We start from the raw sequence: 56,102 nt of genomic DNA, 5'->3' as shown, positions 1-56,102 counted from the left end.
GGGCGCGTATGTGACGTACGTTACTTCGGTGACTCCTGTAACCGCTGAGTAACCTCGTTCGGTATCTCGTACATAGCGGCGTACGCTCCCCTACCTCTTTGGAGGCGGCGCATGTCGCGCAGGAGAACGCTCAGTACGAAGAAGAAGCTCGCGCTGCTCGCGAGCGCGGCGGCGGTGGCGGGAGGCGGCGCCTTTGCCATGGCGGCCACCTCGAACGCCGCGCAGAGTCCGCAGTCCGCCGCGGACTCCACGGTCTGCCAGGGGCTCGCCACCGCCCTCGGCAACAACCAGAAGTTCATCGACGGCCAGCGCGCCGCTCCGGACGCGCAGTCCGCGGCGCGAATCGTCAACCGTGAGGCGGTCGTCGAGCAGATCAAGCTCCAGCAGAAGGCGTCCGGGTGTGTGGTCGGGGAGTCGGCTCAGGACTCCCAGGCCGCGCCGCCCGAGCAGGCGGAGCAGCCGGCGCAGGCGGCTTCACCGACGGCCGCCGCCGGGTCCGGGCAGCAGGTGTGCAACGGCTCCACCGTCACGCTGTCCGGCGAGGGCGGTGCTCCGGCCGCGTCCAGCAACCAGTTCCCGGTGGGGACGAAGCTGAAGGTCACCAACCTGGACAACGACAAGTCCACGACGGTGGAGGTCACTTCGGTCTCCGGCAGCTGCGCACTGCTGAACAACGCGGCCTTCGAACAGGTCCGTGAGCCCGGCAAGTTCCTGATCCGCCGGGCCGTGATCGAGAAGGTGGGGTGAGGCTATCCGCGTAGGAAATCGCTGAGGCGGCGGGTCAGTTCGGGGGGTGCGGCCTGCGGCAGCGCGTGGTGGGAGACGTCGGGGACCACGTCGACTTCCACGTGCGTCAGCAACTCACTCGCCCTGCTCGCCACCGAGTACGTGATGGGGGTCCCCCCGCTCGAGCGAAGTCGAGAGTGGGGGAGGGTCCTGCTGCTCCCGGCCAGGAGCAGCAGGACCGGCACGTCCAGGGCCCGCAGTGCCTCCCGCGCCGGACGCGGACCCGTCACCGGACGTGCGGAGGGGAAGCCGGCGGCCGCCTCCTGAAGGCGGAGCCAGTCGGGGTCGAGGGGAACTCCCCCGGTCTCCCACTCCAGGAAGGCACGGACGCGGCGCGGCGAGGGCCGCAGCAGCATCGGCAGGGCGTGCAGCAGGTACGCCGCCTTGTACCCGGCGAAGCACTGGGTCGGGTCCAGGAGGAACAGGCGGCGCACCCGGCCGGGCGCGCTCAGCGCGTACCGCAGTGCGGTCCAGGCACCGTACGAATGCCCGCCCACGTCCGCCCGCCGCACGCCGAGTCCGTCGAGTACCGCGTCCAGCCAGGCGGCCAGGTCGGCGACCGTACGGGGGTGACGGTCGGCGGCCGGGGTGCTGCGGCCCGGGGCGCCGACCAGGTCGACGGCGTACACGCGGTGGGTCTCGGCGAGGGCGGCGGCCTGGGCGCACCAGGAGGCGGAGGTCGCTCCCCCGCCGCCCGGCAGGAGCAGGAGCGGGCGCCCGTCGCGCGGGCCGCAGGCATTGACGTACGCCGTCCCGAACGGCGTCGGGACGGTCACCGCCTCCCGCTCCGCGGGCCACTTGGCCATGACCTTGTCGTACGCGGCCAGAAAACCGTCCCTGTCGTACCCGCCCCGGACGCTCACGAGCCTCAGCCCCTCCCCTATTATCTCGCTCGGCGAGATACTTGTTGGGCGAGATGATAGTCGGAGGCGGAGCATGCACAAGCCGGGGCCCGAAATGGAGATCGTCCATCTGCTGCGCGCGGTGACGGTCGAACTCGGCCTGCACACCGCCCGGTTCGCGAACCGGAACGGCATGCACCCCACCGACGTCCGTGCCCTGATCGCCCTCATGGACGCCTCCCGCGCGGGCGAGGAGATGACGGCAGGGCGGCTCGGGGCCGCGCTCGGGATCAACTCGGCGGGGACCACGGCGCTGGTCGACCGGCTGGAGCGGGCCGGGCACGTACGACGGGTGCGCGGGGAGCGGGACCGGCGCAAGGTCGTGATCGAGGTGAGCGAGGAGGCGGTCGAGCTCGGGTGGGCCCACTTCGGACCGCTGATCGGGCGGGCCGTGGAGCTGCTCCGGGGGTACGACGAGCGGGAGCTGGCCTCGATCCGGGGGTTTCTGGGCGGGGTGCGGGAGGCGGCCGCCCAGGGTGACTGACCCCTGGAACCTCTCGTCAACCGCATCGCATACGAGCCGCCGCACCCGCCTCGATCCACGGTCGCAGTACCGTCGTGAACGGGTCTCTGTCGAGTTTCTGTACCCCTCCCCCCGGCCGCGCCCGCCCTCACAACGTGAGTCGCACCACAGAACGACCAGGTAACACGGGGTTCACATTCGAGCAATGATCGGGAAATCGCCTGTTGACAGGCTCGCGGGCAACAAGAGCGGCGCCCCAGTGCCGCAGCGCCGCAGCACCCGCAAGTGCGCCTAGAGACCCACCCCGAAGGATGTGGCCCGTGACCTTCAAGGCTGAGTACATCTGGATCGACGGCACCGAGCCGACGGCCAAGCTCCGTTCCAAGACGAAGATAATGGCGGACGGTGCCAAGGGTGCCGAGCTGCCGATCTGGGGCTTCGACGGCTCTTCCACGAACCAGGCCGAGGGGCACTCCTCGGACCGTGTCCTCAAGCCGGTCTTCTCCTGCCCCGACCCGATCCGCGGCGGCGACGACATCCTCGTCATGTGCGAGGTCCTCAACATCGACATGACGCCGCACGAGTCCAACACCCGTGCCGCGCTGGTCGAGGTCGCCGAGAAGTTCGCGGCTCAGGAGCCGATCTTCGGCATCGAGCAGGAGTACACGTTCTTCAAGGACGGCTACCCCCTCGGCTTCCCCAAGGGCGGCTTCCCCGCCCCGCAGGGCGGCTACTACTGCGGTGTCGGCGCCGACGAGATCTTCGGCCGTGACGTCGTCGAGGCCCACCTGGAGAACTGCCTGAAGGCAGGTCTCGCGATCTCCGGCATCAACGCCGAGGTCATGCCCGGCCAGTGGGAGTTCCAGGTCGGCCCGGTCTCCCCGCTGGAGGTCTCCGACCACCTGTGGATCGCCCGCTGGCTGCTCTACCGCACCGCCGAGGACTTCGGCGTCGCCGCGACGCTGGACCCGAAGCCGGTGAAGGGCGACTGGAACGGCGCCGGTGCGCACACCAACTTCTCCACCAAGGCGATGCGCGAGGGCTACGACGCGATCATCACCGCGTGCGAGTCGCTCGGTGAGGGCTCCAAGCCGCTCGACCACGTCAAGAACTACGGCGCCGGCATCGACGACCGTCTGACCGGTCTGCACGAGACCGCCCCGTGGAACGAGTACTCCTACGGCGTCTCGAACCGCGGTGCCTCGGTCCGTATCCCGTGGCAGGTCGAGAAGGACGGCAAGGGCTACATCGAGGACCGCCGTCCCAACGCCAACGTCGACCCGTACATGGTGACCCGCCTGATCGTCGACACGTGCTGCTCCGCGCTGGAGAAGGCCGGCCAGGTCTGATCCCCCGCTTCTTCCCGGAAGGGGCGCCCGCCGAGATGGCGGGCGCCCCTTCTGTGTGCCGTGCCATGGGGACGGGGACCGGCCGGATGATCGCGTTGTCAGTGGGGCGTGTCATCGTGGGGGCATGGTGATCGGCGGGGACGGCCTGGGGATCAAGGCCGAGACGGAGAACTGGCAGACGCACGCGAGGATTTCGGCGATGGGGGTCCCCGCGCTCGAGCGAAGTCGAGAGTGGGGGAGGCTGCGGGAGCTGGTGGAGCGGATCGGAGGTGCGGGGGACCGGTTCCTGGTGGTGCATCGGATACCGGACATCCCTGATGTGTTCGCGCAGGCGATCACCGTCGCCCCGCTGCTCCGGCACCGGCGGCTGGAGGGCTGACGCGCACGGCAGGTGTCCTAGGTGTGAGAGGAGGGGCGACTGACCGGGGGGCGCTTCTGCTTCAATGGGGGCATGGCCAGCTTCCAGAAGATCTCCGCGACGGGTCGCCATGACCTCGAGCCCTTCTGGCCCTCCCGTCAGCATCACGACTTCGACCGGGTGTGTTGCCGCGCGACGAACGCGCCGGCCCGCTAGAGCCGTACACCCCGGCCCTCGGCCCGCGCGCCTCGACGTACGTCCCTCGACGAGCCCGACCACGATCTGGCGGCCGTCGACTCTCCCGACGAACCTCTCGCGCGAAAGAGCTGACCTCTCATGGCGACCACTCGTTCCCTGTCCACCGCCGACGCCCTCTTCCCCGACGGCTCGCGCCACCGGCTGCGTGCCGTCGTCCGGGACGGCAGCGTAGCCGCCCCGGACGACGCGGACCTTCTGCCGCCGGGTGCCACCTGGCTGCCCGCACCCCAGCACAGCCTGCCCGTCCTGCCGGGGCAGCCGCCGATGGTCGGCTACCTCGTGCTCGTCCCGGCCGACCAGCAGCCGCCGTTCCTGCCGGTCGGCGTCCCGGGCCTTCCCTCGCAGGCCGAGGACTCGGGCGGCGCGCCGCTCGTCCGCGTCGACACCGTGCAGCGCACCGCCGAGGTCGACGGGCGTGAACTCGACCTCACCTACCTGGAGTTCGAGCTGCTCGCGCATCTCGTGGCGCATCCCCACCGGGTGCACAGCCGCGACCAGCTGGTCGGCACGGTGTGGGGGTACGGCCACGTCGGCGACGGCCGCACCGTCGACGTCCACATCGCGCGGCTGCGGCGGAAGCTGGGCGCCGAGCGCCGGGACGTGATCCAGACGGTGCGGCGGGTGGGGTACAAGTACGCTCCGCCGGCCGGGCGGTGACGGCTTCTCCGGGCTTCTGCTGAGGGCAGATTGCCGTTCCGTCCCACGGATCCGTCGTACACAGTCACTGGCATGAGACTTCTGATGCTGGGTGGTACGCACTTCGCGGGGCGGGCCGTCGTCGAGGCGGCGCTCGGGCGCGGCTGGGACGTGACCGTCTTCCACCGGGGGCAGCATGAACCGCCCGCCGGGGCCCGGTCGTTGCTCGGCGACCGCACGGCGCCCGAGGGGTTGGCCGCGCTCGCCGAGGGCGAGTGGGACGCCGTCGTCGACACCTGGTCGGCGGCACCCCGGGCGGTGCGGGACACGGCGCGGCTGCTGCGGGGCCGCGCCGGGCGGTATGTGTACGTGTCGAGCTGCTCGGTGTACGCGTGGCCCCCGGCCGCCGGGTACACCGAGGAGGCGCCGCTGGTCGAGGGCGCCGCGGCGGACGCGGAGCAGACCGAGTACGCCGAGGACAAGCGGGGCGGCGAGCTGGCCGCCGTCGAGGCCTTCGGCGCGGACCGTTCGGTGCTGGTGCGGGCCGGGCTGATCCTCGGGCCCTACGAGGATGTGGGCCGGCTGCCGTGGTGGCTGGCCCGGATCGCCCGCGGCGGGGCGGTGCTGGCGCCGGGGCCGCGTGATCTGCCGCTGCAGTACGTCGATGTGCGCGACCTCGCGGAGTGGGTCCTCGGGGCGGTGGAGCGGGAGTTGAGCGGACCGTACAACCTGATCGGGCCACGCGGGCACGCCACCATGGGTTCGCTGCTGGAGGCGTGTGTGGCCGCGACCGGCGGTCCGGCCGAGCTGCGCTGGACCGACCCGGACGTCGTCCTCGACGCGGGCATCGAGCCGTGGGTCCAGTTGCCGGTGTGGGTGCCGCCGGGCAGCGAGCTGCACGACGCCCTGCACGGCGCGGACGTGTCCAAGGCCCTTGCCGCGGGGCTGCGTTGCCGGCCCGTCGCGGAGACCGTCGCCGACACCTGGCGCTGGCTCCAGGACATCGGCGGCACGGCGCCCCACCGCCCGGACCGGCCGGAGAAGGGCATCGGCCCGGAGCTGGAGGCGAAGGTCCTCGCGGCCGCCGAGGAAGCGGACGGTGTATCTGGCACCACCCCCTGACCGGGGGGCGAAGCCCAGTGACCCCGTCCCCCGCCTCCGCGAGACTGACGGCATGACCACAGAGACGAAGAAGAGCGGCGGCGACAGCAGGGCGCGGGGCATGGTGTCGGCGGCGGCACGGGGGCTCGGGCTGGCTCTGGTGGCACTGCCGGGGGCGGTGCTCTGTTTCACGCTCACCCTGGTGTCCGTCGCGCTCATCCCGATCGGGGTCGGGATCGTGACGACACCCTGGGTGCTCACGGGGGTGCGGGCGTTCGCCGACTGGCGGCGACTTCTCGCGGCGCAGTGGTGCGGGGTGCGGATCCCGTCGGCGTACCGGCCGATACCGGAGGGCGCCAATCCCTGGACGCGCACCTTCGGGATGCTGGGTGATCCGGCGACCTGGCGGGATCTGCGGTGGCTGCCGGTCGACATGACGGCGGGGTTCGTCACCGCTCTGCTGCCGGCCGTGCTGGTGCTGTATCCGCTGGAGGGGTTCGCGCTGGCGGCCGGGCTGTGGCGGGTGTTCACGGACGCGACGGGCGGCACGTACTGGTATCTCTTCGTGCCGATCACCGGGCAGGTCACCGCGGTCGTCGCCGGTGTCCTGGGCGCCGTGCTCCTCGTGTTCGCCCACTTCTTCACCACGCGCCTGCTGCACGCCCACTTCCGGCTCACCCGGGCCGTGCTGGCCGCCAACCAGGGTGAACTGTCCGAGCGGGTCCGGGTGCTGACCGAGACGCGCCGCGACGCCGTCGACACCTCCGCCGCCGAACTGCGCCGCATCGAGCGGGACCTGCACGACGGCGCGCAGGCCCGGCTCGTCGCCATGGGCATGGACCTCGGCACCATCGAGATGCTCCTCGACAAGAATCCGGAGCAAGCCAAGCAGTTGCTCGCCCAGGCCCGCAAGTCCTCCGCCGACGCGCTCGCCGAGCTGCGCGACCTGGTGCGCGGCATCCACCCGCCGGTGCTCGCCGAGCGCGGGCTGGGCGACGCCGTACGGGCGTTGGCGCTGCGGCTGCCGATCGCCACCGAGGTGAACGTGGAGCTGCCCGGCCGGGCGGAGGCGCCCGTGGAGTCGGCGGCGTACTTCGCGGTCAGCGAGGTCCTCACCAACGCGGTGAAGCATGCCGACGCCGAGCGGATCTGGGTCGACCTGCATCACGCCGACACCATGCTCCGTGTCTCGATCACCGACAACGGCAAGGGCGGCGCCCGGATCGGTGCCGGTTCGGGGCTGGCCGGAGTCGAGCGGCGACTGGGTACATTCGACGGCGTCCTGGCCGTCAGCAGTCCCGCGGGCGGTCCCACCATGGTCACCATGGAGATCCCTTGCGCGTTGTCCTAGCCGAAGACCTGTTCCTGCTGCGCGACGGACTCGTCCGGCTCCTCGAGGCCCATGACTTCGAGATCGCGGCGGCCGTGGAGACCGGGCCCGAGCTGGCCCGCGCGCTGGCCGAGCTGGAGCCGGACGTCGCCGTGGTCGACGTACGCCTGCCGCCGACGCACACCGACGAGGGCCTGCAGTGCGCACTGCAGGCCCGCCGCGACCGGCCGGGGCTGCCGGTGCTCGTGCTCTCGCAGCACGTCGAGCAGCTGTACGCCCGTGAGCTGCTCGCCGACGGCACCGGCGGGGTCGGCTATCTGCTGAAGGACCGGGTGTTCGACGCGGCGCAGTTCGTGGACGCCGTACGACGGGTCGCGGCGGGCGGCACCGCCATGGACCCGCAGGTGATCCAGCAGCTGCTCAGCCGGCGCGCGGCGGACGACCAGCCACTGGGGCGGCTGACGCCCCGCGAGCTGGAGGTGCTGGAGCAGATGGCGCAGGGGCGGTCGAACGCGGCCATCGCCGGCAAGCTCGTCGTCACGGAACGGGCGATCGCCAAGCACACCGCCAACATCTTCGCCAAACTGGGCCTGGAGGTGTCGGACGACGACAACCGCCGCGTCCTGGCGGTTCTCGCGTATCTCGACCACGGCCGCTGAAAGCGGACCGCCGCTCGCCCACCTGCCGTAAGGGATCAACAACTCGGGGTGTTTATTGGGCAGTTGAGGGTGGAATGTCTTCCGAACCTCTCATCAATTTCTGAGACGGCTGAACACTCGTGGGACCACGCCCGTATGGATGGGAGCCGCTTCACTCCTGTCGGGCGCCTCGATGCCCCGCAAGGAAGTCAGAGGAGTTCCATGGGACGCACAACAAGAAAACGCCGTACGCCGCTGGCCACCAAGGCCATTGCCGCATCGGCGGCCCTAGCGCTCGGTGGGGGCGGGCTTGTCTGGGCCAACTTCTACGCCTCGGCCCATGAGTCGGGCTCGGGGCAGAACCAGATCAAGGCCGCCGGTGCGCAGATCGCCACGATCCAGTGTCCTGACGTCGGTCAAGAGCTGCGCGACGTGCCGGAGAAGGCGCGCGCCGGTGTCGACCAGGAGCTGGCGAACCTCGACAAGCAGGTCACCGAGGCCTACACCCGGCTCGCGTCGACGCGTCAGGCCCAGGCGGGTGACTCGGGATTCGTGCAGAACGCGATCCTCGGCCCGCTGAAGTCCAAGCGGACCGCGGCCATCGACCGCATCGGCATCAACATCCGGCGCGTGGGCGGCCAGGCCCCCAACGGGCTGGAGCAGCTCGCCGAGTGCAAGGGCATGGGGGTCGACGAGGTCAACAACGGCGACGGCCAGAACGGCGACGGTCAGGACCAGGGCCAGGACAACGGCCAGGACCAGGGCCAGGTCGGGGACAACGGCAACGGTGCTGCCGGCCCGGTTGCCGCCGACTTCGTCGACATCACCACCGTCCAGCCCAACACGCCCCCGGCGAACGGGAACGGTCTCAAGGCGAACGGGGACGGTGGTTCGACGGGTTCCTTCACCACGTCCTGCGGTGTGAACGAGAACAACAAGTTCAACACCGACAACCTCATCGTCGCCCCGGGTGTCGACAACGGCGCGCACCACCTGCACGACTACGTCGGCAACCAGGACAACGACGCCTTCTCCAGCGACGAGGACCTCGCGAACGCGGACACCTCGTGCCAGAACCAGGGTGACAAGTCCACCTACTACTGGCCGGTGCTCCGTATTCAGGACGGCACCCAGGAGTTCGACGCCAACGAGCTCGGCGGTGGCCTCGAGGGCAACGTCGGCAAGGTCCTGAAGGCCCAGCAGGCCGAGATCAAGTTCGTCGGCAACAAGGCGAGCGAGGTCGTCGCGATGCCGCGGTTCCTGCGCATCATCACCGGCGCGGCCAACGCGTTCACCAACGGCGACGCGAACGCCAACGCCTCCATGAGCTGCACCGGCTTCGAGGACAGGCAGCTGACGGACAAGTACCCGATCTGCCCCGAGGGCAGCCAGGTGGTCCGCACGGCCAACTTCCAGAGCTGCTGGGACGGTCAGAACATCGACAGCGCCAACCACCGTGACCACGTGGACTTCGTCCAGGCGGACGGAACCTGCGCGAACGGTTTCCAGGCGATCCCCCAGCTGCAGATCCGACTGGTGTACGACGCCCCGGCCCCGGTCATCGAGAACGGACAGATCCAGAACCCGTTCGCGGTGGACGGCTTCCCGGAGCAGCTGCACAAGCCGATCACCGACCACAACGACTTCATCAACGTCATGGATGACAACCTGATGAACCAGGTGGTCCAGTGCATCAACACCGGGCAGGAATGCCAGTGACCCGGTGACCCAGTGAGGAAGGCCGGTGGCGGGATTCCCCGTCACCGGCCTTCTGCTGTGTCCGTCCGTACGGTCAGCCGCTGTGCTCGGAGCCGTGCTCGGAGTCCGCGCTGTGGTCCGTCCCCTGCTCCAGGGTGCCGCCGAGCGTGCCGCGCAGCTCCGTGACGACGTCGTCGTGGCCGACGGCGACCCACTTGCGGCCGACGAGGTAGTAACCGCCGTAGTCCTTGGCGGTGTTGATCCACTCGCGCTGGCCGCGGTCGGTGGCGAAGGTGGCGAGGATGTACTTCTCCTTGCCCTTCTTGCAGATGGCCTGGCGGATGGTGTCGGTGTCGGTCTGCATGTTCGGCTCGCACTTCGCCTCGGCGGCCAGGTGCTCCAGGCTCCCGGTGGCCGCCTCCGGCACCTCGTCGCCGCCGGATCCGCAGCCCGCCAGCGCCAGTACCGCCGCCGCGCCGGCCAGCGCGAGCCTCGGTCGGGTCAACCTCATCTGTTCCTCCGGTCCGTGCATGCCGCAGTGGGCCCCGGGCGAGGGGCCTCACCTCAGATACGGCCGTGACGCGCGGTGCGCTCAAATCCGGTGCCCGAGTGAGCACGCCCGTGCGATTGTGGGCCGGTGAACCAAGACTGGGAAGACCGAGTGACCGCCGCCTGGGCGACCTTCGACGACTACGCCGAGGCGGAGGCGGCCGACTTCCGGGCCGTGATCGACGCCCTCGTCGCCGAACTGCCCGACGACAGCCCGCTGGGCCCCTTCGAGCAGGCCTGCGCCTGGGACTCGACGGGTCACTCGGACAGGGCGGTGCCGCTGTACCGGGAGGCGCTGGCTCTGGGGCTGACCGGGTACCAGGGCCGCCGCGCCAAGATCCAGTTGTCCAGCTCGCTGCGGAACATCGGGCAGGCCGAGGAGGGCGTCAAGCTGCTGACACCCGAACTGGACGCGCCCTCCGACGCGTTGGACGACGCCGTACGGGCGTGTCTCGCCCTCTGCCTGTCCAGCCTCGGCCGGGACCGCGAGGGTCTGTCCCTCGTCCTGGGCGCCCTGGCCCCCCATCTGCCCCGCTATCAACGGTCGATGGCCAACTACGCGCGCGCACTGGTCGAGCCGGCCGGCTGAGTCACCCGGGTGGCGGTGACCAACCACCGATTCGCTCGTTCTGCTGAACGTGCAGTCACAGGATGTCGCCCCGCGCCCCGCACCCGCCCACGCCTTCACCGACCCGGTCGTCGACGTCGAGCAGGCCGAGGCCGCGCTCGTCGAGCACTACCCCCGGCTCGTCCGGCTCGCCTACCTGGTACTGCCGCCGAGCCTCGGCCGCAACCGGCGTGTCCTGACCGCGCACTCCCTCACCCAGCGCGCCCTGCCCAGAGGCCGGACGTCGACGCCCGTCGTCCCGGCCCAGAATGGGGGTCCCCCCGCTCGAGCGAATTCGAGAGTGGGGGAGGGCCGCGACGGCGATCCCGGGTACGCCTTCGTGCGTCTCCGGGTGCTGCGTACGGCACTGGAGGCGGGCCTGCCGCTGCGGCGCAGGGCGTGGCCCAAGCGGTCCCAGCTGCCGCCGCTGCTCCCGCAGGTGTGGGGCCTGCGCCTCTTCCCGCGCTCGGGCGGCGCCGACGAACTCGCCCTGGACCAGCGACTGTCAGCCCTCTCCGGCCCGGCCCGGGCGGCGTACGTCCTGTGCGGTCTGGAGAAGCTCCCCGACGGTGACGTACGCAGGGTACTGACCGCGGCCGGCGTGGACGACGTGGACGCGGCGCTGGACGAGGCCGACGCCGTGGACGCGCGGTACACGCTGCTGGACTCCCCCGAGTTCGACCCCTGTTCCCTGCACGCCCGGCCCACCGATCTGATGCGCCGCCGCCAGCACATGAAGGCCGCGCTCGCCGCCGGGGCCGCCCTCGTCGTGTGCGGGGCGCTGCTCGGCCTGCCCGGCGACGGCTGGGCCCCCGACGGCGCGGCCGCGCCCGCCTACGCGCAGAACCCGGTCGCCGAGGCCGCCCTGGACCCGGGCAGGTTGACGAAGGTCCCGGCGGCCGCGTGGCGGACCTCGGCGCGCACCGACTTCTCGGTGTGGCCCGCGCGCGGCGACCTCACCGGCGACAAGGCCCTGCTGCGCCGCGCCCTCGCCGTCTGGGCCCGCCCCGGCGAGACGGTCCAGGTCTCGGTGACCCCCGGCACCCCGTCCGGCGGCCCGGCCGGACCGCCGCAGCTCCTCTACGCCGGGACCGTCGACAACACGCGCGTGGTGATCCTGTACGACGGTCTGCGCATCGCCCGTTACGCCGAGCCGACGAAGGGCACGCAGGGCGCCGTCCTCGACTTCGCGCGGGTCGACGGCGCGACCGCGTCCGAGGCGAGCGCGCTGGTGCTGGGCCGGGCCGACGGCAACGTCCGCTATCTGACAGCGCCCTGGGTGACGAAGGCCGCCGAGCGTGACCTGCTGAAGCCGGGCGCCGGTGCCATGGACCTCGGGCTGACCGACGGGGTGACCGCGCCGCTGGCCAGCCCGGCCGCCCGGCAGGACGGCGCGTGCACCTCGTGGAACGTCCTCCAGCTGACCGCCGACGCCGGCACCCGTGTCTCGACCGACCTCGGCGAGCTGGTCCCGGCCCGCCTCACCACCGGCCGCCCCGGCGCCACCCGTGACGCGTCCGGCGCCGAGGCGCTGCGCACCTGGGCGCCGTTCGCCTGCTCGCTGGCCGACGCGCGGGCCCGGGGCGTGCGGTCGGTGAACGCCTGGGCGTACGCCGAGCAGCCGCTGCCCGACGCGAGCGGTACCGCGGACTGGGTGTGCACCCGGGCCGAGACCTGGCGGGGCGGCGGCCCGCGCGTGCTGGCGCAGTTCCACACACCGGGCGGGGCGCACGGGGCGGTGGCCGCGAAGGCCGAGAACGCCCCGGCGTGCGGGTCGCGCGATCCGCACGTACTGGCCGGGGTGCTGTGGAAGTCGAAGGCCGGGGGCTGGTATCTGCTGGCCGCGGGCAGCCGGGACACGGCGTCGATCCGGACGACGGGCGGGGTCGAGGGCGCCGGGCAGGGGAATCTGCTGGCGGTGCGGGCCGAGCAGGGGGCGCAGGCCGGGCTGAAGGGGACGCTTCAGGACGGGCGGTCGATCAACGCCCTGCGTTAGGGAGAGCGCCGGCTGATGCAGCGGGTGTTGGCGCTGGACATGTGAACATACATGATCGGTCCGGTCCGTTCGGGGCCGGAATCGATCGGTAAGGTGTTCGCATGACTACCGGGGTACGCCGCAGAATGGGAGTCGAGGAGCGGCGGCAGCAGCTGATCGGCGTCGCCCTCGAACTCTTCAGCCGGCGCTCGCCCGACGATGTCTCCATCGACGAGATAGCGTCCGCCGCGGGCATCTCGCGCCCGCTGGTCTACCACTACTTCCCCGGCAAACTCAGCCTGTACGAGGCCGCGTTGAAGCGTGCGGCGGAGGAACTGGCGGGCCGGTTCGTGGAGCCGAGGGAGGGGCCGCTGGGGGCACGGCTGCTGCGGGTGATGCACCGGTTCTTCGACTTCGTCGAAGAGCACGGGCCCGGTTTCTCCGCCCTGATGCGCGGCGGCCCGGCTGTCGGCTCGACGGCGACGAACGCGCTCATCGACTCCGTACGCCAGGCCGCCTATGTCCAGATCCTGTCGCATCTGCGCATCGAGAACCCGCCCGCGCGTCTGGAGCTCGTGATCCGCTCCTGGATCTCGCTGGCCGAGTCGACGGCGCTGATCTGGCTGGACGGCCGGCGCATCCCGCGTGCCGAGCTGGAGGTGCAGCTCGTGCACGACTTCGCCGCGCTGGCCGCGGTGAGCGCCGCGTACGACGAGGAGATGACCGCGCTGCTGAGGGGCATGCTCAAGGACGAGCCGGCCGACGGTTCGTTCAGCGACCTGGCGGCCCGGCTGATCTCCCTGGCGTCCTAGAACTTTCGGTAGGAGGGGTCGAGGTCGCGTACCTCGGCGGAGGCGTGCAGCGCGAGGCCCTCGGCGGGCTTCACGTACTGGCGCAGCAACTCCAGTACGGCCTCGGTGAGTTGGACCTTCGTCTCGTCGGTGCGGCCGGCCAGCAGACCGAGGGTGACGTGCACGACCGCATGGCCCGCGGTGTCGTCGCCGACCGTGGTGTCCTCGGTCCGGCGGAACTGCGTCTTGCACGCCGGCGGCTTCGCGGCCGCGATCTCCACGACGGCGGTGTGCAGGGCTCGCGCGAACCCGGGCCGGTCGAAGTCGTCCGCCAGCTGCTCCGAGTAGTCGACGGTGATCTGCGGCATGGGCACTCCTGTTCTAGGTCAACAGAAGTCACCCTAACCGCAACGCCAGCATCGCGATGTCGTCGTCCCGCTCCCGCCCGAAACAGCCCAGCAGGGTGTCGCACAGGGCGTCCAGGCCGGGCGGGGCGCCCGTGGCGGCCGTGCGGAGGTGGTGCAGGGAGACGGCGAGGTCGGTGCCGCGGGTCTCGATGAGGCCGTCGGTGACCATGAGGAGGCGGTCGGCGGGGGCGAGGAACACCTCGGAGGGCTCCGGCCGCTCCAGACCGAGCCCGAGCAGCGGACCGCACACCTTCACATAGTCGGCGCCGCCTCCTTCCCGCACGATCAGCGGCGGAATGTGGCCCGCGCTGGCGATCCGGGTGCGCCCGCTGCCGGGGTCGACCAGGGCCAGGCACACCGTGGCGGTGACGTCGGGGTGGAAGTGCTGCAGCATCCGGTCGAGCCGTTCGGCGAGCACGCCGGGGGCGCTGTTCTCGACGCAGAAGGCGCGCAGCGCGTGCCGGATCTCGACCATGACGGTCGCCGCGTCCAGCGAGTGCCCGACGACGTCCCCGACGGCGGTGAGCACCCCGTCGCCATGTCCGGCAGTCCGACGTCGACGAGCGCCACATCGGGCAGGACGCCCGCGTGCAGCCGTACGTCGAGCTCGACCAGCGCCTCGCCCGCGCTGGCGACCGGCACGACCCGGTGGCCGGCGCGGCTGAGCACGGCGACCATGGCATAGCGGCTGGCCGCCACGTCGTCGACGACCATCACGGTCGTGTCCGTCTGCTTGCCGTTGCCGTCCATCTCCGCCAGTCCGGGACCAAACACGGGTGGGGCGGCCCGTGACCGGGTCCGCCCCACCCAAGCTGGTGCCCTATCAGACGGCCCGGGAGAATACCGCCACAGTCCGCCCCGGAACGGCGAAAGTGCCCGATTCCTCCTGGTAGGCCGAGCCCTTGACGATAGGGTCCGCGCCCGAGGCCTGCACCGGGTGGAGCCGGTAGTTCCGGCCCGCGAGAGAAACGATCCGCTGCTCCTGCGTCTCCGGCGTCGCGTTGAACACGACGACGAGGTCACCGAGTTCCATGGTGATCACGCCGGGCGTCTCCTCCTTCCCGGACAGCGGGAAGGACAGCTTCGACTGGACCTGGCCGGCCGTGTCGAGGGAGAACACGCTCTCCGTCGTACGTAGCCTCAGCAGATCCTGATACGCCGCCGAGGTCCCCTCGATCTGCTCGCAGCCCACCTTCACCGTGCCCAACAGGGGCTTGGCGTACGGCCACTTGGACGCGTTGTCGGCCGCCATCGGCAGCCCCCGCCCGAAGCCGTTGCCGTCCGCGCACGTCCAGTGGATGGCGTTGAACCAGTCGCCGCTGTCGTAGGAGTTGCGGTCCAGGGACTTGGAGCGCAGCAGGTCGGTGCCGGCCTGGGAGAGCGCCGGGCCCTGCGAGAGGGTGGCCGTGGCCATGGCGAGGACCTGCATACGGGCCCGGTCCGCCGCCGACGTGCCCTTGGGCAGCTTGAAGGCGAGGGCGTCGAACAGCGACTCGTTGTCGTGCGCGTCGGCGTAGGCGAGGGCGTCGCCGGGCGCGTCCGCGTAACCGGCGGGAGCGCCGTTGTAGTCGACCTCGGCGCCGGTGACCTCCTTGCCGCCGGTGTCGGTGAAGCGGTACTTGGCGAGGTTGCCGGACAGCCCGACCTTGATCAGGTCCTGGTAGTGCAGCAGCCGGGCCCTCTGCTCCTCCGAAGTGCCGTTGCTCGTGGACGAGTTGGGGTCGGTGTACAGACCGGACGCGAACCCCTGGATGCCGGGGTCCTCGTCGAAGGGTCCGCCGCCGCGCACCGCGTCACGGGCCCGGTCGGAGAAGGTCGCGATCCCCGTCCCCGCCATGTTCTTCTGCGTGGCCTGCACGAAGCGGGCGTCGTCGGCGACCTCGCCGAAGTTCCAGCCCTCGCCGTAGAGGATGATCTTCTTGCCGTCGACGCCGTCCTTGGCGAGGGTCAGCGCGTCGAGCGCCTTCCGGACCGCCAGGATGTTGGCCTTCGGGTGGTGGCCCATGAGGTCGAAGCGGAAGCCGTCGACCTTGTACTCCCTGGCCCAGGTGACCACCGAGTCGACGACCAGCTTGCCCATCATGGCGTTCTCGGTGGCGGTGTTGGCACAGCAGGTGCTGTTCGCGACCGAGCCGTCGGCGAGAAGCCGCTGGTAGTAGCCCGGCACGATCCGGTCGAGGACGCTGGTCTCCGCCTGCCCGCCGGCCGCGGTGTGGTTGTAGACGACGTCCATGACGACCCGCAGACCGTCCTCGTTCAGCGCCTTGACCATCTTGCGGAACTCGACGGTACGGCGGGTGCCGTCCGGGTCTGTGGCGTACGAGCCCTCGGGGACCGTGTAGTGGTACGGGTCGTAGCCCCAGTTGTAGGCGTCCTTCGCGGCGATCTTCGCCACGCACTCCTGCTGCTGGTCGGAGTCGGCCGGGTAGGCGGCGAGATCGCAGTCGACGGTCGCCTGGTCGGACGGCTTCTCGGGGATGGTGGCGATGTCGAACGCCGGGAGGAGATGGACGTACGAGGTGCCCGATGCCGCCAGCTCACGCAGGTGCTTCGAACCGTCGCTGTCCTTGTCGGCGAAGGCCAGGTAGGTGCCCGGGTTCGCGGCCGTCCTGTCCTCGACCGAGAAGTCCCGGATGTGCAGCTCCTGGATCTGGGCGTCCTTCAGCGGCACGGCCTTGGGCTTGCCGAGACCCGACCAGCCGCTCGGGGCAAGGGACCTGTCGTTCAGGTCGACGACGAGGCTGCGCTCGGAGTCGGCGGTGAGGGCGACCGAGTAGGGGTCGGTGACCTTGTTGGTGACGACCTTCCGGACGCTGGGCGCCCAGACCTTCACGACGTACCGATAGGGCTTGTTCTTCCAGGACCTGGGGCCGGTGACGGACCAGACACCGGTAGTGTCGTTCCGCTTCATGGCGACGGTGGAGTCGCCGACCTCCAGCTTCACCGACTGCGCCGTCGGCGCCCAGACGGCCAGCGTGGGACGGCCGTCGCGGAAGGTCGGGCCGAGCTTGGCGCTCGCCGCGTCGTACAGATCGTCGAGTACGCCCGCGATCTGGACGCCGGTCGCGGCCTGCACGGCACCGTTGGCGGCACGCTGGGAGGCGACGACCTGACCGCTCAGGGCCTCACGCACCCGGTCGCGGTCACGCGGGTCGACGGTCCAGGCGGCGTAGTCCCCGAGGTGCGGGAACTTCGCCTTCTGGGCGTCGGTGAGGGTGGTCCTCGACAGCCGGAGCCACTTGGCGTCCCCGGTCAGCGCGCCGTCCTCGACCGCGATCGAACCGTCACGCGAGTACAGCAGCTGCGTGGAGGCGGCCGCCTCGGAGCCGTTCCAGGCGACCGTGTTCCGGTCGACCCAGACCGCCTTGGAGGTGGTCAGATCGAGGGCGGCCGCGGCGCCCGCGGGCTGCGGGAGCAGGTACTTCTCCTGGCCGTTCAAGAGCCACACCTCGTGCCCGGTGGCCTTGAGGTCCAGCGACTGGTCGGCGGCGAGGTCCTTCTCGTCGCCCTTGTGGATGATGTAGCTGAGGCTGGTGGCACCCTCGGTGAGCGGTACCTCGAAGACCGCGCCATAGGTATCAGTCTTCACCGGCTTCAGGGGGTTCGACCACTCGGTGGGGTTCGCGGCGCCCGTCCAGACGTGCAGACCCCAGCCGTCGTAGTTCCCGTCGGCGCGGTGGTAGTGCAGGACGGCCTTGGTCTTGTCCTGGGCGGGATACTCGGGCCGCTCGGTCCGTACGTCCGCCTTGCCCTGCTCGATCCAGACCTCGCCCGTCTGGGTGACGTCGATCGCGCGGTCAGCGGAGACGTCCTTGTTGCCGTCCTTGTCGATCACGAGGAAGCCGACGTTCGAGGCGCCGGGCTTCAGCTTGACGTAGGCGAAGGCGCCGTACGCGTCACGGCCGGTGAAGGGGTGACTGTCGGGCCACTCGGTGGACTCTCCGTCGGCGAGGTCGCCCCAGGCGTACAGGCCCCAGTCGCCGTAGTCGCCGTCGGTGCGCTTGTAGTGGACGATGGCGTGGTCACGGGAGGAGGCCGTGGGGGTCTCGGGAGCGGGCGGGGTGCCCGTGGTGGAGGCCGCCAGCGCACTCGCCGTGCGTCCCGCCGAGTCGATCACAACTGCCTTGTAGCGCAGGGCGGTTCCGGCCGGTACGTCGGTGCCGATGGTCTGCGTGACCTTGTACGGGGCGTGGTCGCCGGAGCCCAGGGTCCGCCACTTGCCGTTGCCGACCTGGGCGGCGAAGACCACCCTGTTCAGCTGGCCGCCGTCGACGTGGGCGGTGAGCTCGACGGTGCCGGTGGCGCCGGTGTCCGGGGCCTTGAGGGTGACCGTCGGCCGGGTGGCGGGCTTGGCGAGCTTGCCGGCGGCCTTGAGGACGACGGCGGTTCCGGCCGGGACGGTGACGGTGATCCTCTTGTCGGCGTCGGACTTGAGCGTGGCGTCCGTGCCGTGGATGCCGCGGAACGTCATGTCCGCCGAGCCGGTCGCGAAGGTCGCCGACTTCGCCTCGCCCGCGTTGTTGAAGGCGACGACGTACTCCGTCTTGTCAGTGCCGGTGCGGGAGAAGGCGTAGACACCGGCACCCTCGGCCGCGTACCGCTCGGTCTGGAGACCGTCCGTCAGCGCCGGGTTGGCCTTGCGGAGCTCGGCGAGGGCGGCGATCTGCTCGTACAGCGGCGCGCTGGTGTCGTAGGCGTCGCTCGCGTGGGTGCGGTCGGTGCCGAGCTGGTCGTCGTCGAGGTAGTCGGCGGTGCGGGACGCGAACAGGGTCTGGCGGGCGTCCTTGTCGCCGCCCGCGCCGGTGAAGCCCTGTTCGTCGCCGTAGTAGACGACGGGGTTGCCGCGGCTGAGGAACATCAGCTCGTTGGCGAGCTCGGCCTTCTTCACCAGCTCGGCGTCGGTCGCCTTCGGGTTGTCCTGGCCGAGGAAGTACCCGATACGGCCCATGTCGTGGTTGCCGAGGAAGGTGACCTGCTCGTACGCGTTCGCCTTGTCGGTCGTGTACTTGTAGTCGTCGCCGAAGACCGAGGCCAGCTTGCGTGCGCTGCCGCCCTGGGAGGCGTACTGCCGGGCGGCCTCCTGGAAGGGGAAGTCGAGCGTGGCGTCGAGGCGGCCCTGGGTGACGTAAGGCGAAGTGATGTTCGTGTCGGCGGAGTAGACCTCGCCGAACATGAAGAAGTCGTCACGCCCCTTCTTGGCCGCGTACGCGTCGAGGGCGGTGGCCCACTGGGTCCAGAACTCCATGTTGACGTGCTTCACGGTGTCGATCCGGAAGCCGTCGATGTCGAAGTCCCTGACCCAGCGCTGGTAGATCCTCCCCATGCCCTTCACGACCTCGGGACGCTCGGTCCACAGGTCGTCGAGGCCGGAGAAGTCGCCGTACGTGGTCGACTCGCCGGCGTAGGTGGAGTCGCCGCGGTTGTGGTACATCGTCGGGTCGTTGAGCCAGGACGGGACCTTGGGGTTGCTCGTGACCTTCGGCGTGCGCGGGAAGGAGTCGGCGTCGACCTCCGGGAAGTCGGCCGTGCCCGCGTAGTCCGCGTCGTCGAAGGGCTCGCCGTCCTTCGTCAGGTACGGGAAGGCGCCCTTGGCGAGGTAGTCGTAGGACTTCTCCTCGTAGTCGACGACGTCCGCCGTGTGGTTGGTGATGACGTCGAAGTAGACCTTCATGCCCTTGGCGTGCGCCTTGGAGATGAGGGTCTGAAGGTCCTTGTTGGTGCCGAAGTGCGGGTCGACCTGGGTGAAGTCCGTGATCCAGTAACCGTGGTAGCCGGCGGAGGCGTTGGTGCCCTCGCCCTGCACGGGCCGGTTCTTGAAGATCGGGGCCATCCAGATGGAGGTGGTCCCGAGGCCCTTGATGTAGTCGAGGCGCTTGGTCAGGCCCTTGAGGTCGCCGCCCTGGTAGAAGCCCTTGTCGGTGGGGTCGTAGCCGGTGGCGAGGCGGGAACCGGTCAGACCGCCCCTGTCGTTGCCCGTGTCGCCGTTGGCGAAGCGGTCCGGGAGGACGAAGTAGAACTGCTCGCGGGTGGCGTCGTGCCGGGCGGGTTCGGCGGCGAGTCTCGCGTCGGACGGGGGCGGGGGCGGGGTGTCCGCCTGCGCCGCGAGGGGCTGGACGAGTGCTGCGGCCAGTGCGGTCACGGTGACCGCAGCGACCCGTCCGGCATGGGTGGTTCGGCGCCTGGACGGCGCCGGCCATCTCGGTATCACGGATGGACTCCTTGCGATTGCGGCTCTCTTGGGTCCGACCCCGCGCGACCGTATCGCTGCCGAAACGCTTACAGCAAGAGTCCTGAAACATCCGGTAAGAACTTTCAGCAGTTGGAGTTGGTGGGTCAGCAGCCGAGCTGCCTGGGCAGGATGCTGTGGGCCCGCGCGGCCAGCGCGGTCCCGCCCCACGCCACCACCAACGGAGGGCGGGGTCAGTGACCGTCACTCCCCCGCGTACCCCGCATGGTCACCTGCACCAGACGTGGTCACGAGGGGTCAGAAACTGCTCTCGCGTAAGTGTCCATGAGTGTTCTTTAGGTATCACGAGTGTTGTACGATCTTGCGCATGAACCTGACGGAATGGGCACGCGTGCAGGGGATTGCCCCGCGTACCGCGTATCGCTGGTTCCGTGAGGGCACATTGCCGGTACCTGCGGAACGCGTGGGACCGCGTACGATCCTGGTGAACATCGACGCGAACACCTCACCCTCCGTGACCGGTGGTGCAGGTCTGTATGCCCGCGTCTCCTCGCACGATCAGAAGTCGGACCTGGAGCGGCAGACCGCTCGCCTGTCGGCATGGGCGGCGAAGGCCGGGCAGAAGGTCGTGCGGATCGAATCCGAGATCGCCTCGGGCATGAACGGCTGCCGCGCGAAGGCGAGCCGGCTGCTGGCCGACCCGGCGGTGACCACGGTCGTGGTCGAGCACAAAGACCGCCTCGGCCGGATGAACGTGGAGCTGATCGAGGCCGCCCTGTCCGCGACTGGTCGCCGACTCGTCGTCCTTGATGACGGCGAAGTCGAAGACGACCTGGTCCGGGACATGGTGGAGGTGCTGACGTCGTTCTGCGCCCGCCTGTACGGCCGTCGGTCGGCGAAGAACCGGGCGAGGAAGGCTCTCGAAGCGGCGGCTGCCGATGAGTGAGCCGAAGAAGAAGCAGCTCCGCACCATCGACGCGCCGTTCGTCGTGCTCGGGCCGTCCGGGGTGGCGGTACGCGACCGCCTCAAGCATCTCACCGACGTGGACGACAAGGTGTTACGGCTGGTCGGTGAACACCTCGGACGCCTCGCCTCGCTGGACCTCAAGAACCGCTGCGCTGACGGCCTGGACCACAACAGCGACACGTGGGCCGCCCGGAAGCAGGGCCTGACGGCCGACTCCTCGTCCCGGTGGGCCGGTTCGATCACGAAGGCCACTCACGATCAGTGGGCGCTGTCCCGCCGCTGTCAGCTCGCCCACATCCAAGGGCTTGAGGCCGGTGTGCGGACACTGATGCACCGCCTCTCCCAGCCGATCGGGGAGAAGGGCACCAAGCGGGCACCCGGCGGATACCGCAGTCGGGGCGAGTGGTTCAACAAGTCCCGCCGTCTGACGACCCTGGAACACCGCCTGGACGTGGCCCGCGCTGAGCGTGAGGCCGGTGTCGTGCACGTCGCGCGCGGCGGCCGGCGCCTCCTCAACAACCGTCACAACCTCGAAGCCGCCCAGCTCACCGCCGAGCAGTGGCGTGAGCGGTGGGAAGCCGAACGGTGGTTCCTCGCCGCCGACGGCGAGTCCGGCAAACGCTTCGGCAACGAGACCATCCGCGTCACGCCGGATGGCGAGGTCAGCATCAAGCTGCCCGCCCCGCTCGCCCACTTGGCCAACAGCAAGCACGGCCGGTACGTCCTCGCCACCCGCGTGCAGTTCCAGCACCGGGGAGCCGAGTGGCGCGACCGGATCCAAGACAACCGGGCCGTGGCCTACCGTATCCACCTGGACGTGGAGCGGGGCCGCTGGTACCTGACAGCGTCGTGGACACGACCCGTTGTCCAGACGATCCCGCTTCCAACGGCGCGGTCTGAGGGCATGGTCGGCGTGGACACCAACGCCGACCACTTCGCCGCCTACCGGCTCGACCGGCACGGCAACCCGGTCGGCGACCCCAAACGGTTCTTCTACGACCTGTCCGGCAGCGCAGATCACCGTGACGCCCAGGTCCGGCACGCCATCAGCCGGTTGCTGCACTGGGCCGACCGGTGCGGCGCCAAAGCCATCGGCCTGGAGAACCTGGACTTCGCCGCCGAGAAGAGCCGCGAGAAGCACGGCAGACGTAAGCGCTTCCGGCAGCTCATCTCCGGCATCCCCACCGGCAAGCTCAAGGCCCGGCTCGTGTCCATGGCGTCCGAACACGGCCTGTCGATCGTTGCCGTGGACCCGGCGTACACGTCGATGTGGGGCGATCAGCACTGGAAGAAGCCCCTCACCTCGAAGAAACGAAAGATGTCCCGTCACGATGCCGCCGGCATCGCGATCGGGCGACGCGCCCTCGGGCACCCGATCCGGCGACGGACGGCACCGCCCCCGCAGCACCAGAGCGATGCTGCTGGGCATCGGACCGCCCAGGCCGGACCAGGCCCACGAGGGCGTGAAGGAACCCGCCCACCCGTCACGGAGCGTGCACACGATGCACGCAGCCGGACGGGGACACAGCGAACGCGGGAGACCAGCGCATCCAACACCGTTCGGGATGCGCGCAGTTCCGGGAGCTGGCAGCAAATGTCACTCCTGGACACTGTTCAGGAACGGTTGAGACAGCTCAGCAGTTCGACTTGCCCGCGTAGATAGCGAGGGCCGTGTTGGCACCCAGGGTCGCGGTGAACTGGCCGCTCGAATCCACCGTCACCGTCGTGTTGCTCTGCACGTTGCAGTACGTCCCCGCGGGCAGCGACGTCTGGTACGTCCGGCTCAGCGAGCCCGACTCGTGGTTGATCGCGACGTAACCCTTGGCGCCCCGGCCGAAAGCGATCGCGTCGGCGCCGTTGTCCCACCAGTTGGTGACGGCCTCACCGCGCGTGGCGTTGCGGAAGGCGACCATCGACTTGATCTCCGGCCAGGCGTGCTGGCACTTCCAGCCGTCCTGCCAGCAGGCGTTGACCGTACCGCCGTTGGGCGGGCCGGCGTCCGTGTCGGAGAACTCGTAGCCGGAGTTGATGTCGGGGGCGCCGTAGGGGTAGGCGAGCATGAAGACGTTGGCGAGGGTGTAGTTGGCGTTGTCCCTGTAGCTGAGCGTGGAGCCGTTGCGCTCGGTGTCGTGGTTGTCGACGAAGACGGCCGCGACCGAGCTGTTCATGTAGCCCCAGCCCTCGCCGTAGTTCTTCAGGTAGGCGAGGTTCTCGCTGTTGAAGACGCGCTTGAGGTCGTAGGCGTAGCGGAACTCCTGGACGTCGCCGTTGCCGGTGTACTCGGTCGGCTGGACGGCCTCGCCGCTGCCGTGGATGGCCTCCTGCTTCCAGTACACGGAGGAGTTGCTGAGGCGCGACTTGATGTCGGCCAGGTCGGCGGCCGGCATGTGCTTGGCCGCGTCGATGCGGAAACCGTCGACGCCGTAGCCGAGCAGGGTGTCCATGTAGCCGGCGATGGCCGAGCGGACGTACTCCTCGCCCGTGTCCAGGTCGGCGAGGCCGACGAGTTCGCAGTGCTGGACGTTCCAGCGGTCCTGGTAGTTGCTGATCTGGCTGGTGCAGTCGTCGAAGTCGTAGGACGAGTACAGGCCGGGGTAGTTGTACTTCGTGTACGACGAGCCGCCGGTGCCGGTGCCGCTGCCCGCCGACATGTGGTTGATGACGGTGTCGACGACGACCTTCACACCGGCCGCGTGACACGTGTCGACCATGCTCTTGAAGGCGGTGGCATCACCGAGCCGACCGGCGATCCTGTAGCTGACGGGCTGGTACGACGTCCACCACTGGGCGCCCTGGATGTGCTCGGCGGGCGGGGAGACCTGGACATAGCCGTAGCCGGCCGGGCCGAGGGTGTTGGTGCACTCCTTGGCGACCGAGGCGAAGTTCCACTCGAAGAGGACGGCGGTGACGTCCTTGGTGCCGGGCGGGGAGGCGGAGGCGGAGGCGGTGGCGCCAGGGGCCAGCACGACTGCCGCCGCGGCGGCGAGCGCGGTCGCGGAAACGGACCATCTCGATATCACAGGCGTGAACTCCTTGCGGTTGCGGCTCAGTTCGGGTCCCCCCTGCGCCGCGGCGCGGCTTCGTTGCCGGGCGCCGGCGAGAACGTACCGCTAACGAAAGGTTTACAGCAAGAGACTTGAAACACACGGCAAGAAGTTGCAGCACCCGTCTTGACGCGCCCTTGCCAACTGCCGCATGCTCACGAGTTGTTGAATCCCTGACCTCCAGTCAGGACATACAACACCTGCGGCTTCCCCCACTCGACGAACCGCTCGACGGGCGTGGCGCCCAGGGATTCGAGCAGCCGACGTGAGCGCAGATTGGCCTCCTGCGTCACGGCCACGGCGTCGGCCCCCGGCACGCCGGACGGCATCCAGAGGACGACGGCCGCCATCGCCTCACGCGCATAGCCGCTCCCCCAGTGTTCGGGGAGCAGTTGATACGAGATCTCGGTACGCCCGTCCCGCGCCCCCGGCTCCACCAACACCGACCCGATGACGACCCCGTCCTCCGCACGCACCACGCTCAGCAGTCCCGGGAGACCCACGATCCGCTCCCCGCGGACGCGGACGACCTCCCCGGGGACGGGGCCGCCGAGGTGGCGGCGTACCTCGGGGTCGGTCCACAGGCGGGTGTGGGTCGGGATGTCCGGCGGTTCGACGGGGCGCAGCAACAGGCGTTCCGTCGTGAGCGATAGGGGCCATTGCATGCTGACGATCATGCCAAGCCGATCGCGCCGCACTGTGCGACATCCCGCGAGTTCCCCGTCGTGGCCGGTCGCACTTCACCGGACTGAAGACCGGCCCGGAGCGTCAGGAAGACATCGCAGCGCGGTCGGACTCACTGCGAAGGACACAGAACTCATTGCCTTCGGGGTCCGCCAGGACGGCCCAGCCCGCGCCGCCGGGCTTCCGGCGATCGGCGACGAATGTGGCTCCGAGGTTCAGCAACCGCTCGATCTCCTCCTCGCGCGAGGTCGTCGGTCGCAGGCACAGGTGGATCCGGTTTTTGCTCACCTTCGGTTCCGGCACCTGGTTGAAGTGCAGCAGCGGGCCCTCCGGCAGCAGCACCTGGGTCTCACGGTCGCCCGGTCTGTCCTGCGGATGCAACGGGCAACCGGTCACCTCGCTCCAGAACCGAGCCAACCCATAGGCATCCGCACAGTCGATCGCCACGTTCTGCACCACCGAGATCATGCACCTGAGCCTGCCTGAGCTCCGTTCGGTCCGCTACCAAATTGGGCCCGGGCCCGGCCCGCGCACCCCCGAGGGTGAACCGGCTGCCGCCCCGGCGTGACGGGTTGGCTCAACCGGGGGCCGTGGACGACGGTGCTGTTCCGCACGATCGTCATCTCGCGGGGACGGGGCTCCCCCGCGACGGAAACTCGGATGCGGGTGCCGCACGGCCACCCCTAGGCTGCGCTCGCGGGAGGGCGAGGCGCCGTATCGACCGTCAGTGGATCGGAGATGCACAGGGTATGACCAGCCAACTGTTCGCGATCTGCTTCAATGCGACCCGGCCGTCGGGCCTGGCGCGGTTCTGGTCCGGCGTCCTGGGCTGGGAGTTGGCCGCCGGTCCGGACGACGACGTCGCGATCCTGCCCCCTGACACCGCCGGGTTCCGCATCCGTTTCCTGCCGAGCCAGGAACCGAAGACCGGCCAGAGCCGGGCGCACTTCGACCTGACGAGCACCTCCCCAGAGGATCAGCAGCAGACGGTGGCCAGGGCGCTGGAACTCGGCGGAAAACACATCGACGTGGGCCAACTCCCGGAAGAGGGGCATGTGGTGCTCGCCGATCCGGACGGCAACGAGTTCTGCGTCATCGAGGCGGGCAACAAGTTCCTCGCCGACACCGGCTTCATCGGAGCGCTGGCCTGCGACGGTACACAGGAGGTCGGTTACTTCTGGAGCGAGGCGCTGCGGTGGCCGCTGGTCTGGGACCAGGACCAGGAGACCGCGATCCAATCGCCGAACGGCGGTACGAAGATCACGTGGGGCGGTCCTCCAGTGGCGCCGAAGACGGGCACGAACAGGCTGTACTTCGAGCTGGCGCTCCCCGCCGAAGCGGACTGGGAGGCCGAGGTCGACCGCCTGATCTCGCTCGGCGCGACGCGCACCGACATCGGCGAGCGCGACGGCGGCCGAGTGCTGATGCTCGATCCCGACGGCAACGAGTTCTCTGTACGGCTTCCCGCAGGTGTCCGGTCATCTTCAGGAGCGGCCACGTCTAGGCACTCCGATCGGCCTAACGACTGACCATCACACACCTCGAACGGCTCCGTGTCGACCGCCGGCTCGAAGAGGCCCTCACCCACGGCTCCGACCCGCTTCACCTCGCCCTCGTCTTCGGCATCGACGAGAAGACCGCCATCCGCTACGCGGAGTTGGCACGTGTGCTTCTGGATGAGGCTGCCGAGCAGTCATCGCAGTGAAACCCTCTCGCCCTGTCCACCTCCTTGAAGAGACCCTATGGGCATGGAGTTCCTCTGCTACCACCGCGACCGCCCCGGCTCCCTGCCGCTGCGCTACGGACTGATGGAAGAGCATTGGTCCTACATGGACCGGTACGCGAAAGAGATGATCGCCCGGGGCCCGACCCTCGCCGGCGACGGCGACACACCCACCGGCAGCGTGCACATCGTCGATCTGCCCGATCCCGTCGCCGCCCGCGTGTTCGCCTTCGACGAGCCGAACTACCAGGCCGGCGTCTACCGGGACGTGCTGCTGCGGCGGTGGCGCAACACGCTGGGGCGCACCATGTGGGACTTCCCCGGCGGCCGGACCGGCGGTAACCGGTACCTGGTGCTCGGTCTTGGCACGGGGCAGGCCGCCGACCTCGCGGTGCCGCCCGACCGAGACGAGCTGATCGCCTATGGGCCGCTGCTGTCCGACGACGGCGCCACCTGGCTGGGCACAGCGGTGTTGGTCCGGGCGCCGGCCCCGGAGACGGCACGCGCCATCCTGACCCCGGACCGGTACGCCGATATCGAGGTGCACAACTGGCAGTTCGGCGGGCGGCCGTCATGACCTGAGGCCGAGGTTGCCGCCGAAGCCCTTCGGATCGCTCAGCAACCTCGTGCTTCACCCGAACCCACGGATGCATCGGCCTGACACACACCGGTGGCCCCGTGGGTTCGCGCTGAAGGACCTTCGGTTTCCCTGAACCCACGGCACGCGCCGCGGCTGTGGGCGACGAACGCCAGCTCATCCCTGCACGCGACTACGGACATTGGCAAGATCCCCTACGACCGGCGCACAGGCCCGGTCCATCCTCCCCGTGGCGGACCGAGCCTGTGCTGAGGGGAAGCTCACCCCGCATCCGCCACGCGTAACTCGGCCCAGCAGCGCTTGCCCCACGCCCCCCGTGTCGGATGGGATCCGAGCAGGTCATAGCCCCAACGGTCGGCGAGGGCATCGATCAGGTACAGCCCTCGGCCTGACTCTGTCTCGGTGCTCACGGGGCGCAGCTCCGGCACCAGGCCGGGTGCCCTGTCCACCACCGCCAGCCGCACGAGCGAGGGAGAGGGCCGGGTCACGACAACCCGGATGCTGCGACTGGGGGTGTGCGTGATGGCGTTGGTGACGAGCTCGGAGATCAGCAGTGCCGCCGTCTCGGACTGCCCCTCCAGCCCCCATGCGCACACCGCCTGATGTACGAGCCGCCGCGCCTCCTCCACGGCCTCCGGAACGGCGTTCTTCGTGACGCTGTACCCGGGATGGCCGGTCGCGGCCGGCCGCGCACCGGCCTGGCCGGTCCGTTCGACATCGTTTCCTTCAGTGGGCCATGGCCGACCGTGGTGAACCTTGAGAACCTGCGCGGCGGCTTCTTCATGGAGGGTGACGACGTGGCCACCTTCGAGGCAGCGTTCGAGCGCACGGTCGCCACAGCGCTTCCCGTTGATGTATCACGGGAGACCATCAAGAAGATCATGGAAGGGACACAGCAGTGACCGAGATGCCCAGGCAGCGGACTCCGCACGCGCCCGAACTGGACGCTGCCGCATGGTTCAAGTCCTCGTACAGCGCCGGAGAACAGGCGTGCGTGGAGGTAGCCGACATACGCGGAACCCTATACAGCGCCATCGCCGTCCGGGACTCGAAGAACCCCGACGGCCCCGCACTGCTCATCACCCCAGAGGCGTTCGCACGATTCACCCAGGACGCTGCGCAGGTCCGCTACAACACCCCCTGATCCACGCCCGACCGACAGGGCCGACATGACAGCACAACATGCCACGAGGGAGGCTGTGGTGAAGAGACAGGTCGTTGCCCTCAGTCTGCTGGCTGCGCTGCTCACGGCATGTGGTACCGATGACGACGGTGGTGAGGAATCAAGCACGACCCCGCCGACCACCAACGCGCCCACCACTAACCCGCCGACCACGACTACAAGTCCGGCCCCTCAAGGCAAGGGCACTCAGCCTCCGATCGAGGCTGGACTCGATTACGGTACGTGACAGCGGACTGGGTGACTTCACTGGACGTGCGCGGATCACCTACACAGGCGAGAACCCGGACGGCGGAACCAACACGTTCACGATCACTGTGTTCAAGGGCGGGAAGGATGTCGCCAGCCTTAAAGGGTCGGCCAGTGACGTGCCGCCAGGTCGCACGATCACTGCGGATCTGTTCTCCACGGACAAGTTCGTATCGGGGCCGTACACCTACGACTTCCAGAAGGACTTCTGATCGCAGCGTGATGAGAGTGGGCCCGCCACCACTCTTTCATCCTGATTTCTGCAGGTCACAGGTCCTGGTGTGATCACCGGAAGTCCTCGGTGTTCGTCAGCACGAGATGGAGTCGGCCCACTGCGCAACGCCCTCACCGGCCGACCACCAGCCCAGCTCACCGAGGGCCTCAGCGCTTGAGCCCACGGTGACTACACCCTTTGTGCTGCTGTGAACTTCCGCTGCTGGAGGATGAGTTCGCGATCAGATCGATACGTGACCGACCATCTCCCTATCCAGGATCCTCAGGACGAACACCGCCAGATCCTCAACCGCCCTCGATGATCAGCTGCTCAACGCCAACTGGGCCTGCCGCCCCATAACCGGGCGGCAGGCCCTGCGCTGCGTACGCCCTCAGGCCGTCGTCCACCACACCGTCGTGTCGCCCGGCACCTTCGCCTCGCCGTCCGTCTCGCTGATCTCGCCGCTGGCGAGCAGCACCCGGCCGTACGCCGGTGTCGTCACCGACTCCTCGCCGGTGTTCGCGACGCACACGAACTCGCCACGGCGGAAGGCGAGGACGCCCTCGGGGGCCTTCAGCCACTCCACCGCGTCGCCCGCGCCGAGGCCGGGCTGTTCGCGGCGGACGGTGAGAGCGGTGCGGTACAGCTCCAGGGTGGAGTCGGGGTCGCCGGTCTGGGCCTCGATGCTCAGGTCGCCCCAACCCTCCGGCTGCGGCAGCCAGCTGCCGCCCACACCGAAGCCGTACGACGATCCCGTACGCGTCCACGGGATCGGGACGCGGCAGCCGTCGCGGAAGCCGTCCTGGCCGGCGCCTCGGAAGTACGCCGGGTCCTGGCGCACCTCGTCGGGCAGGTCGACGACGTCCGGCAGGCCCAGCTCCTCGCCCTGGTAGACGTACGCCGAGCCGGGCAGCGCCAGCATGAGGAGGGTGGCCGCGCGGGCGCGCCGCAGGCCCAGGGCACGGTCGCCGGCCGTGCGGATCTGGGTGCCGAGGCCGGGCGGGTTGGCGAAGCGCGTCGCGTGGCGGGTGACGTCGTGGTTGGAGAGGACCCATGTCGCCGGGGCGCCCACCGGGCGCATTGCGTCCAGCGTGCGGTCGACCACCTTGCGGAGTTCCTCCGCGTCCCAGTCCGTGCTCAGGTACTGGAAGTTGAAGGCCTGGTGGAGCTCGTCGGGGCGGACGTAGTTCGCGGTGCGCTCGACCGTCGGGGTCCACGCCTCCGCGACGAAGATGCGCTCACCCGCGTACTCGTCCAGAATGCCCCGCCACTGGCGGTAGATCGCATGCACGCCGTCCTGGTCGAAGAACGGCATGACAGCGTTGCCCAGCAGCTTGAGCTGCCCGTGGGAACCGAGGTCCGGGAGCCCCTCCGCCTTCACCAGGCCGTGCGCTACGTCGATGCGGAAGCCGTCGACGCCCATGTCCAGCCAGAAGCGGAGGATCGAGCGGAACTCGTCGCCGACGGCCGGGTGTTCCCAGTTGAAGTCGGGCTGCTCGGGGGCGAAGAGGTGGAGGTACCACTCCCCCGGCGCCCCGTCCGGTTCCGTGACTCTCGTCCACGCCGGGCCGCCGAAGATGGACTCCCAGTCGTTGGGCGGGAGTTCGCCGGTCTCGCCCTTGCCGGGGCGGAAGTGGTAGCGGTCGCGCAGCGGTGAGCCGGGGCCTTCCCGCAGCGCCCGCTTGAACCACTCGTGCTGGTCGGAGGAGTGGTTGGGGACCAGGTCGACGATGATGCGCAGGCTCAGCTCGTGCGCGTGGCGGATCAGCGCGTCCGCGTCCAGCAGGTTGCCGAACATCGGGTCGACGGCCCGGTAGTCGGCGACGTCGTAGCCGGCGTCGGCCTGCGGGGAGGCGTAGAAGGGGCTCAGCCACACGGCGTCCACGCCGAGGTCGCGCAGATACGGGAGTCGGGAACGTACGCCTTCCAGGTCGCCCATGCCGTCGCCGTTGCTGTCGGCGAAGCTGCGCGGATAGACCTGGTAGATCACCGCGTCCCGCCACCAGTCGCGGCGCTTGGCGACGGTGACGACGGCCGCTGCGGAGGTGGGGGTCGGGGCCGGGGCGGCGGAGTGCTGGCTCATAGCGTCCTTGATGCGTAACGAGGTTCGGGTCACGGATGAAGTGTGCGGCTTGCAGGTTTTCGGCGTTTTGCGGAAGCCTCTGGGTCCTCCGGCGCACGGATGTGAGGCGGCCGCGGTCACAGCGGGGTCGGATGGAGACCGCGGCCGCCACCCGCGCGCAAGGCACGCGGGAGTTGTGAGCGCCCCAAAGGGGCGCGGGGAACTGCGCGACCAGCCACAACGGCGCCGCAGACGATCGGCGGCCCATCGCGGCCCTCCCAGCGGAGCGTCACCCCTTTGTTCCGCCCGCGGTGAGGCCGGTCACCAGGTTCTTCTGCACGAGGTAGAAGAACGCGGAGACGGGTATGGCGATCAGCACCGCGGTGGCGGCCATCAGGTTGCGCTGCGCGTCGTGTTCGCTGACGAAGGTCTGCAGACCGACGGCGAAGGTGTACTTCGTGTCGGACAGCATGAACGTCGACGCGAACGCGACCTCGGCGAAGGCCGTGAGGAAGCTGTAGAAGGCGGCGACCGCCAGGCCCGGCTTGGCGAGCGGCAGGATGAGTCGCGCGAACGTGCCGAACGGGGTCAGCCCGTCGACGCGTCCCGCCTCGTCGATCTCGAACGGAATGGTGTCGAAGTAGCCCTTCATCAGCCAGGCGCAGTAGGGAACGATGGTCGTGCAGTTGACGAGAATGAGCCCAAGGTAGCTGTCGATGAGCTGCAGGTCCGACATGATCTGGTACATCGGCACCATCAGTACGGCCACCGGGAACATCTGGGTCACCAGCAGCACCCACATGAACTTCCGGTAGCCGGGAAAGCGCATCCGCGAAACGGCGTAGCCGGTGGTGGCGGAGATGATGACGCCGATGGCGGTGGTGCCGAGGGTGACGATCAGCGTGCTGGTCAGCCAGTCGAAGAACTTCGTGTTCTGCAGGACGAACGTGTAGTTGTCGAACGTCGTCTTCCCCCAGATGCCACCCGGGTGGAGGTAGTCGTCCTTGTCCGGGCCGAGGGACAGGAAGACCAGCCAGGCGACGGGGAAGAACGCGATCAGGCTCGCCACGATCAGGATGCCGTGCGAGGCGAGGGACGTGCCGAGGCTGTTCTCGCCCCGTCTGCGCGTCCTGCGCGGCGGGGTGGCCGCGGGCCCCTTCTCGGTGGCGGCGGAGTTCTCGACGGTGGTGGTGCTCATGGGGACTCCTGCCTCAGATCGCGAGCTGCTGGTCATTGCGGTTCAGCCAGCGGCGGTAGAAGGAGGTGAAGACGATCAGGATGGCCAGCAGCAGGATGCCGTAGGCGGCCGACTGCGCGAAGTCGCGCGGCTGCTGTCCGAAGCCGAGGTAGTAGGCCCAGGTGACCAGGATCTGGGCGTCCGGGGCGGTGTCGCCGAACAGCAGGAAGATGATGGCGAACTGGTTGAAGGTCCAGATGATGCCGAGCAGGATCACGGTGGAGCTGACGGACCGCAGCCCCGGCAGGGTGACGTAGCGGAAGCGCTGCCAGGCGTTGGCGCCGTCCATCTCCGAAGCCTCGTACAGCGAGGAGTCGATGGACTGCAGGCCGCCCAGCAGCGAGACCATCATGAACGGCACACCGCACCAGGTGTTGACCATGATCGCGGCGAACCGCTGCCAGAAGGTGTCCTCCAGCCACAGCGGGGTCGGCAGGTGCAGTGTCTCCAGGGCGGAGTTGATGATGCCGCCGTCGGCGAGCATGAACCGCCAGCCGAAGACGGTGACGAAGGTCGGCACGGCCCACGGCAGGACCAGGATCAGCCGGTACAGGGTGCGGCCGCGCAGCTTCTGGTTGAGCAGCAGGGCGAGGCCGAGGCCGATGGTGTAGTGCAGGCCGACGCAGAGCGCGGTCCACACGATCGTCCAGATGAAGTGCGACCAGAAGCGGTCGTACGCCGTCGGGCCCCACAGGATGTCGGCGTAGTTGTCGAGGCCGATGAACTTGTAGGTGGCCTCGATCTCGTTGACGCCGATGGTGCGGGCCGTGTTGAGGCTGTTGGCGTCGGTGAGGGTGAGGTAGAAGCCGTAGGCGAGGGGATAGAGCACGAGGACGCCGAGCACGACGACCACGGGGGTGATCATGGCGTAGGCGTACCAGTGCTTCCGGTAGCCGTGCTTCAGCCGCTGGCCCAGCCCGGGCCGCGGCGCGCGGTCACCGTGGCGCTTGCCGGTGGCGCGGTCGATGGCGACTGTCATGGTTCGACAACCTTCTCGGAGTCCTGCGGATCAAAGGGGGTACGGCGCACAGGCCGGTGGCCGCCGGATCTCTCCCCCGGTTCAGGGAGATCCGGCGGCCACTCGGGGTCACTTGCTGAAGTCCGGGACCAGCTTGGCGATGGCGGTCTCGGCGCTGCTCAGGCCCTTGTCCAGGGACTCCTTGCCACCGGCGATCTTCAGCAGTTCGGTGTCCAGCGGGCCCCACAGGGAGCTGTACTCGGCGAGCGCCGGGCGCGGCTGGGCGGCGGCGAGGACGCTCTGGTAGCCGGCGATGCCCGGGTCGGCCTTGACCTCGGCGGTGTAGGCGTCGTCGCGGGTCGGGAGCGTGGAGTTCTTGAGGGCGATGGTCTCCTGGGCCTTCGCCGAGGTCATGAACTTCACGAACTTCAGCGACGCCTCCTGGTGGGCCTTGTCCGAGCCCGCGTACACGGAGAGGTTGTGGCCGCCGGTGGGGGCGCCCGCCTTGCCGGTGGAGCCGGCCGGGACGGTGGCGATGCCGAGGTTGTTCTTGTCCTTGAACGCGGAGCCCTTGTAGAAGTTGGTGATCTCCCACGGGCCCTGCATGATCGCGGCGACCTTGCCGCTGACGAACGCCTCCTGGATGTGGGCGTAGGCGTCGGCGGTGGTGTCGGCCTTGTGCAGGCCCTTGCCGGAGAAGAGGCTCTGCCAGGTGCCGTACGCCTTCTTGGCCTCGGCCGAGTTGACGGTGATCTTCTGGGCGTCGGCGTCGACGGTGTCGGTGCCCTCGCCGTAGAGGAACGTCTGGGCGTAGTAGGCCTGGGTGGAGCCCCAGTAGCCGTCGACGCCGGTCTTGTCCTTGATCGTGGCGGCGGCCTTCTTCAGGTCGTCCCAGGTCTTCGGGGCCTCGACGCCGGCCTTCTCGAAGAGCTCCTTGTTGTAGACCAGGGCGAGGGTGTCCGTGGTGAACGGCACGCCGTAGGTCTTGCCCTCGTACTTGGCCTGCTCGAGCAGGTTTGGCTTGAACTTGCTCTCGTCCGCGAGGGCCTCGGTGCCGTCCAGCGGCAGGAAGAAGCTCTTCTTGGCGAAGGCGGGGGTCCAGCCGACCTCCGAGCGCAGGATGTCCGGGGCGCCCTTGGAGCCGGCGGCCGTGTCGAACTTGTTCTGCGCCTGGTCGAAGGGGACGTTGACGTAGTCGACCTTGATGTCCTTGTTGGCGGCCTCGAACTCCTTGACCAAGGCCTGGTACGTGGGCGCCTCGTTCGTGGCGTTGGAGGTGTCCCACCAGGTGATGGTGACCGGCCCGCCCGAGTCGCTGCCGCTGTCGTCTCCGCCGCAGGCCGTCGCCGCGAGGGCGAGGGACGCCACCAGCGCGGTGGCCGCTATGCCACGCCGCATGAGTTCTCCTTGAGGGTGTAAGCCCGTGTGCTCACAGGAAGCGGCCCCGTCTGCCGTCCTGTCGACTTGCCACTGTGCCGATGGGGGTCCCCCCGCTCGAGCGAAGCCGAGAGTGGGGACGCCGCCGGGCGTCGCCGAACGTAACAGCCATGTAAGCGGCGCGAAAGACCTTGCTGAAAAAAACTGCAAGAAGTGTCGAGAGTTATCCCGCCGTGACCTCTCCTCGACCACCGCGAGACCGGTTCCGGCCGTTACGAGGACCGGTTTCCCCACTGTCAGGCGGGTACCCGCACGTGTGTGCAAGACTCTGCAAGCTCTTGCCATCCGCTTCCGCCGCGGGGACCATTCGTTGCGGACCGGACGCCGAAACACGACACAAGGGATCGCGATGACGCAGCAGCCCGCAGCGGGCCGTTCAACCGCCCGCGCACGGCGTCCGATTGGTGGGCAGGGCGTCACCCGCCCGCTACAGTCCAGTGCTGTGACCACACGGCTTGCCGACATCGCTGCTCAGGCGGGGGTGAGCGAAGCGACCGTCAGCCGCGTCCTCAACGGGAAGCCCGGCGTCGCCGCCACCACTCGCCAGTCCGTGCTGGCCGCACTCGACGTGCTGGGCTATGAACGCCCGGTGCGTCTGCGGCAACGCAGCGAGGGCCTGGTGGGCCTGATCACCCCGGAGCTGGAGAACCCGATATTCCCGGCCCTGGCCCAGGTCATCGGCCAGGCGCTGACCCGGCAGGGCTACACCCCGGTGCTCGCCACCCAGACCCCCGGAGGCTCGACCGAGGACGAGCTGACCGAGATGCTGGTCGACCGCGGGGTCGCCGGCATCATCTACGTCTCCGGGCTGCACGCCGACACCACCGCCGACATGCAGCGCTACGAGCGGCTGCGCGCCCAGGGCGTGCCCTTCGTCCTCGTCGACGGCTTCTCGCCGAAGGTGCAGGCGCCGTTCATCTCCCCCGACGACCGCGCGGCGATGACGCTGGCGGTCACGCACCTGGTCTCCCTGGGCCACACCCGGATCGGCCTGGCCCTCGGACCGAAGCGGTTCGTGCCGGTGCAGCGCAAGATCGAGGGCTTCGTCCGCACCATGCAGGACCAGCTGGGCCTGAGCCCGGACGTCATAGAGAACGAGCTGGTCCAGCACTCCCTGTACACCCTGGAGGGCGGCCAGGCGGCGGCCACGGCCCTGATCGACCGGTCCTGCACGGCGGTGGTGTGCGCCAGCGACATGATGGCGCTGGGCGCGATACGGGCGGCCCGGCAGCGCGGCCTGGAGGTCCCGACGGATGTCTCGGTGGTGGGCTTCGACGACTCCCCCCTGATCGCCTTCACCGACCCGCCCCTGACGACGGTCCGCAAGCCGGTCCCGGCGATGGGCCAGGCCGCGGTGCGCACGCTGCTGGAGGAGATCGGCGGGACGCCCGCGCCGCACAGCGAGTTCGTGTTCATGCCGGAACTGGTGGTGCGCGGTTCGACCGCTTCGGCCCCTGGAGAACGGGTTCGCCCCTGATCCTCCTCACGGCGGAGAATCGGCCGAGTCCGGCCGTACGCTCACAGTAGGCTCGGGTGTCTTCCCGTAGTAGGAAATGCATCCGGGACCAGACCGGGGGATGATCGGTCGAAGAAGCCGTTTCTGGCAGAATTTGTGCCTATGAGTGACACGACCGTGACCGAGCTGGAAGACCGCGATCAGGCGGCCGCTCCGCACTCCGTCACGGCGGAAAACGGCCCGTACCTGATGCGCCGGCTGCGCGCTCCGCGCCGCCCCCGCCTCTGGTTCGAGATCCTGCTGATCGCGGTCAGTTACTGGACGTACTCACTGATCCGGAACGCCGTGCCGGAGCAGCGGGCCGAGGCCCTGCACAACGCCGACTGGATCTGGAAGGCCGAGCACCAATTCGGCGTCGCCTTCGAGGAGTCCGTCAACCACGCCGTCAACTCGGTGACCTGGCTCATCGTCGGCATGAACTACTACTACGCGACCCTGCACTTCGTGGTGACCCTCGCGGTCCTGGTCTGGCTGTTCCGCAGCCATCCCGGCCGCTACGCGGCGACCCGTCTGGTCCTCTTCGCGACGACGGGCGCGGCCCTGGTCGGTTACTACCTGTATCCGCTGGCCCCGCCCCGGCTGATGAACGGCACCGGCTTCGTCGACACGGTCATGGTCCACCAGACCTGGGGTTCGATGGCCTCCGGCGACCTGAAGAACATGTCCAACCAGTACGCCGCGATGCCGTCGATGCACATCGGCTGGTCCGTGTGGTGCGGCATGACGATCTTCGCCCTGGCCACGGTCCCGTGGGTCCGGATCCTGGGCCTGCTCTACCCGACGGCCACGCTCGTGGTGATCGTCGCGACGGCCAACCACTTCTGGCTGGACGCGGTGGGCGGGATGCTGTGCCTGGCGTTCGGCTTCGCGCTGGCCCGGGTCTGGTACGACAGCCTGCCGTACGCGCTGCCGAGGCGGGTGGCGGCCAGGGGGACGGGCGGGCCGGGCAGGCCCCTGCTGCCGCACAAGGCGTAGAGTGCGGGCTCACGCTCCGTAGAACAGCTCCTCCACGACGGCCCGTGCCCTGCGTGTCGTACGCCGGTACGCGTCGAGCATGTCGCCGACGTGACCGGGCTCGTACCCCAGGTACCGCCCCACCGCCGCGAGCTCGCGCCCGTCCGACGGGAAGGTGTCGCCGGCTCTCCCCCGCACGAGCATCACCGCGTTGCGTACGCGCGTCGCCAGGACCCAGGCCTCGTCGAGGGTCGCCGCCTCCTCGGCCGGGATCAGTTCCGCCGCGCAGGCGGCGGCGAGGGCCTCGCGGGTGCGGGTGGTGCGCAGGCCCGGCTCGGCCCAGCCGTGCTGGAGCTGGAGCAGCTGGACCGTCCACTCGACGTCGGAGAGGCCGCCGGGGCCGAGCTTGGTGTGCAGTTTCGGGTCGGCGCCGCGCGGCATCCGCTCGGTCTCCATCCGGGCCTTCAGGCGCCGGATCTCCCGTACGGCGTCGTCGCCGAGCCCCTCCGCCGGGTAGCGCAGGGGGGCGATCAGCTCGATGAAGCGGCGGCCCAGCTCCTCGTCCCCGGCGACGGCCTCGGCCCGCAGCAGGGCCTGCGACTCCCACACCAGGGACCAACGGCGGTAGTAGGCGCCGTACGAGTTCAGCGTGCGTACGAGGGGTCCGGACTTGCCCTCCGGGCGCAGGTCCGCGTCGATCAGCAGCGGCGGGTCGGCGCTGGGGACCTGGAGGAGGCGGCGCATCTCGGACACCACCTTGTTCGCGGCCTCCGACGCCTCCTGCTCCGCCACGCCCTCGCGCGGCTCGTGCACGAACAGGACGTCCGCGTCGGAGCCGTAGCCCAGCTCGTGGCCGCCGAAGCGGCCCATGCCGATGACGGCGAACCGGGTGGGCAGGGTGTCGCCCCAGCCCTCGCGGACGACAGCCCGCAGGGTGCCCGCGAGGGTGGCGGCGTTCAGGTCCGACACCGCGGCGCCGACCCGGTCGACCAGGGCGCCCTGGTCGGCCTCGGCGGGCTTGGTCTCGGTGCCGTACGAGTCGACGATGTCGGCGGCGGCCGTACGGAACAGCTCACGGCGGCGCACCCCACGGGCGGCCGTGACCGCCTGCACGGCACCCTCCGCGCGCCCGACGGCGGCGAGGATCTCCTGCTCGAGATGGGCCCGCGGGCGCGGATCAAGGCCGCCGCCGTCCCCGTCGCCCAGCAGCGCCACGGCCTCCGGCGCGCGCATCAGCAGGTCGGGGGCGAGCCGGCCGGCCGACAGCACCCGGGCGAGGTTCTCGGCGGCGGCGCCCTCGTCCCGCAGCAGCCGCAGATACCACGGGGTCTTGCCGAGCGCGTCCGACACCTTGCGGAAGTTGAGCAGCCCCGCGTCCGGGTCCGCCGAGTCCGCGAACCAGCCCAGCAGCACGGGCAGCAGAGTGCGCTGGATGGCCGCCTTCCGGGTGACCCCGGACGCCAGCGCCTCCAGGTGGCGCAGCGCGGCGGCCGGGTCGCCGTACCCGAGCGCGACCAGCCGTTCCCGGGCCGCCTCGGCACTCAGGCGGGCCTCGCCGGGGGCGAGTTGGGCGACCGCGTCGAGGAGCGGGCGGTAGAAGAGCTTCTCGTGCAGCCGGCGTACGACGGTGGCGTGCCGCTTCCATTCGCGGTTCAGCTCGGCGACCGGGTCGGTGCGCAGGCCGAGGGAGCGGCCGATGCGGCGCAGGTCGTCGTCGCTCTCGGGGACGAGGTGGGTGCGGCGCAGCCGGTACAGCTGGATGCGGTGCTCCATGGAGCGCAGGAAGCGGTAGGCGGCGTCGAGCTGGGCGGCATCGGCCCGGCCCACATATCCCCCGGCGGCCAGCGCCTGCAGCGCGTCCAGCGTCGTCCCGCTCCGCAGCGCCGTGTCGGCCCGCCCGTGCACCAGCTGCAGCAGCTGTACGGCGAACTCGACGTCTCGCAGACCGCCCGGGCCGAGCTTGAGCTGCCGGTCGAGCTCGGTGAGCGGGATGTTCTCCACCACCCGGCGCCGCATCTTCTGCACGTCGGGGACGAAGTTCTCCCGCTCGGCGGCCTTCCAGACGAGGGGCTCCAGCGCGGCGACGTACTCCTCGCCCAGCTCGATGTCGCCCGCGACCGGGCGGGCCTTGAGCAGCGCCTGGAACTCCCAGGTCTTGGCCCAGCGCTGGTAGTAGGCGAGGTGGCTGCTCAGCGAGCGCACCAGCGGGCCGTTCCTGCCCTCGGGCCGCAGGTTGGCGTCGACCGGCCAGATGGTCCCCTCGACCGTCGTCTCGGAGCAGATCCGCATCATGTGCGAGGCGAGCCTGGTGGCGGACCGCAGCGCCTTGCCCTCGTCGGCACCCTCGACGGCCTCGCCCACGAAAATCACGTCCACGTCGGAGACGTAGTTCAGCTCGTGCCCCCCGCACTTGCCCATCGCGATCACCGCGAGCCGGCACAGCGCGGCGTCCTCCGGCGCGGCCGTACGGGCGATGGCGAGCGCGGCGCGCAGGGTCGCGGTGGCGAGGTCGGCGAGCTCGGCGGCGGTCTGGGCGACGTCGGTGGTGCCGCACACGTCACGGGCGGCGATGGACAGCAGGCAGCGCCGGTAGGCGACCCGCAGCGAGACCGGATCGGTGGCTTCCGCCAGGCCCAGCTCGAACTCCTCCACCTCGGGGTGCAGATCCCGCGGCTCGTACATGACCAGCGCCTGCCAGTCGCTCGGATGCCGGGCGAGATGGTCGGCGAGCGCGGCGGAGGCGCCGAGCACCCCGAGGAGACGGTCGCGCAGCGGCTTGGCCGCTATCACCGTGTCGAGCAGCTCCCGCTGGGCGATCGGGCCGGGCTGCGCCTCCAGCAGCCGGACCAGGCCGCGCAGTGCCAGGTCCGGGTCGGCGGTGGCGCCCAGCGCCTCCAGCAGCACCGGGTCGTCCCTGAGGAGGGCGAGCTCCGCGCTGTCCAGGAGCCGCTCGGCGGCCGAGGGGTCGGTGAAGCCGTGCCGCAGCAGCCGCGTGAAGGTACTGCTCCTGCGCCCCGGCGCCGTCATCCTCGGCCTCCCCTCGGATCAAGGTCGTACGGCTCTGAGCCTAACCGGAGTGCCTGAGGGAAGCGCCCGAGCGGGACGGGCACGATGAACGTGTGGAACCTCAAACCGAACTCGACCCCCGCTACAGCGACGACGGCGCCACCGCGCACCCCTGGCCGGAGGCCCAGGCGCGGCTCTCCGAAGCCGAGCTCTTCTGGATCTCGACCGTGCGGCCCGACGGACGGCCGCACGTCACCCCGCTCCCGGCCGTCTGGGCGGACGGCGCGCTGCACTTCTGCACGGGGCCCGAGGAGCGCAAGGCGAGGAATCTGGAGCAGAACCCGAACGTCGTGCTCACCACCGGCACCAACATCTGGAACAAGGGCTACGACCTGGTCGTGGAGGGTGAGGCGGTCCGGGTGGGCGACGACGACAGGCTGCGCGATCTGGCCGACGCCTGGGAGCGCAAGTACGGCAGCTTCTGGCACTTCGAGGTGCGCGACGGCCGCTTCCACCACGGACCAGGAAGTGCACTCGTCTTCTCGGTGGCACCCCGGACGGTTTTCGGCTTCGGTAAGGGGGAGCCGTTCAGCCAGACCCGTTGGCGGTTCGGCTGACACTCCCGTCGGGGCGACTTGGAGGACCAGTGATGCAGTACACGCTTGAAGTGATCCCGCTGCCGGTCAGTGACATCGACCGGGCCCGGGACTTCTACCGGGACAAGGCAGGCTTCCATGTCGACATCGACCAGGAGGTCATGCCGGGAATGCGCATCGTCCAGCTGACGCCTCCGGGCTCCGGCTGTTCGATCGCCCTGGGCGACACCGTCTGGGACACGATGGACGGACCGACGCCGGCGCCCGGCTCGTACCAGGGCCTCCAGTTGTGCGTCCCCGACATCAAGGCGGCCCATGCCGAACTGACCGAGCGCGGGCTCGAGGTCTCCGATCCGGTGCAGTACACGCCCGACGACGGCGCCACGTTCATGTACTTCAAGGACCCGGACGGCAACGGCTGGGCGATCCAGGAGTACCGGCAGAGGGCCACGAAGCCGCTGCACGCTCTGCTGGCAGAGCTGGCCGAAGGATAAATCCAGCCAGCCGGCACGTAATGCCGTGTCGGCATGGATATCGCGATGGGGATCGCCTGTGTGCGGAACACCCGAGGGGCACTCCGCGCACAGCGGCGTCACTTGTTGTGTCCTCCTGGGAGCTTGCCCTGCGGGTTCACGTTCTCGTCATCCAGCCCACCGCCGGTGCACGTGGGTTGCTGACCAGGAGGCTGCTGGCCGCCGCCGTTGGTGCACTGCGGGGTAATCGCGGCGTCGGCGATACCTGCGCCACCGATGCCCAACGCGAACGCGGCCGCAACCGCGCCAACCGCCGCCCCGAGCCGCTTCCTCGTGAGTGAGTTCGTCCTTTCCGCCTAGCCTCCAGTCCTTGTCGGCTGTGCGGCAGAGCGTTTCGGACTGCCGTAGATCCTCAATTCACGCTTCTCGCTCAGACGGTACATGTCAAGAAAATTAGGATAATTGGGAATAGAACTCATATATCGCCAGTCACTCCTTCTGCACAGCACGCAACATCGGCCGCATTGACCTGCGTTGACGTGAGACTGGCTGACAGCCACGGATCCCAGGTCATGACCACGCGTCTCAGCATGCAGACGGCCCGGGCCGGCGGCTCACTGCCGCCGGCCCGGGCCGTTTCGGGAACCCCGCTGCCCTGCGCTCAGAGCACCGGCAGGTTCTTCCGCAGCTCGAACGCGGTCACCTCGGAGCGGTACTCCTCCCACTCCTGGCGCTTGTTGCGCAGGAAGAAGTCGAAGACGTGCTCGCCGAGCGTCTCGGCGACCAGGTCGCTGCGCTCCATCAGCGTCAGCGCCTCGCCGAGGTTCTGCGGCAACGGCTCGATGCCCATCGCCCGCCGCTCGGCGTCGGAGAGGGCCCAGACGTCGTCCTCGGCGCCCGGCGGGAGCTCGTAGCCCTCCTCGATGCCCTTGAGGCCGGCGGCCAGCAGGGCGGCGTAGGCCAGGTACGGGTTGGCGCCGGAGTCGATCGAGCGGACCTCGATGCGGGCCGAGCCGGTCTTGCCGGGCTTGTACATCGGGACACGGACCAGGGCCGAGCGGTTGTTGTGGCCCCAGCAGATGTACGAGGGGGCCTCACCGCCCGCGCCGGCGGTGCGCTCGGAGCCGCCCCAGATGCGCTTGTAGGAGTTCACCCACTGGTTGGTGACCGCGGAGATCTCCGCCGAGTGCTTCAGCAGACCCGCGATGAAGGAGCGGCCGACCTTGGAGAGCTGGTACTCGGCGCCCGACTCGTAGAAGGCGTTCCGGTCGCCCTCGAACAGCGACAGGTGTGTGTGCATGCCGCTGCCCGGGTGCTCGCTGAACGGCTTCGGCATGAACGTCGCCTGGACGCCCTGCTCCAGCGCCACCTGCTTCATCACCAGGCGGAACGTCATGATGTTGTCCGCCGTGGACAGCGCGTCGGCGTACCGCAGGTCGATCTCCTGCTGGCCGGGGGCGCCCTCGTGATGGGAGAACTCGACCGAGATGCCCATCGACTCCAGCATGGTGATCGCCTGGCGGCGGAAGTCCATGCCGATGTTCTGCGGGGTGTGGTCGAAGTAGCCGGAGTTGTCCGCCGGGGTCGGGCGGGAGCCGTCCAGCGGGCGGTCCTTCAGCAGGAAGAACTCGATCTCCGGGTGGGTGTAGAACGTGAAGCCCAGGTCGGAGGTTCGGGCCAGCGCCCGCTTGAGGACGTACCGCGGATCGGCGAAGGACGGGGAGCCGTCCGGCATGAGAATGTCGCAGAACATCCGGGCGGTGCCGGGGGCCTCCGCTCGCCACGGCAGGACCTGGAAGGTCGAGGGGTCCGGCTTGGCGATCATGTCGGACTCGTATACCCGGGCGAAGCCCTCGATCGCCGAGCCGTCGAAGCCGATGCCCTCGTCGAAGGCCTGCTCGAGCTCGGCCGGGGCCACGGCCACGGACTTGAGGAAGCCCAGCACGTCCGTGAACCACAGGCGTACGAACCGGATGTCGCGCTCCTCCAACGTCCGGAGCACGAACTCCTGCTGCTTGTCCATCTTCCGCTTCCCCATCCTTGCTGGTCAGGCCGCCTGTCTCCGGTCCCTCGGGAGGCGGTCGGGCACCTGAGCATCCCACCACAACAGCATTTCATGCGCGTTGCCGACCTTGATCGACGAAGCGACCTCGGGCTGAACGCCTCACATATGGCAGATGTACTGCTCTTCCGCCCATCTTGCCTGCTCGGACCGACATCCGTAATGCCCGGCCCCTTCAGACCCACCCCGGTTTAATTGGCATCTCGGATGCAAGTTTTAATAGGGCTGTCGTTCCCGTCGTGTCAGAAGGAGCCCACGATGCTGTCCGAACCGTCCGTTGCCACCGTCCGCGCCACCCTCCCCGCCGTCGGCGCCGCCCTCGGCGAGATCACCGAACGCTTCTACGCCGGGATGTTCGCCGCCCGCCCCGAGCTGCTGCGTGACCTGTTCAACCGCGGCAACCAGGCGGCCGGCACCCAGCGGCAGGCCCTGGCCGGGTCCATCGCCGCCTTCGCCACCCACCTGGTGGACCAGCCGGACCGGCGGCCCGACGCGATGCTGTCCCGCATCGCCCACAAGCACGCCTCGCTCGGCGTCACCCCGGAGCAGTACGCGATCGTCCACGAGCACCTCTTCGCCGCCATCGCCGACGTCCTCGGCGAGGCCGTCACGCCCGAGGTCGCCGCCGCCTGGGACGAGGTCTACTGGCTGATGGCGAACGCCCTCGTCGCGCTCGAGAAGCGGCTGTACGAGGAGTCCGAGGAGCCGGAGTGGCGGCGCTGGGAGGTCGTCGAGCGGGTCGCCGACACCGACGACGTCGCCACCTTCCGGCTGCGCCCGGCCGACGGCGGTGCGGTGACCGGCTTCCGCGCCGGGCAGTACGTGTCCGTACGCGTGGAGCTCGCGGACGGCGCCCGTCAGATACGGCAGTACAGCCTCTCCGGGGCGCCCGGCTCGGGCGTACGGCAGATCAGCGTGAAGCGGGTCGGCGGGGACGCCGCGTCACCCGACGGCGAGGTCTCGAACCATCTTCACGCGCGCGTGCGCGAGGGTGACGTCCTGGAGCTGTCCGCCCCGTACGGCGATCTCGTCCTCGACGACGCCACGGACACGCCCCTGCTGCTGGCCTCGGCCGGCATCGGTGTGACCCCGATGGTCGCCATGCTGGCGCACCTCGCGGAGGCCGGGCACCGCGCCCCGGTCACCGTCGTCCACGGCGACCGCTCCCCCGCCGAGCACGCCCTGCGCGCCGACCAGGAGGCGTACGCCGGGAAGCTGCCGGACTCGGCCGTGCACCTCTGGTACGAGCAGGACGCCCCGGCCGGCGCCCACACCGGGCTCGTCGACCTCGCGCGCGTGCCCGTCGCGCCCGGCACGCGCGCGTACCTGTGCGGCCCGCTGCCCTTCATGCGGTCGGTACGGGCGCAGCTGATCGAACGGGGCGTGGCCCCGGCGGACATCCACTACGAGGTGTTCGGGCCGGACCTCTGGATCGCCCAGGGTTAGGGCGCGCGGCCGATCTGCAGCAGCAGCGGGCCGGTGGGGTCGGTGACCATGTCGCCCACCGTCAGCGGGTCCAGCGAGGCGTAGAACGCCTCCTGGGCCCGGCGCAGGGCGCCGCGCAGCCGACAGGCGGAGTTCAGGGGGCAGGGGTTGGCGCCCTCGCACTCGACGACGTCGCCGTCGCCCTCGAAGGCGCGCACCACGGCGCCCACGGACGCCGTGCGCCCCCGGTCGCTGAGCGAGAGCCCGCCGCCCCGGCCGCGTCGGGCGTCGACCAGGCCCATGTGCTGGAGTTCGGCGACGACCTTCGCGGTGTGCGTGTAGGGCACGTCCATGTCTTCCGCGACCCCGCGCGTGGTGGGGCTGGCGTCGCCCTCGACGGCGAGCCGCATGAGGACGCGCAGTGCCAGGTCGGTGGAGCGCAACAGCCGCATACGGGCAGCGTAGGTAATGCGCATCTCCGACTCAAAATATCTGGTTTCCTCTGCCCTCTCTACGAGAGGGCACTCCCTCCCCACTACGATCAGCGGACCCGACCGTCCCTTTCCCCCCGAAGGACAACACCCCATGGGCTCCGCCAAGAACCAGAGCAGTGCGTCCCGCAAGGCGCGGATAGAGGAGATGCGGCGCGCCGAGCAGTCCCGGGAGCGCCGCAACCGGATCCTCACCATCGCTGCCAGTGTGGTGGTCGTCGCCGGTCTCGTCGCCGGTGGTGTCTTCGTCGTCAGGTCGCAGTCCGACGACAGCAGCGAGGCGGCCGACGCGAAGCAGCCCACGGGGAGCTTCATCACCGGTGCGGACGGTGTGAAGACCTGGAAGGGCAAGCTGACCCAGACCCACGTCACCAAGACCGTGAAGTACGCGATGGAGCCCCCGGTCGGCGGTGACCACGACCAGGTCTGGATGAACTGCAACGGCGACGTCTACACCAAGGAACTCAACAACATGAACGCCGTGCACTCCCTGGAGCACGGCGCGGTGTGGGTGACGTACACCAGCAAGGCCTCGGAGGCCGATGTGGCCGCGCTGGCGGCGAAGGTGAAGCAGACGCCGTACACGCTGATGAGCCCGGACGAGAAGCAGAAGGATCCGATCATGCTCTCCGCGTGGGGCCACCAGCGCACGGTGACCGGCGCGAGCGACCCGAACGTCGACAAGTTCTTCGAGAAGTACGTCCAGGGCGAGCAGACCCCCGAGAAGGGCGCGGTCTGCACGGGAGGTCTGGCGCAGTGAGGCAGCTGGGCTGGATCGCGGGGACCGCCGCGGCCGTGCTCGTCGCGACCGGTGCGATCAGCTTCGCGGTCGCCGGGGACGACGGCGCGAGCAGCGCCCCCACGGCCGACTCGGCGGACGCCGGCTTCGCGCGCGACATGGCGGTACACCACCAGCAGGCCGTGGAGATGTCGTTCGTCGTGCGCGACCGCACCGACGACGAGGAGGTGCGGCGCCTGGCCTACGACATCGCGCAGACGCAGGCCAACCAGCGCGGCATGATGATCGGCTGGCTGGACCTGTGGGGGCTGCCGAAGGTGTCGTCGACGCCGATGGCGTGGACGGGCATGGACATGGCCGTCGGTGAGGACGGCGCGCTGATGCCGGGCATGGCGACCGACACCGAGATGGAGAAGCTCGGGAAACTCAACGGCGAACAGGCCGAGATCTTCTTTCTGCAGCTGATGACGGACCATCACAAGGGCGGCATCCACATGGCCGAGTCCTGTGTCGACCGGTGCACGGTCGGCGTGGAGAGGCGGCTGGCGCAGGGCATGGTCGACGGTCAGGAGTCGGAGATCGGGCTGATGAAGGACATGCTCGCCGAGCGGGGCGCGAAGCCGCGGCCGTGACCCTCGACGCGGCACGGGCATGTGCGCATACCCGGTAGGGGTAGGCTGCTGTGCATGACCGGGACGAGGAGAGGGACGTACGGACGGCTGCTGCTGTTCGCCGTGCTGCTCCTCGGGGTCGTGACGATGCACACGCTCGGGCATCCCTCCGAGCACGGCGGGCCGGCCGGTCATACGGCGGGGCACGCGGCGGTCGCGTCGACGCCCGAGTCGGCGACCGTCCCGGCGGTGAGCGCCGAGATGCCTGCCCCGGGCGGGACTGATCCGTCGTCGGTGTGCCTGGCGGTGCTGGGGGCCGCCACGCTCCTGCTGCTCATGGCGCCGGCATCCGATGCCACACGGCCCGGACAGCTCCGCGCCCCCTCGTCCTCCCGGCTCCTACGGGCCCTGTGGCCGAACCCTCCCCCGCCGAGACATCTCCTCGCCCAGTTGTCGGTGCTGCGCATCTAGGCCTGCGCACCGGCTGTTTCGGGCTGCTCGCACGCAGGTGGGAACCTGCGCGCCGCGAGCGGTGTACCAGAAGCAGCAGACGCGTCCAGGCCATGCATCACAGCAGCACCACACATATCGAGGTGTCACCCAGTCATGCGTCATCACACGCGCCGTTCCGTACTCGGCGCATCCGTCGCCGTCGCCGGTACGGGCCTTCTGGCCGCCTGCTCAGGCGGAGGCCACTCCGGACACGGCGGGGGCGAGCCCGCGGCCGCCGCACCCGGGGGCTATGTCGATCCGGCGGGCGAGGAGGTCGCCGCCGCCGAGAAGAAGCGCGCCGCCGACGGCAGCGGCGCGGTCCGCGAGGTGAAACTCACGGCCGCCGAGGCCTCGCTCGACCTCGGCGAGCGCACGGTCAGGTCGTGGGCGTACGGCGGCGAACTGCCCGGCAAGGAGATCCGTGTCACCGCCGGCGACACCCTCGCCCTCACGCTCGCCAACCACCTCCCGGCCACCACGTCCCTGCACTGGCACGGCCTCGCCCTGCGCAACGACATGGACGGCGTCCCCGGCCTCACCCAGCGCGCGATCAAGCCGGGCGCCGACTTCACCTACCGCTTCACGGTGCCGCACGCGGGCACGTACTGGTTCCATCCGCACTCCGGCGTCCAGCAGGACCGCGGGCTGTACGCACCGCTGATCGTCGAGGATCCCAAGGAGCCCTTGGCGTACGACAAGGAGTGGGCGGTCGTCCTGGACGACTGGGTCGACGGCGTGGACGGCTCGACACCGGACTCCGTGCTCGGTGAGCTGAGCGGGGGCATGGGCGGTTCGGGTCATGAGGGCCATGACATGTCGGGGATGACGATGCGCTCCGAGGCCTCCCCGTCGGCCTCGTCCTCCGGTCCGTCCCGGATGATGATGGGCGCCGAGAGCGAGCTGCTGGGCGGGGACGCGGGCGATGTGGCATATCCCCACTACCTGGTCAACGGGCGTACGGCGAAGGCGCCTTCGGCGTTCCGGGCGAATCCCGGGGACCGGATCCGGATCCGGTTGGTCAACGCCGGCGGGGACACCGCCTTCCGGGTCGCCCTCGGCGGACACGAGATGACGGTGACGCACACGGACGGCTTCCCGGTCCGGCATACGACGACGGACGCGCTGCTGCTCGGCATGGGCGAGCGGTACGACGTGCTGGTGACGGCGGGGGACGGCGTCTTCCCGCTGACGGCGCTCGCCGAGGGCAAGAAGGCCACCACGATGGCGGTGCTGCGCACGGGCGGCGGTGCGGCGCCCGCGGCGACCGTACGCCCGAAGGAGCTGGACGGCAGACTGCTGACGGCCGACAAGCTCACGGCGGACGAGTCGGTGGCCCTGCCGCGGCGCAAGCCGGACCGGACGATCCGGCTCAAGCTCACCGGCGGGATGATGAAGTACGACTGGGCCTTCGACAAGAAGCCGTACAGCGCCGCGCAGCGCCATCCGGTGCGGGCCGGTGAGCGGGTGCGGCTCGAGTTCTCCAACTCGACGACCATGTGGCACCCGATCCATCTGCACGGCCACACCTTCGGCCTGGCCAATGTGACGGGAGGCCCGCGCAAGGACACGGCGATCGTGCTGCCGAACGGCATGCTGACGGTGGACTTCGACGCCGACAATCCGGGGCTGTGGATGATCCACTGCCACAACGTCTATCACTCGGAGGCGGGGATGATGACGGTGCTGGGCTACCGAGGCTAGGGCCTGATCCGCCGGGCAGGCCCCAAGGGCCGGGGACGGCTCGGGGCAGTGGACGGCGTGGGGTGGCCCACACTCCGCGCCACCCCATCGCGTCGCTCTGACGATTACACTGAGCGCGTGCCTCAACTACGCCTCGCCCTGAACCAGATCGACTCGTGTGTCGGTGACATCTCCGGGAACACCGAGACGATCCTGCGCTGGACCCGGCACTCCGCCGAGCAGGGAGCGCATCTCGTGGCGTTCCCTGAGATGTCGCTGACCGGGTATCCCGTCGAGGACCTGGCGCTGCGCCCGTCCTTCGTGGAGGCGTCCCGCGCGGCCCTGCGCAGTCTGGCCGAGCGGCTCGCCGACGAGGGTTTCGGGGAGCTGCCGGTGATCGTCGGCTACCTCGACCGTTCCGAGTCCGCCCAGCCCAGGTACGGCCAGCCGGCCGGCGCCCCGCAGAACGCGGCGGCGGTGCTGCACCGCGGTGAGGTGGTGCTGAGCTTCGCCAAGCACCACCTGCCGAACTACGGCGTCTTCGACGAGTTCCGTTACTTCGTGCCCGGCGACACCATGCCGGTGATCCGGGTGCGCGGGGTCGACGTGGCGCTCGCGATCTGCGAGGACCTCTGGCAGGACGGCGGCCGGGTGCCGGCGGCGCGGTCGGCCGAGGCGGGCCTGCTGATCTCGGTCAACGCCTCGCCGTACGAGCGCAACAAGGACGACACCCGTCTGGAGCTGGTCCGCAAGCGGGCCCAGGAGGCGGGCTGCACCACCGCCTATCTCGCCATGATCGGAGGGCAGGACGAACTGGTCTTCGACGGTGACTCGATCGTGGTCGACCGGGACGGCGAGGTGATCGCGCGGGCGCCGCAGTTCGCGGAGGGCTGCGTGGTCCTCGACCTCGACCTGCCGGCGGCGTCGGCGGACGCGCCGACCGCCCGCGACGGAGTCGCTGATGGACAACGTGTGGACGACGGTCTGCGCATCGACCGGCTCGTCCTGTCCGAGGAGCCGCTCCCGGCGTACGAGCCGGAGCTGTCGGGCGGTTACGCGGAGCGGCTGGACGACGACGAGGAGGTGTACTCGGCGCTGGTGGTCGGCCTGCGGGCGTATGTCGCGAAGAACGGCTTCAAGTCGGTCCTCATCGGTCTGTCGGGCGGCATCGACTCGGCGCTGGTCGCGGCGATCGCCTGCGACGCGGTGGGCGCGCAGAACGTGTACGGCGTGTCGATGCCGTCGAAGTACTCCTCCGAGCACTCCAAGGGGGACGCGGCGGAACTGGCCCGTCGTACGGGGCTGAACTTCCGTACGGTGCCGATCGAGCCGATGTTCGACGCGTATATGTCGTCGCTGGGGCTGACGGGGCTGGCGGAGGAGAACCTCCAGTCGCGACTGCGGGGGACGCTGCTGATGGCGATCTCCAACCAGGAGGGCCACATCGTGCTGGCGCCCGGCAACAAGTCGGAGCTGGCGGTGGGGTACTCGACGCTGTACGGCGACTCGGTGGGGGCGTACGGGCCGATCAAGGACGTGTACAAGACGTCGATCTTCCGGCTGGCCGAGTGGCGCAACCGGTCGGCGGCGGAGCGGGGGCAGACCCCGCCGATTCCGGAGAGCTCGATCACCAAGCCGCCGAGTGCCGAGTTGCGGCCTGGGCAGGTCGACACGGACTCGTTGCCGGACTATCCGGTGCTGGACGCGATTCTTGACCTGTATGTGGACCAGGATCAGGGGGCCGATGCGATCGTCGCCGCGGGGTATGACCGGGGGTTGGTCACGAAGACGCTGCGGATGGTGGATACGGCGGAGTACAAGCGGCGTCAGTATCCGCCGGGGACCAAGATCTCGGCGAAGGGGTTCGGGAAGGACCGGCGTTTGCCGATCACTAATGGGTGGCGTGAGTCGGTGTAGGCAGCCGTGCGTGGGGGTGCGCGGACCTGAGGGCTCCGCCCCCGGACTCCCGGCCCAGGGGCGGAGCCCTGGATCAGGACTGCCACGCCCTCGCCTGCTAGCCCGGCCGCTGGCCCAGAGTGCACTCGGCCGACAGCGGTGGCGGGTCCGTCACGGGCGCGCTCACGGCGTCTCTCCTCGGCTCCGGGCGTTGGCCATCGCCACGCCCGCCGACAGCTTCTCCGCCGCCGTAGCGGGCCGCAGAGGCCCGTTCGCATCCCACTCCAGTCCGCCGCCGGGCGGCCGGAGCTGCCAGCACCCGCCGACATGCCCCATCGCACGGCCGACCTTGCGCGTCGCCTCGTCGTACACGAGGTCACCGATCTGGGGCGTGTATCCGTTCATGAGCATCCCCGCCGGATGATGTCGGCGAGCCGCAACGCGACATCGGCACGTACGCGGCCCAGGGTGATCAGGTTCAGTGAGGGCGACGCCTCGTCCACCCCCAGAGACGGCAGCACGATCCCCGCCGCCGTCAGTGCTTCCCGCAGAGTTTCGACCGCCGCTGTGACATCCGAGGTGCCCGGCTTTTGCTGCGCTGTGACCATGAACTCAGCGTTGTGGTGGGCCAGTTGAGAGGACTAGAGCCTATACTCGATTATTCGCAGGACTAGGCCATCTATAGCCGTTTATGTCCACGAGGGCGCGGCGGACCCGTACCGCCCGGTCCCGAGCACGGTGATCATGAATGGATCAGTACCCGGCGAAAGGAACTGATCATGGCGCGCAACATCCGCTTCAACGGCACGGGCAGCGGCGTGAACGGCTGCCCGGCCGTGCACGAAGACCTCGACACCGGCGAGGTGATCATCCACGGACCGGCGCTCACCGACCCCGACGACATCGTCCGGCTCCGCCACCTGGGGGAGGGCGAGGTACCCATCGTCGTCCCGCGCGAACTGCTCGTCGACTTCGGCCCCAAGGAGGTCACCCGAGTGCCGAACATCATCGGACTGGACGAGTTCGACCGGCTGTTCACCCAGTTCGAACACACCGCCTGGCGGCTGGAGACGCGACGCCGGTACGCGTCCGACGAGGCCACCGACACCTACGCGCAGTTCACCCGGAGCGAGCCCGTCGACTGGGAGGGCAAGGACGCGGAGTGGTGCGCCGAGCGCCGCGAACAGACCGCGCTCGGCAAGCGGTTCGAGCGCGTGCGCGCATCGTCGACAACCCGCCCACTCTCGGGCAGCTCTACCTGCTCGACAACGCCCGGCGGAACAGCTCCGTCGGCGAGGACATCCGGCAGCTCTGGCGTGCCGACGCCGACCGCCTCCAGCTCCCCGCAGAGGACTTCTGACTGTTCGACTCCCGGCTGGTGGCCCGGCTCAACTTCGATGACGCCGACAACCTCGTGGACGTGGAGCTGATCACGGAGCCGGTGGAGGTCAACCGCTACTGCCAGGCACGCGACGCCGCCACCCACTACGCCGTGCCGTACGAGACCTTCGCAGCGAACCTGCCCGCGAAGCAGAGCAACACCAGGGAGCGGAACCGGTGACCACCGACTACCAGCAGGCGCGTGAAGCGCTCGGGGTGCGGCTGCGTGAGCTGAGGCTCACCGCCCCCGCTGGCCGGCTCACCGGTTCCGCGCTCGCCCGGCGGCTCGGCTGGCCGCAGCCCAAGGTCAGCAAGCTGGAGAACGGCAAGCAGACCGCCACCCCTGACGACCTGCGCGCGTGGGCCGAGGGGACCGGCCAGCCGGACGCCTATGACGAACTCCTGGCGCGGCTGCGGGGGTTCGAGTCTCACATCCGCTCCTGGCGGCGGCAGCTGGCCTCGGGACACAAGGCGGTCCAGGACACGCACCTGGCCGCGCACGCCGACGCCTCCGAGTTCCGGGGCTGGGAGTCGTCCATGATCTTCGGGATTCTCCAGACTCCGGACTATGCGCGGTCGATCTTCACTCGATACGCCGAACTCCAGCAGTCGCCCCGGGACACCGAGGCGGCCGTACGCTCCCGTATCCAGCGGCAGGAGGCGCTGTACGACCCCACCAAGCGCTTCCACCTCATCCTCTGGGAGGCCGCGCTCCGCGCGCTCATCTGCCCGCCGTCCGTCCTGGCCGCCCAGCTCGACCGGCTGTCCGGCACCGTCGGCCTGGACACCGTCGAGCTGGGGATCATCCCGCTCAGTGCCTCCCTCAAGATCCCGCCCGCCACGGCCTTCTGGGTCTACGACGACAGCCGGGTGATCGTCGAGACGTGGCACTCCGAACTGTGGATCGAGGACGACGCCAGCGTGAGCACGTACCTCCGTACCTGGAACACGCTGCGGGAGTCCGCCGTGTACGGGGCCGACGCACACCGGATCATCAGCGCCGCGCGCCGGGTCCTCAACGTGGCCTGACTGACCAGCCCGCATGATCACCAGGAGAGTCCCAGGCCGGAGGGCGTTTCCGCCGCCTGGTCAGAGGTCTGACCGACACCACCGGCCCCAGGTGCCCCCGCCGTGTCGTCTCAGTCAGCCCCACGGATCCCACTGACAACGGGGCGTCGGGCTCTGACACGGTCCGGGACGCACTGAGCCACGCGGCATATGGCCGGGCGCCCCGGCGTATTTCGCTCGGCACCCTGGCTTCCTCTCTGCCAGGATCTCCGCATGAGATTGAAGCCGGGGATCACCCTGGACTACGCCGACGACGTGCTTCGTCATGTGGAAACGACGTGGGTCAACGCGCGGGGCACGCAGGATTTCTTCCACGCAGGAAGGCGCTCCGACCTGGGCATTCCTTGATCGGGAACAGCTACGCTTCGCATACCTACACGCCAATTACCACCTCGGCCGTACCTATGCCGAAGGCGCCGACGGCCAGGGCGAGCAGGGCCAGAGGCATGGAGGGGCCTGTGCCTTTCAGGAGGGAGGGTCGGACTCCATCGTATGTTCACCGACGAAACAAACTCTCTCCGGCCCAGTATTCCCCGAGGTCAAGAGCGGGTTGCCGTGGGCTTTTACGATGCGGACGTGTCGACTTTCACACGCGCGGCCAGCGGCAGATGGTCGCTCCCGGTCGCCGGCAGCGTCCATGACGTCACCGGTTCGATGCCCTGCACGAGGATCTGGTCGATCCGCGCCATCGGGAACGACGCCGGCCAGCTGAACCCGAACCCGTTGCCCGCCGCGCCCTGCGTGGAGCGCATCTGGGCGGTGACGGCGTTGAGGGCGCGGTCGTTCATCGTGCCGTTGAGGTCGCCGAGCAGCGCCTTCCTCGGCAGCTTCTCGTCGGAGATGGCCTCGCCCAGCGCGTCGGCGCTCTTGTCGCGCTGCCGCGCGGTGAACCCGGCCTCCACCTTCACCCGCACCGACGGCAGGTGGGCGACGTAGAACGCGACCTGCCCGGCCGGCGTCGCCACCGTGGCCCGCATGGCGCGCTTCCAGCCCAGCTTGATGTCGACGTCCTTGACGTCGCTCATCGGGTACTTGCTCCACAGCCCGACGGTGCCGACCACCGCGTGGTACCGGTACGTCGACGCCAGCTCCTTCTCGTACGTCGGGAGCGCCGACGCCTTGAGCTCCTCCAGCGCCAGCACGTCAGCGCCGGACGCGGCGACGGCGCGGGCGGTGCCGGACGGGTCGGCGTTGTCGGCGTTGACGTTGTGCGTGGCCACCGTGAGGTCGCCGCCGCCGCCGGTCTTGTCGACGAGGAGGCTGCCGAAGAGATTCAGCCAGACGATCGACGGCACCAGCACCGCGATCAGCGCGGTCGCCGACTTCCGCACCAGGCCGAGCAGGACCAGCAGCGGGATGAAGACGCCCAGCCAGGGCAGGAAGGTCTCGGTGAGGCTGCCGAGGTTGCCGATGGTGTTCGGGATCCGCGCGTGCAGCACCATGACCAGGGCGAGCAGCACCGCGAGAGTGGCCACGACGATGCCGCGGCGCCAGATCCTCGGATCCCCGCGCCAGCCCGCGACCAGGCGGTTGATCAGGCGCCGAAGCCCGGGTCCCCGGCGCTCGGGTCCCGAGCCTCCGTTGTCCGTCTCCGTCATGTACGCCTGCTGCGCCATACCGTTGCCTCACTACCTGCCGTGCACACCATCGTCCCCCCGCGCCCTACGACCCTAGGGGATGAATCGGTTCCGATCCTGCCGCTCCAAGACGGCCGTACGGGCACGAGGACGTACAAGTCGCCTTCCAGAGTTCCGGTTGCCGGCGTGGAAAGCGCGCTCTGTGACGAATCGCGCACAGAGGCATTACGCGGGTGGCGAACTGACGGGCCGTAGTCCTTCGAGCAGAGTGTCGACCACCTGTTCGGCGAGGCCGTCGGGGAGGTCGGCGTCCGGGCGCATGACGGTGCGCAGGAGCATCGGGCCGACGAGGATGTCGTTCAGCAGCTCGACGTCGACGTCCGCGCGGAGCTCGCCGTCGCGCTGCCCCCGGCGCAGGACCTCGACCTGGAGCCGGCGGCGGGGTTCGACGACGCTCGCGTGGTAGGCGGCCCACACCTTCGGGGTGCTCTTCATCTGGGCGTAGACGTTGTGCAGGATCGCCGACGAACGGGTCATCAGGCCGCGCTGGCGCAGCTGTTCGAGGAGGGCGATGAGATCGTCGCGCATCGAGGTGCCCGGGAGTTCGGGGTCCGGGGGTTCGGCGGTGCGGACGACGTCGACGAAGAGTTCCTCCTTGCCGCTCCAGCGGCGGTAGATGGTCGCCTTGCCGACGCCGGCGGTGCGCGCGATGCGCTCGATGGACAGCTCCGCGAGCGGTACGCCCTCCTCCAGCAGCCGCATGACGCCCTCGACGATGGCGCGTTCCACGACCTCGCTGCGGGGGCGGCCCCGTGCGGGGCCGTCCGGCCTTGACTGGCTGTCGGCGAGGCTCACTTCACTCCGTCCCTTCGTCGCACTGGGGTGATTCTCTCCCGTGGCTCCTACTCCGCCGTCACCAACTCCTGCTCGCCCTGCTCCTTCTGAGGCACCGTCGGCCTCCCCGGCAGGAACAGCGCCACGACCACCGCGCCGGCGATCGCGACTCCCGCTCCCCACAGCGCCGTGACGTGCATCGCGTGCAGGAACGCGTCGTGCGCCGGGCCGACCAGGGCCTCGCCGCGCGGTCCGAACTTCGCGGCGACGCCGAGGGTCGCCTCGATGGACTCGCCGGCCGTGTGCCGCAGGCCGGCGGGCAGTACGGCGAGGCTGTCCTCGATGCCGCCCCGGTACGCCGTCGACAGGACCGAGCCGAGTACGGCGATGCCGAGGGCGCCACCGACCTGGCGGAAGGTGTTGCTGAGGGCGGAGGCGGAGCCGGCCTTCTCGCGGGGCAGGGCCTGCATGATGACGACGCTGACCGGGGTCATGATGTGCGCCATGCCGGTGCCCATGAGGAAGAAGATCACCTCGAGGATCCAGATCGGCGTGTCCGCCTCCAGCGTGGCGAACGCGGCCAGCGTCGCGGCGATGACCAGCAGGCCGGCGGTGGTCGTGGCCTTGTAGCCGAAGCGGTCGACGACCAGCCGGGCGCGCGGCGCGAAGACCATCTGGGCGACGGCCAGTGGCAGCATCAGCAGGCCGGTCTGCAGGGGTGAGTAGCCGCGCACGCTCTGGGTGTAGAAGACGGAGAAGAAGGTCACGCCCATCAGCGCGAAGAAGACCAGCGCGATGGCGGCGATCGCGGCGGAGAAGACCTTGTTCCGGAAGTACGTGACGTCGATGGACGGATGGCTGCTGCGCTTCTCGAACACCACGAAGGCGACGAGGACGGCGAGACCGGCGCCGAT

Annotated in this window: 49 protein-coding genes and 4 pseudogenes (1 of these 53 only partly in view); 32 read left to right on the top strand and 21 right to left on the bottom strand. The window is 69.7% G+C overall.

Annotation, left to right across the window (positions count from 1 at the left end; genetic code table 11):
- Nucleotides 1-111 precede the first annotated feature (111 nt).
- Nucleotides 112-747: an RlpA-like double-psi beta-barrel domain-containing protein gene (locus tag AQJ91_RS00675; RefSeq protein WP_067014581.1), complete on the top strand. Its 636-nt coding sequence runs from the start codon at nt 112-114 to the stop codon at nt 745-747.
- A 2-nt stretch (nt 748-749) separates the two neighbouring features.
- Here AQJ91_RS00675 and AQJ91_RS00670 read toward each other — a convergent pair whose 3' ends face one another.
- Nucleotides 750-1,649, bottom strand: coding sequence for an alpha/beta fold hydrolase (locus AQJ91_RS00670; protein WP_067014578.1), 900 nt, complete (start codon nt 1,647-1,649; stop codon nt 750-752).
- Nucleotides 1,650-1,722: 73 nt separating this feature from the next.
- Between AQJ91_RS00670 and AQJ91_RS00665 the strand changes: the two genes are divergently transcribed.
- From AQJ91_RS00665 to AQJ91_RS00630, 8 genes and pseudogenes are all read left to right on the top strand, one after another.
- Nucleotides 1,723-2,172, top strand: coding sequence for a MarR family winged helix-turn-helix transcriptional regulator (locus tag AQJ91_RS00665; RefSeq protein ID WP_067014575.1), 450 nt, complete (start codon nt 1,723-1,725; stop codon nt 2,170-2,172).
- Between the two features lie 299 nt (nt 2,173-2,471).
- Nucleotides 2,472-3,500, top strand: coding sequence for a glutamine synthetase (gene glnII, locus AQJ91_RS00660; RefSeq protein WP_067014572.1), 1,029 nt, complete (start codon nt 2,472-2,474; stop codon nt 3,498-3,500).
- Between the two features lie 124 nt (nt 3,501-3,624).
- A pseudogene (locus AQJ91_RS00655) lies at nt 3,625-3,831 on the top strand (hypothetical protein); the annotation flags it as partial.
- Nucleotides 3,832-4,194: 363 nt separating this feature from the next.
- Entirely contained in the window at nt 4,195-4,773 is a 579-nt protein-coding gene (locus AQJ91_RS00650) for a winged helix-turn-helix domain-containing protein (protein WP_067014567.1), read from the top strand.
- Nucleotides 4,774-4,845: 72 nt separating this feature from the next.
- Nucleotides 4,846-5,874, top strand: a complete 1,029-nt coding sequence (locus AQJ91_RS00645) for an NAD-dependent epimerase/dehydratase family protein (RefSeq protein ID WP_067014564.1) — start codon at nt 4,846-4,848, stop codon at nt 5,872-5,874.
- Nucleotides 5,875-5,926: 52 nt separating this feature from the next.
- Entirely contained in the window at nt 5,927-7,204 is a 1,278-nt protein-coding gene (locus tag AQJ91_RS00640; RefSeq protein WP_067014561.1) for a sensor histidine kinase, read from the top strand.
- Nucleotides 7,189-7,842, top strand: coding sequence for a response regulator transcription factor (locus tag AQJ91_RS00635; RefSeq protein ID WP_067014558.1), 654 nt, complete (start codon nt 7,189-7,191; stop codon nt 7,840-7,842). Before AQJ91_RS00640 ends, AQJ91_RS00635 begins: the two co-directional genes overlap by 16 nt.
- A 201-nt stretch (nt 7,843-8,043) precedes the next feature.
- Nucleotides 8,044-9,540, top strand: coding sequence for a DUF1996 domain-containing protein (locus AQJ91_RS00630; RefSeq protein WP_067014555.1), 1,497 nt, complete (start codon nt 8,044-8,046; stop codon nt 9,538-9,540).
- A gap of 73 nt (nt 9,541-9,613) precedes the next feature.
- On the opposite strand, the gene AQJ91_RS00625 is transcribed toward AQJ91_RS00630, so the two are convergent.
- Nucleotides 9,614-10,030 (bottom strand): hypothetical protein, encoded by a 417-nt coding sequence (locus tag AQJ91_RS00625; RefSeq protein WP_067016016.1) that lies wholly within the window; start codon nt 10,028-10,030, stop codon nt 9,614-9,616.
- Between the two features lie 126 nt (nt 10,031-10,156).
- On the opposite strand from AQJ91_RS00625, the gene AQJ91_RS00620 reads away from it, so the two are divergent.
- From AQJ91_RS00620 to AQJ91_RS00610, 3 genes are all read left to right on the top strand, one after another.
- Nucleotides 10,157-10,657 (top strand): tetratricopeptide repeat protein, encoded by a 501-nt coding sequence (locus tag AQJ91_RS00620; RefSeq protein WP_067014551.1) that lies wholly within the window; start codon nt 10,157-10,159, stop codon nt 10,655-10,657.
- Nucleotides 10,658-10,706: 49 nt separating this feature from the next.
- Nucleotides 10,707-12,671 carry a hypothetical protein gene (locus tag AQJ91_RS00615; RefSeq protein ID WP_067014548.1) on the top strand — a complete coding sequence of 655 codons (1,965 nt, stop codon included), beginning with the start codon at nt 10,707-10,709 and terminating at the stop codon, nt 12,669-12,671.
- 101 nt (nt 12,672-12,772) lie between these two features.
- The gene (locus AQJ91_RS00610; protein WP_107122309.1) at nt 12,773-13,462 is read left to right on the top strand and encodes a TetR/AcrR family transcriptional regulator; all 690 of its coding nucleotides are present in this window, start codon (nt 12,773-12,775) and stop codon (nt 13,460-13,462) included.
- Here AQJ91_RS00610 and AQJ91_RS00605 read toward each other — a convergent pair.
- Nucleotides 13,459-13,809 carry a 5-carboxymethyl-2-hydroxymuconate Delta-isomerase gene (locus AQJ91_RS00605; protein WP_067014541.1) on the bottom strand — a complete coding sequence of 117 codons (351 nt, stop codon included), beginning with the start codon at nt 13,807-13,809 and terminating at the stop codon, nt 13,459-13,461. The two genes, AQJ91_RS00610 and AQJ91_RS00605, sit on opposite strands and share 4 nt — an antisense overlap.
- A gap of 28 nt (nt 13,810-13,837) precedes the next feature.
- Nucleotides 13,838-14,383, bottom strand: a pseudogene (locus AQJ91_RS00600) (PP2C family protein-serine/threonine phosphatase); the annotation flags it as partial.
- A 53-nt stretch (nt 14,384-14,436) separates the two neighbouring features.
- Between AQJ91_RS00600 and AQJ91_RS54275 the strand changes: the two are divergent.
- Nucleotides 14,437-14,640, top strand: a complete 204-nt coding sequence (locus tag AQJ91_RS54275) for a hypothetical protein (RefSeq protein WP_199847834.1) — start codon at nt 14,437-14,439, stop codon at nt 14,638-14,640.
- Nucleotides 14,641-14,671: 31 nt separating this feature from the next.
- Here AQJ91_RS54275 and pulA read toward each other — a convergent pair whose 3' ends face one another.
- Complete coding sequence (gene pulA / locus AQJ91_RS00595; RefSeq protein WP_067014538.1) at nt 14,672-20,056, bottom strand: pullulanase-type alpha-1,6-glucosidase; 5,385 nt, start codon at nt 20,054-20,056, stop codon at nt 14,672-14,674.
- Nucleotides 20,057-20,402: 346 nt separating this feature from the next.
- Between pulA and AQJ91_RS00590 the strand changes: the two genes are divergently transcribed.
- Nucleotides 20,403-20,981 (top strand): IS607 family transposase, encoded by a 579-nt coding sequence (locus tag AQJ91_RS00590; protein ID WP_067014536.1) that lies wholly within the window; start codon nt 20,403-20,405, stop codon nt 20,979-20,981.
- On the top strand, nt 20,974-22,665 hold the full coding sequence (locus AQJ91_RS00585) for an IS200/IS605 family element transposase accessory protein TnpB (RefSeq protein WP_067014533.1): 1,692 nt from the start codon (nt 20,974-20,976) through the stop codon (nt 22,663-22,665). Before AQJ91_RS00590 ends, AQJ91_RS00585 begins: the two co-directional genes overlap by 8 nt.
- On the opposite strand, the gene AQJ91_RS00580 is transcribed toward AQJ91_RS00585, so the two are convergent.
- From AQJ91_RS00580 to AQJ91_RS00570, 3 genes are all read right to left on the bottom strand, one after another.
- On the bottom strand, nt 22,637-24,022 hold the full coding sequence (locus tag AQJ91_RS00580) for an alpha-amylase (protein ID WP_199847817.1): 1,386 nt from the start codon (nt 24,020-24,022) through the stop codon (nt 22,637-22,639). The genes AQJ91_RS00585 and AQJ91_RS00580 overlap by 29 nt on opposite strands.
- A gap of 179 nt (nt 24,023-24,201) precedes the next feature.
- Complete coding sequence (locus AQJ91_RS00575; protein ID WP_234381770.1) at nt 24,202-24,711, bottom strand: GNAT family N-acetyltransferase; 510 nt, start codon at nt 24,709-24,711, stop codon at nt 24,202-24,204.
- Between the two features lie 103 nt (nt 24,712-24,814).
- Nucleotides 24,815-25,198, bottom strand: a complete 384-nt coding sequence (locus AQJ91_RS00570; protein ID WP_067014527.1) for a VOC family protein — start codon at nt 25,196-25,198, stop codon at nt 24,815-24,817.
- Between the two features lie 281 nt (nt 25,199-25,479).
- Between AQJ91_RS00570 and AQJ91_RS00565 the strand changes: the two genes are divergently transcribed.
- Together AQJ91_RS00565 and AQJ91_RS00560 are read left to right on the top strand one after the other, a co-directional pair.
- Entirely contained in the window at nt 25,480-26,259 is a 780-nt protein-coding gene (locus tag AQJ91_RS00565; protein WP_107122308.1) for a VOC family protein, read from the top strand.
- 219 nt (nt 26,260-26,478) lie between these two features.
- A complete protein-coding gene (locus tag AQJ91_RS00560) occupies nt 26,479-27,030 on the top strand; it encodes a YciI family protein (RefSeq protein ID WP_067016008.1) in 552 nt (183 codons plus the stop codon).
- Between the two features lie 281 nt (nt 27,031-27,311).
- On the opposite strand, the pseudogene AQJ91_RS51710 reads toward AQJ91_RS00560, so the two are convergent.
- A pseudogene (locus AQJ91_RS51710) lies at nt 27,312-27,683 on the bottom strand (ATP-binding protein); the annotation flags it as partial.
- A gap of 36 nt (nt 27,684-27,719) precedes the next feature.
- On the opposite strand from AQJ91_RS51710, the gene AQJ91_RS51705 reads away from it, so the two are divergent.
- Both AQJ91_RS51705 and AQJ91_RS00545 read left to right on the top strand, forming a co-directional pair.
- Nucleotides 27,720-27,953 carry a Scr1 family TA system antitoxin-like transcriptional regulator gene (locus AQJ91_RS51705; RefSeq protein ID WP_067014523.1) on the top strand — a complete coding sequence of 78 codons (234 nt, stop codon included), beginning with the start codon at nt 27,720-27,722 and terminating at the stop codon, nt 27,951-27,953.
- A gap of 5 nt (nt 27,954-27,958) precedes the next feature.
- Nucleotides 27,959-28,195 carry a DUF397 domain-containing protein gene (locus AQJ91_RS00545; RefSeq protein ID WP_067016005.1) on the top strand — a complete coding sequence of 79 codons (237 nt, stop codon included), beginning with the start codon at nt 27,959-27,961 and terminating at the stop codon, nt 28,193-28,195.
- Between the two features lie 890 nt (nt 28,196-29,085).
- On the opposite strand, the gene AQJ91_RS00540 is transcribed toward AQJ91_RS00545, so the two are convergent.
- The 4 genes from AQJ91_RS00540 to AQJ91_RS00525 all read right to left on the bottom strand — a co-directional run bounded on the left by AQJ91_RS00540 (nt 29,086) and on the right by AQJ91_RS00525 (nt 34,349).
- Nucleotides 29,086-30,777, bottom strand: coding sequence for a glycoside hydrolase family 13 protein (locus AQJ91_RS00540; RefSeq protein ID WP_067014520.1), 1,692 nt, complete (start codon nt 30,775-30,777; stop codon nt 29,086-29,088).
- A gap of 268 nt (nt 30,778-31,045) precedes the next feature.
- Entirely contained in the window at nt 31,046-31,954 is a 909-nt protein-coding gene (locus tag AQJ91_RS00535) for a sugar ABC transporter permease (protein WP_067014518.1), read from the bottom strand.
- 13 nt (nt 31,955-31,967) lie between these two features.
- Nucleotides 31,968-32,972 (bottom strand): carbohydrate ABC transporter permease, encoded by a 1,005-nt coding sequence (locus AQJ91_RS00530; RefSeq protein ID WP_067014515.1) that lies wholly within the window; start codon nt 32,970-32,972, stop codon nt 31,968-31,970.
- 108 nt (nt 32,973-33,080) lie between these two features.
- Nucleotides 33,081-34,349, bottom strand: coding sequence for an extracellular solute-binding protein (locus AQJ91_RS00525; protein WP_067014511.1), 1,269 nt, complete (start codon nt 34,347-34,349; stop codon nt 33,081-33,083).
- 481 nt (nt 34,350-34,830) lie between these two features.
- Between AQJ91_RS00525 and AQJ91_RS00520 the strand changes: the two genes are divergently transcribed.
- Nucleotides 34,831-35,865 carry a LacI family DNA-binding transcriptional regulator gene (locus tag AQJ91_RS00520; RefSeq protein ID WP_067014509.1) on the top strand — a complete coding sequence of 345 codons (1,035 nt, stop codon included), beginning with the start codon at nt 34,831-34,833 and terminating at the stop codon, nt 35,863-35,865.
- A 141-nt stretch (nt 35,866-36,006) separates the two neighbouring features.
- The gene (locus tag AQJ91_RS00515) at nt 36,007-36,879 is read left to right on the top strand and encodes a phosphatase PAP2 family protein (RefSeq protein ID WP_067014506.1); all 873 of its coding nucleotides are present in this window, start codon (nt 36,007-36,009) and stop codon (nt 36,877-36,879) included.
- Nucleotides 36,880-36,888: 9 nt separating this feature from the next.
- Here the strand turns inward: AQJ91_RS00515 and AQJ91_RS00510 are convergent, their stop codons facing one another.
- Nucleotides 36,889-39,885: a bifunctional [glutamine synthetase] adenylyltransferase/[glutamine synthetase]-adenylyl-L-tyrosine phosphorylase gene (locus AQJ91_RS00510; protein ID WP_067014504.1), complete on the bottom strand. Its 2,997-nt coding sequence runs from the start codon at nt 39,883-39,885 to the stop codon at nt 36,889-36,891.
- A 92-nt stretch (nt 39,886-39,977) separates the two neighbouring features.
- On the opposite strand from AQJ91_RS00510, the gene AQJ91_RS00505 reads away from it, so the two are divergent.
- Both AQJ91_RS00505 and AQJ91_RS00500 read left to right on the top strand, forming a co-directional pair.
- Nucleotides 39,978-40,481: a pyridoxamine 5'-phosphate oxidase family protein gene (locus AQJ91_RS00505; protein WP_067014501.1), complete on the top strand. Its 504-nt coding sequence runs from the start codon at nt 39,978-39,980 to the stop codon at nt 40,479-40,481.
- Between the two features lie 32 nt (nt 40,482-40,513).
- On the top strand, nt 40,514-40,954 hold the full coding sequence (locus AQJ91_RS00500) for a VOC family protein (protein WP_067014498.1): 441 nt from the start codon (nt 40,514-40,516) through the stop codon (nt 40,952-40,954).
- 640 nt (nt 40,955-41,594) lie between these two features.
- Here AQJ91_RS00500 and glnA read toward each other — a convergent pair.
- Nucleotides 41,595-42,956 (bottom strand): type I glutamate--ammonia ligase, encoded by a 1,362-nt coding sequence (glnA, locus tag AQJ91_RS00495; RefSeq protein ID WP_067016002.1) that lies wholly within the window; start codon nt 42,954-42,956, stop codon nt 41,595-41,597.
- 297 nt (nt 42,957-43,253) lie between these two features.
- Here glnA and AQJ91_RS00490 point away from each other — a divergent pair, with 297 nt between their 5' ends.
- A complete protein-coding gene (locus AQJ91_RS00490; protein ID WP_067014495.1) occupies nt 43,254-44,441 on the top strand; it encodes a globin domain-containing protein in 1,188 nt (395 codons plus the stop codon).
- Here AQJ91_RS00490 and AQJ91_RS00485 read toward each other — a convergent pair.
- A complete protein-coding gene (locus AQJ91_RS00485; RefSeq protein WP_067014491.1) occupies nt 44,438-44,872 on the bottom strand; it encodes an RrF2 family transcriptional regulator in 435 nt (144 codons plus the stop codon). The genes AQJ91_RS00490 and AQJ91_RS00485 overlap by 4 nt on opposite strands.
- Before the next feature lie 133 nt (nt 44,873-45,005).
- On the opposite strand from AQJ91_RS00485, the gene AQJ91_RS00480 reads away from it, so the two are divergent.
- The 5 genes from AQJ91_RS00480 (at nt 45,006) to AQJ91_RS00460 (ending at nt 50,350) form a co-directional block, all read left to right on the top strand.
- On the top strand, nt 45,006-45,671 hold the full coding sequence (locus AQJ91_RS00480) for a DUF3105 domain-containing protein (RefSeq protein ID WP_067014488.1): 666 nt from the start codon (nt 45,006-45,008) through the stop codon (nt 45,669-45,671).
- A complete protein-coding gene (locus tag AQJ91_RS00475; RefSeq protein WP_067014486.1) occupies nt 45,668-46,282 on the top strand; it encodes a DUF305 domain-containing protein in 615 nt (204 codons plus the stop codon). Before AQJ91_RS00480 ends, AQJ91_RS00475 begins: the two co-directional genes overlap by 4 nt.
- A 54-nt stretch (nt 46,283-46,336) precedes the next feature.
- Nucleotides 46,337-46,732, top strand: a complete 396-nt coding sequence (locus AQJ91_RS00470) for a DUF6153 family protein (protein ID WP_067014483.1) — start codon at nt 46,337-46,339, stop codon at nt 46,730-46,732.
- A 135-nt stretch (nt 46,733-46,867) separates the two neighbouring features.
- Entirely contained in the window at nt 46,868-48,454 is a 1,587-nt protein-coding gene (locus AQJ91_RS00465; RefSeq protein WP_067014480.1) for a multicopper oxidase family protein, read from the top strand.
- A gap of 117 nt (nt 48,455-48,571) precedes the next feature.
- On the top strand, nt 48,572-50,350 hold the full coding sequence (locus AQJ91_RS00460) for an NAD+ synthase (protein WP_067014477.1): 1,779 nt from the start codon (nt 48,572-48,574) through the stop codon (nt 50,348-50,350).
- 162 nt (nt 50,351-50,512) lie between these two features.
- Here the strand turns inward: AQJ91_RS00460 and AQJ91_RS00455 are convergent, their stop codons facing one another.
- Both AQJ91_RS00455 and AQJ91_RS00450 read right to left on the bottom strand, forming a co-directional pair.
- A complete protein-coding gene (locus tag AQJ91_RS00455) occupies nt 50,513-50,740 on the bottom strand; it encodes a hypothetical protein (RefSeq protein WP_067014474.1) in 228 nt (75 codons plus the stop codon).
- The gene (locus AQJ91_RS00450; RefSeq protein ID WP_067014471.1) at nt 50,731-50,937 is read right to left on the bottom strand and encodes a hypothetical protein; all 207 of its coding nucleotides are present in this window, start codon (nt 50,935-50,937) and stop codon (nt 50,731-50,733) included. The genes AQJ91_RS00455 and AQJ91_RS00450 overlap by 10 nt, the downstream gene beginning before the upstream one ends.
- Before the next feature lie 171 nt (nt 50,938-51,108).
- Between AQJ91_RS00450 and AQJ91_RS00445 the strand changes: the two are divergent.
- The 3 genes and pseudogenes from AQJ91_RS00445 (at nt 51,109) to AQJ91_RS57265 (ending at nt 53,125) form a co-directional block, all read left to right on the top strand.
- Nucleotides 51,109-51,890: pseudogene (locus tag AQJ91_RS00445) on the top strand (DUF6879 family protein).
- On the top strand, nt 51,887-52,738 hold the full coding sequence (locus tag AQJ91_RS00440) for a helix-turn-helix domain-containing protein (protein WP_067014468.1): 852 nt from the start codon (nt 51,887-51,889) through the stop codon (nt 52,736-52,738). Before AQJ91_RS00445 ends, AQJ91_RS00440 begins: the two are co-directional and overlap by 4 nt.
- A 252-nt stretch (nt 52,739-52,990) precedes the next feature.
- Nucleotides 52,991-53,125, top strand: a complete 135-nt coding sequence (locus tag AQJ91_RS57265; protein WP_267891151.1) for a hypothetical protein — start codon at nt 52,991-52,993, stop codon at nt 53,123-53,125.
- 215 nt (nt 53,126-53,340) lie between these two features.
- Here AQJ91_RS57265 and AQJ91_RS00435 read toward each other — a convergent pair whose 3' ends face one another.
- The 3 genes from AQJ91_RS00435 to AQJ91_RS00425 form a co-directional block, all read right to left on the bottom strand.
- Complete coding sequence (locus tag AQJ91_RS00435; RefSeq protein WP_079084601.1) at nt 53,341-54,393, bottom strand: endonuclease/exonuclease/phosphatase family protein; 1,053 nt, start codon at nt 54,391-54,393, stop codon at nt 53,341-53,343.
- A 186-nt stretch (nt 54,394-54,579) separates the two neighbouring features.
- Nucleotides 54,580-55,209, bottom strand: coding sequence for a TetR/AcrR family transcriptional regulator (locus AQJ91_RS00430; protein WP_067014466.1), 630 nt, complete (start codon nt 55,207-55,209; stop codon nt 54,580-54,582).
- A gap of 47 nt (nt 55,210-55,256) precedes the next feature.
- Nucleotides 55,257-56,102: the 3' portion of an MFS transporter gene (locus tag AQJ91_RS00425; protein ID WP_067014463.1), read on the bottom strand. It continues 714 nt past the right edge of the window; only the last 846 of its 1,560 coding nucleotides appear in the window; the start codon falls outside the window, past its right edge; it ends in the stop codon at nt 55,257-55,259.

The sequence above is a fragment of the Streptomyces dysideae genome, assembly GCF_001514305.1.
GTDB lineage: Bacteria > Actinomycetota > Actinomycetes > Streptomycetales > Streptomycetaceae > Streptomyces > Streptomyces dysideae.
Note: the sequence above shows the minus strand (reverse complement) of the source record. Positions and strands in the feature narration are given on the sequence as shown.

Excerpts from the sequence above, each read along its gene's own strand:
- AQJ91_RS00675 (WP_067014581.1), top strand. The coding sequence starts at position 112 with ATGTCGCGCAGGAGAACGCTCAGTACGAAGAAGAAGCTCGCGCTGCTC.
- AQJ91_RS00665 (WP_067014575.1), top strand. The coding sequence starts at position 1,723 with ATGCACAAGCCGGGGCCCGAAATGGAGATCGTCCATCTGCTGCGCGCG.
- AQJ91_RS00650 (WP_067014567.1), top strand. The coding sequence starts at position 4,195 with ATGGCGACCACTCGTTCCCTGTCCACCGCCGACGCCCTCTTCCCCGAC.
- AQJ91_RS00645 (WP_067014564.1), top strand. The coding sequence starts at position 4,846 with ATGAGACTTCTGATGCTGGGTGGTACGCACTTCGCGGGGCGGGCCGTC.
- AQJ91_RS00640 (WP_067014561.1), top strand. The coding sequence starts at position 5,927 with ATGACCACAGAGACGAAGAAGAGCGGCGGCGACAGCAGGGCGCGGGGC.
- AQJ91_RS00630 (WP_067014555.1), top strand. The coding sequence starts at position 8,044 with ATGGGACGCACAACAAGAAAACGCCGTACGCCGCTGGCCACCAAGGCC.
- AQJ91_RS00625 (WP_067016016.1), bottom strand. The coding sequence starts at position 10,030 with ATGAGGTTGACCCGACCGAGGCTCGCGCTGGCCGGCGCGGCGGCGGTA.
- AQJ91_RS00610 (WP_107122309.1), top strand. The coding sequence starts at position 12,773 with ATGACTACCGGGGTACGCCGCAGAATGGGAGTCGAGGAGCGGCGGCAG.
- AQJ91_RS00605 (WP_067014541.1), bottom strand. The coding sequence starts at position 13,809 with ATGCCGCAGATCACCGTCGACTACTCGGAGCAGCTGGCGGACGACTTC.
- AQJ91_RS00590 (WP_067014536.1), top strand. The coding sequence starts at position 20,403 with ATGAACCTGACGGAATGGGCACGCGTGCAGGGGATTGCCCCGCGTACC.
- AQJ91_RS00585 (WP_067014533.1), top strand. The coding sequence starts at position 20,974 with ATGAGTGAGCCGAAGAAGAAGCAGCTCCGCACCATCGACGCGCCGTTC.
- AQJ91_RS00575 (WP_234381770.1), bottom strand. The coding sequence starts at position 24,711 with ATGCAATGGCCCCTATCGCTCACGACGGAACGCCTGTTGCTGCGCCCC.
- AQJ91_RS00570 (WP_067014527.1), bottom strand. The coding sequence starts at position 25,198 with ATGATCTCGGTGGTGCAGAACGTGGCGATCGACTGTGCGGATGCCTAT.
- AQJ91_RS00565 (WP_107122308.1), top strand. The coding sequence starts at position 25,480 with ATGACCAGCCAACTGTTCGCGATCTGCTTCAATGCGACCCGGCCGTCG.
- AQJ91_RS00560 (WP_067016008.1), top strand. The coding sequence starts at position 26,479 with ATGGAGTTCCTCTGCTACCACCGCGACCGCCCCGGCTCCCTGCCGCTG.
- AQJ91_RS51705 (WP_067014523.1), top strand. The coding sequence starts at position 27,720 with ATGGCCGGTCGCGGCCGGCCGCGCACCGGCCTGGCCGGTCCGTTCGAC.
- AQJ91_RS00545 (WP_067016005.1), top strand. The coding sequence starts at position 27,959 with ATGCCCAGGCAGCGGACTCCGCACGCGCCCGAACTGGACGCTGCCGCA.
- AQJ91_RS00540 (WP_067014520.1), bottom strand. The coding sequence starts at position 30,777 with ATGAGCCAGCACTCCGCCGCCCCGGCCCCGACCCCCACCTCCGCAGCG.
- AQJ91_RS00535 (WP_067014518.1), bottom strand. The coding sequence starts at position 31,954 with ATGAGCACCACCACCGTCGAGAACTCCGCCGCCACCGAGAAGGGGCCC.
- AQJ91_RS00530 (WP_067014515.1), bottom strand. The coding sequence starts at position 32,972 with ATGACAGTCGCCATCGACCGCGCCACCGGCAAGCGCCACGGTGACCGC.
- AQJ91_RS00525 (WP_067014511.1), bottom strand. The coding sequence starts at position 34,349 with ATGCGGCGTGGCATAGCGGCCACCGCGCTGGTGGCGTCCCTCGCCCTC.
- AQJ91_RS00515 (WP_067014506.1), top strand. The coding sequence starts at position 36,007 with ATGAGTGACACGACCGTGACCGAGCTGGAAGACCGCGATCAGGCGGCC.
- AQJ91_RS00510 (WP_067014504.1), bottom strand. The coding sequence starts at position 39,885 with ATGACGGCGCCGGGGCGCAGGAGCAGTACCTTCACGCGGCTGCTGCGG.
- AQJ91_RS00500 (WP_067014498.1), top strand. The coding sequence starts at position 40,514 with ATGCAGTACACGCTTGAAGTGATCCCGCTGCCGGTCAGTGACATCGAC.
- glnA (WP_067016002.1), bottom strand. The coding sequence starts at position 42,956 with ATGGACAAGCAGCAGGAGTTCGTGCTCCGGACGTTGGAGGAGCGCGAC.
- AQJ91_RS00490 (WP_067014495.1), top strand. The coding sequence starts at position 43,254 with ATGCTGTCCGAACCGTCCGTTGCCACCGTCCGCGCCACCCTCCCCGCC.
- AQJ91_RS00485 (WP_067014491.1), bottom strand. The coding sequence starts at position 44,872 with ATGCGGCTGTTGCGCTCCACCGACCTGGCACTGCGCGTCCTCATGCGG.
- AQJ91_RS00480 (WP_067014488.1), top strand. The coding sequence starts at position 45,006 with ATGGGCTCCGCCAAGAACCAGAGCAGTGCGTCCCGCAAGGCGCGGATA.
- AQJ91_RS00470 (WP_067014483.1), top strand. The coding sequence starts at position 46,337 with ATGACCGGGACGAGGAGAGGGACGTACGGACGGCTGCTGCTGTTCGCC.
- AQJ91_RS00465 (WP_067014480.1), top strand. The coding sequence starts at position 46,868 with ATGCGTCATCACACGCGCCGTTCCGTACTCGGCGCATCCGTCGCCGTC.
- AQJ91_RS00455 (WP_067014474.1), bottom strand. The coding sequence starts at position 50,740 with ATGCTCATGAACGGATACACGCCCCAGATCGGTGACCTCGTGTACGAC.
- AQJ91_RS00450 (WP_067014471.1), bottom strand. The coding sequence starts at position 50,937 with ATGGTCACAGCGCAGCAAAAGCCGGGCACCTCGGATGTCACAGCGGCG.
- AQJ91_RS57265 (WP_267891151.1), top strand. The coding sequence starts at position 52,991 with ATGAGATTGAAGCCGGGGATCACCCTGGACTACGCCGACGACGTGCTT.
- AQJ91_RS00435 (WP_079084601.1), bottom strand. The coding sequence starts at position 54,393 with ATGGCGCAGCAGGCGTACATGACGGAGACGGACAACGGAGGCTCGGGA.